Annotated in this window: 49 protein-coding genes and 1 tRNA gene (1 of these 50 cut by a window edge); 30 read left to right on the top strand and 20 right to left on the bottom strand. The window is 65.5% G+C overall.

Going from position 1 to position 57,298, the window contains the following annotated elements; all coding sequences use genetic code 11:
• Window positions 1–729, top strand: the 3' portion of a protein-coding gene (locus U5A58_RS36300; RefSeq protein WP_321964977.1) for a metallophosphoesterase. The gene continues 78 nt to the left of window position 1, outside the view; 729 of the gene's 807 nt are visible here — the last part of the coding sequence; its start codon lies off the left edge, out of view; the stop codon is at window positions 727–729.
• Window positions 730–751: 22 nt separating this feature from the next.
• On the opposite strand, the gene U5A58_RS36295 is transcribed toward U5A58_RS36300, so the two are convergent.
• Entirely contained in the window at window positions 752–895 is a 144-nt protein-coding gene (locus U5A58_RS36295; RefSeq protein ID WP_199272076.1) for a hypothetical protein, read from the bottom strand.
• A gap of 162 nt (window positions 896–1,057) precedes the next feature.
• Window positions 1,058–1,996: a LysR family transcriptional regulator gene (locus tag U5A58_RS36290; protein ID WP_321909118.1), complete on the bottom strand. Its 939-nt coding sequence runs from the start codon at window positions 1,994–1,996 to the stop codon at window positions 1,058–1,060.
• A gap of 156 nt (window positions 1,997–2,152) precedes the next feature.
• Between U5A58_RS36290 and U5A58_RS36285 the strand changes: the two genes are divergently transcribed.
• The 6 genes from U5A58_RS36285 to U5A58_RS36260 all read left to right on the top strand — a co-directional run bounded on the left by U5A58_RS36285 (window position 2,153) and on the right by U5A58_RS36260 (window position 10,139).
• A complete protein-coding gene (locus U5A58_RS36285; RefSeq protein WP_321964972.1) occupies window positions 2,153–3,763 on the top strand; it encodes an efflux transporter outer membrane subunit in 1,611 nt (536 codons plus the stop codon).
• A gap of 11 nt (window positions 3,764–3,774) precedes the next feature.
• Window positions 3,775–6,033, top strand: a complete 2,259-nt coding sequence (locus tag U5A58_RS36280; RefSeq protein WP_321964971.1) for an FUSC family protein — start codon at window positions 3,775–3,777, stop codon at window positions 6,031–6,033.
• Window positions 6,020–6,223 carry a DUF1656 domain-containing protein gene (locus U5A58_RS36275; protein ID WP_199272088.1) on the top strand — a complete coding sequence of 68 codons (204 nt, stop codon included), beginning with the start codon at window positions 6,020–6,022 and terminating at the stop codon, window positions 6,221–6,223. Before U5A58_RS36280 ends, U5A58_RS36275 begins: the two co-directional genes overlap by 14 nt.
• 40 nt (window positions 6,224–6,263) lie before the next feature.
• Entirely contained in the window at window positions 6,264–7,127 is an 864-nt protein-coding gene (locus U5A58_RS36270) for an HlyD family secretion protein (RefSeq protein ID WP_028208048.1), read from the top strand.
• A 281-nt stretch (window positions 7,128–7,408) separates the two neighbouring features.
• Complete coding sequence (locus U5A58_RS36265) at window positions 7,409–8,044, top strand: hydrogenase maturation protease (protein ID WP_321964970.1); 636 nt, start codon at window positions 7,409–7,411, stop codon at window positions 8,042–8,044.
• Between the two features lie 193 nt (window positions 8,045–8,237).
• Window positions 8,238–10,139, top strand: a complete 1,902-nt coding sequence (locus U5A58_RS36260) for a propionate--CoA ligase (protein ID WP_321964969.1) — start codon at window positions 8,238–8,240, stop codon at window positions 10,137–10,139.
• A gap of 4 nt (window positions 10,140–10,143) precedes the next feature.
• On the opposite strand, the gene U5A58_RS36255 is transcribed toward U5A58_RS36260, so the two are convergent.
• Together U5A58_RS36255 and U5A58_RS36250 are read right to left on the bottom strand one after the other, a co-directional pair.
• The gene (locus U5A58_RS36255; protein WP_321964968.1) at window positions 10,144–10,962 is read right to left on the bottom strand and encodes a 5'-methylthioadenosine/adenosylhomocysteine nucleosidase; all 819 of its coding nucleotides are present in this window, start codon (window positions 10,960–10,962) and stop codon (window positions 10,144–10,146) included.
• Between the two features lie 41 nt (window positions 10,963–11,003).
• Entirely contained in the window at window positions 11,004–13,385 is a 2,382-nt protein-coding gene (locus U5A58_RS36250; protein WP_321964967.1) for a UvrD-helicase domain-containing protein, read from the bottom strand.
• Window positions 13,386–13,632: 247 nt separating this feature from the next.
• Here U5A58_RS36250 and U5A58_RS36245 point away from each other — a divergent pair, with 247 nt between their 5' ends.
• Together U5A58_RS36245 and galU are read left to right on the top strand one after the other, a co-directional pair.
• Window positions 13,633–16,500, top strand: coding sequence for a valine--tRNA ligase (locus U5A58_RS36245; protein WP_321964966.1), 2,868 nt, complete (start codon window positions 13,633–13,635; stop codon window positions 16,498–16,500).
• A gap of 79 nt (window positions 16,501–16,579) precedes the next feature.
• Entirely contained in the window at window positions 16,580–17,461 is an 882-nt protein-coding gene (galU, locus tag U5A58_RS36240; protein ID WP_028208043.1) for a UTP--glucose-1-phosphate uridylyltransferase GalU, read from the top strand.
• Window positions 17,462–17,570: 109 nt separating this feature from the next.
• Here galU and U5A58_RS36235 read toward each other — a convergent pair whose 3' ends face one another.
• The 4 genes from U5A58_RS36235 to U5A58_RS36220 form a co-directional block, all read right to left on the bottom strand.
• Window positions 17,571–17,798 (bottom strand): sulfurtransferase TusA family protein, encoded by a 228-nt coding sequence (locus U5A58_RS36235; protein WP_321934999.1) that lies wholly within the window; start codon window positions 17,796–17,798, stop codon window positions 17,571–17,573.
• Between the two features lie 117 nt (window positions 17,799–17,915).
• Window positions 17,916–18,971 (bottom strand): Gfo/Idh/MocA family oxidoreductase, encoded by a 1,056-nt coding sequence (locus tag U5A58_RS36230; protein WP_321946894.1) that lies wholly within the window; start codon window positions 18,969–18,971, stop codon window positions 17,916–17,918.
• Between the two features lie 36 nt (window positions 18,972–19,007).
• Window positions 19,008–20,030 carry an inositol 2-dehydrogenase gene (gene iolG / locus U5A58_RS36225; RefSeq protein WP_321964965.1) on the bottom strand — a complete coding sequence of 341 codons (1,023 nt, stop codon included), beginning with the start codon at window positions 20,028–20,030 and terminating at the stop codon, window positions 19,008–19,010.
• Complete coding sequence (locus U5A58_RS36220) at window positions 20,023–20,913, bottom strand: MurR/RpiR family transcriptional regulator (protein WP_158757465.1); 891 nt, start codon at window positions 20,911–20,913, stop codon at window positions 20,023–20,025. Before U5A58_RS36220 ends, iolG begins: the two co-directional genes overlap by 8 nt.
• Before the next feature lie 284 nt (window positions 20,914–21,197).
• On the opposite strand from U5A58_RS36220, the gene U5A58_RS36215 reads away from it, so the two are divergent.
• From U5A58_RS36215 to iolB, 7 genes are all read left to right on the top strand, one after another.
• Window positions 21,198–22,259 (top strand): sugar ABC transporter substrate-binding protein, encoded by a 1,062-nt coding sequence (locus U5A58_RS36215; RefSeq protein WP_321909138.1) that lies wholly within the window; start codon window positions 21,198–21,200, stop codon window positions 22,257–22,259.
• A 237-nt stretch (window positions 22,260–22,496) separates the two neighbouring features.
• Window positions 22,497–23,660 carry an ABC transporter permease gene (locus U5A58_RS36210; protein WP_321964964.1) on the top strand — a complete coding sequence of 388 codons (1,164 nt, stop codon included), beginning with the start codon at window positions 22,497–22,499 and terminating at the stop codon, window positions 23,658–23,660.
• A gap of 13 nt (window positions 23,661–23,673) precedes the next feature.
• Entirely contained in the window at window positions 23,674–24,483 is an 810-nt protein-coding gene (locus U5A58_RS36205; RefSeq protein WP_321964963.1) for an ATP-binding cassette domain-containing protein, read from the top strand.
• 37 nt (window positions 24,484–24,520) lie between these two features.
• Complete coding sequence (locus tag U5A58_RS36200) at window positions 24,521–26,518, top strand: bifunctional 5-dehydro-2-deoxygluconokinase/5-dehydro-2-deoxyphosphogluconate aldolase (protein WP_321964962.1); 1,998 nt, start codon at window positions 24,521–24,523, stop codon at window positions 26,516–26,518.
• On the top strand, window positions 26,515–28,515 hold the full coding sequence (iolD, locus tag U5A58_RS36195) for a 3D-(3,5/4)-trihydroxycyclohexane-1,2-dione acylhydrolase (decyclizing) (RefSeq protein ID WP_321964961.1): 2,001 nt from the start codon (window positions 26,515–26,517) through the stop codon (window positions 28,513–28,515). Before U5A58_RS36200 ends, iolD begins: the two co-directional genes overlap by 4 nt.
• Before the next feature lie 33 nt (window positions 28,516–28,548).
• The gene (iolE, locus tag U5A58_RS36190) at window positions 28,549–29,463 is read left to right on the top strand and encodes a myo-inosose-2 dehydratase (protein WP_321964960.1); all 915 of its coding nucleotides are present in this window, start codon (window positions 28,549–28,551) and stop codon (window positions 29,461–29,463) included.
• A complete protein-coding gene (gene iolB / locus U5A58_RS36185; protein WP_321909147.1) occupies window positions 29,460–30,263 on the top strand; it encodes a 5-deoxy-glucuronate isomerase in 804 nt (267 codons plus the stop codon). Before iolE ends, iolB begins: the two co-directional genes overlap by 4 nt.
• Window positions 30,264–30,336: 73 nt before the next feature.
• Here the strand turns inward: iolB and U5A58_RS36180 are convergent, their stop codons facing one another.
• Entirely contained in the window at window positions 30,337–32,019 is a 1,683-nt protein-coding gene (locus tag U5A58_RS36180; protein WP_321909149.1) for a methyl-accepting chemotaxis protein, read from the bottom strand.
• Between the two features lie 429 nt (window positions 32,020–32,448).
• Between U5A58_RS36180 and U5A58_RS36175 the strand changes: the two genes are divergently transcribed.
• The 3 genes from U5A58_RS36175 to U5A58_RS36165 all read left to right on the top strand — a co-directional run bounded on the left by U5A58_RS36175 (window position 32,449) and on the right by U5A58_RS36165 (window position 35,326).
• Window positions 32,449–33,705: an MFS transporter gene (locus U5A58_RS36175; protein WP_321964959.1), complete on the top strand. Its 1,257-nt coding sequence runs from the start codon at window positions 32,449–32,451 to the stop codon at window positions 33,703–33,705.
• 215 nt (window positions 33,706–33,920) lie between these two features.
• Window positions 33,921–34,406, top strand: coding sequence for an adenosine-specific kinase (locus tag U5A58_RS36170; protein ID WP_321909151.1), 486 nt, complete (start codon window positions 33,921–33,923; stop codon window positions 34,404–34,406).
• A gap of 8 nt (window positions 34,407–34,414) precedes the next feature.
• Window positions 34,415–35,326 (top strand): ATP adenylyltransferase family protein, encoded by a 912-nt coding sequence (locus U5A58_RS36165; RefSeq protein ID WP_321964958.1) that lies wholly within the window; start codon window positions 34,415–34,417, stop codon window positions 35,324–35,326.
• Between the two features lie 27 nt (window positions 35,327–35,353).
• Here the strand turns inward: U5A58_RS36165 and U5A58_RS36160 are convergent, their stop codons facing one another.
• The 3 genes from U5A58_RS36160 to U5A58_RS36150 form a co-directional block, all read right to left on the bottom strand.
• Complete coding sequence (locus U5A58_RS36160) at window positions 35,354–35,797, bottom strand: thioesterase family protein (protein WP_321964957.1); 444 nt, start codon at window positions 35,795–35,797, stop codon at window positions 35,354–35,356.
• A 52-nt stretch (window positions 35,798–35,849) separates the two neighbouring features.
• A complete protein-coding gene (locus U5A58_RS36155; RefSeq protein ID WP_321964956.1) occupies window positions 35,850–36,380 on the bottom strand; it encodes an NUDIX domain-containing protein in 531 nt (176 codons plus the stop codon).
• Between the two features lie 181 nt (window positions 36,381–36,561).
• A complete protein-coding gene (locus tag U5A58_RS36150) occupies window positions 36,562–37,782 on the bottom strand; it encodes a YbfB/YjiJ family MFS transporter (protein WP_415774344.1) in 1,221 nt (406 codons plus the stop codon).
• Between the two features lie 97 nt (window positions 37,783–37,879).
• On the opposite strand from U5A58_RS36150, the gene U5A58_RS36145 reads away from it, so the two are divergent.
• Window positions 37,880–38,821, top strand: coding sequence for a LysR substrate-binding domain-containing protein (locus U5A58_RS36145; protein WP_321964954.1), 942 nt, complete (start codon window positions 37,880–37,882; stop codon window positions 38,819–38,821).
• Window positions 38,822–38,904: 83 nt separating this feature from the next.
• Here the strand turns inward: U5A58_RS36145 and alaS are convergent, their stop codons facing one another.
• Window positions 38,905–41,532 (bottom strand): alanine--tRNA ligase, encoded by a 2,628-nt coding sequence (alaS, locus tag U5A58_RS36140; protein WP_321964953.1) that lies wholly within the window; start codon window positions 41,530–41,532, stop codon window positions 38,905–38,907.
• Window positions 41,533–41,851: 319 nt separating this feature from the next.
• Here alaS and U5A58_RS36135 point away from each other — a divergent pair, with 319 nt between their 5' ends.
• Window positions 41,852–43,072 carry a CaiB/BaiF CoA-transferase family protein gene (locus U5A58_RS36135; protein WP_321964952.1) on the top strand — a complete coding sequence of 407 codons (1,221 nt, stop codon included), beginning with the start codon at window positions 41,852–41,854 and terminating at the stop codon, window positions 43,070–43,072.
• An 18-nt stretch (window positions 43,073–43,090) separates the two neighbouring features.
• Here U5A58_RS36135 and U5A58_RS36130 read toward each other — a convergent pair whose 3' ends face one another.
• A complete protein-coding gene (locus tag U5A58_RS36130) occupies window positions 43,091–43,651 on the bottom strand; it encodes an RBBP9/YdeN family alpha/beta hydrolase (protein WP_321964951.1) in 561 nt (186 codons plus the stop codon).
• A gap of 150 nt (window positions 43,652–43,801) precedes the next feature.
• Here U5A58_RS36130 and U5A58_RS36125 point away from each other — a divergent pair, with 150 nt between their 5' ends.
• Window positions 43,802–45,520, top strand: coding sequence for a glutamine--tRNA ligase/YqeY domain fusion protein (locus tag U5A58_RS36125; RefSeq protein WP_321964950.1), 1,719 nt, complete (start codon window positions 43,802–43,804; stop codon window positions 45,518–45,520).
• Between the two features lie 82 nt (window positions 45,521–45,602).
• Here the strand turns inward: U5A58_RS36125 and U5A58_RS36120 are convergent, their stop codons facing one another.
• Together U5A58_RS36120 and U5A58_RS36115 are read right to left on the bottom strand one after the other, a co-directional pair.
• A complete protein-coding gene (locus U5A58_RS36120) occupies window positions 45,603–46,052 on the bottom strand; it encodes an NUDIX hydrolase (RefSeq protein ID WP_321964949.1) in 450 nt (149 codons plus the stop codon).
• A gap of 7 nt (window positions 46,053–46,059) precedes the next feature.
• A complete protein-coding gene (locus tag U5A58_RS36115) occupies window positions 46,060–46,458 on the bottom strand; it encodes an RT0821/Lpp0805 family surface protein (RefSeq protein ID WP_321909169.1) in 399 nt (132 codons plus the stop codon).
• 184 nt (window positions 46,459–46,642) lie between these two features.
• Here U5A58_RS36115 and U5A58_RS36110 point away from each other — a divergent pair, with 184 nt between their 5' ends.
• A complete protein-coding gene (locus U5A58_RS36110; RefSeq protein ID WP_321964948.1) occupies window positions 46,643–46,894 on the top strand; it encodes a hypothetical protein in 252 nt (83 codons plus the stop codon).
• A 21-nt stretch (window positions 46,895–46,915) separates the two neighbouring features.
• Here U5A58_RS36110 and U5A58_RS36105 read toward each other — a convergent pair whose 3' ends face one another.
• On the bottom strand, window positions 46,916–48,334 hold the full coding sequence (locus U5A58_RS36105; RefSeq protein WP_321964947.1) for a cytochrome-c peroxidase: 1,419 nt from the start codon (window positions 48,332–48,334) through the stop codon (window positions 46,916–46,918).
• Between the two features lie 286 nt (window positions 48,335–48,620).
• Here U5A58_RS36105 and U5A58_RS36100 point away from each other — a divergent pair, with 286 nt between their 5' ends.
• Both U5A58_RS36100 and U5A58_RS36095 read left to right on the top strand, forming a co-directional pair.
• Window positions 48,621–50,204 (top strand): acid phosphatase, encoded by a 1,584-nt coding sequence (locus U5A58_RS36100; RefSeq protein WP_321964946.1) that lies wholly within the window; start codon window positions 48,621–48,623, stop codon window positions 50,202–50,204.
• Window positions 50,205–50,316: 112 nt separating this feature from the next.
• Complete coding sequence (locus U5A58_RS36095) at window positions 50,317–50,877, top strand: PH domain-containing protein (RefSeq protein WP_321964945.1); 561 nt, start codon at window positions 50,317–50,319, stop codon at window positions 50,875–50,877.
• Window positions 50,878–50,960: 83 nt separating this feature from the next.
• Here the strand turns inward: U5A58_RS36095 and U5A58_RS36090 are convergent.
• Together U5A58_RS36090 and U5A58_RS36085 are read right to left on the bottom strand one after the other, a co-directional pair.
• Window positions 50,961–51,037, bottom strand: a tRNA-Arg gene (locus tag U5A58_RS36090).
• 116 nt (window positions 51,038–51,153) lie between these two features.
• Window positions 51,154–51,984: an undecaprenyl-diphosphate phosphatase gene (locus U5A58_RS36085; RefSeq protein ID WP_321909176.1), complete on the bottom strand. Its 831-nt coding sequence runs from the start codon at window positions 51,982–51,984 to the stop codon at window positions 51,154–51,156.
• 495 nt (window positions 51,985–52,479) lie between these two features.
• Here U5A58_RS36085 and U5A58_RS36080 point away from each other — a divergent pair, with 495 nt between their 5' ends.
• The 4 genes from U5A58_RS36080 (at window position 52,480) to U5A58_RS36065 (ending at window position 56,607) form a co-directional block, all read left to right on the top strand.
• Window positions 52,480–53,394, top strand: coding sequence for an aldose epimerase (locus U5A58_RS36080; RefSeq protein ID WP_321964944.1), 915 nt, complete (start codon window positions 52,480–52,482; stop codon window positions 53,392–53,394).
• A 165-nt stretch (window positions 53,395–53,559) separates the two neighbouring features.
• Window positions 53,560–54,291, top strand: coding sequence for a peptidoglycan DD-metalloendopeptidase family protein (locus U5A58_RS36075; RefSeq protein ID WP_321964943.1), 732 nt, complete (start codon window positions 53,560–53,562; stop codon window positions 54,289–54,291).
• A gap of 658 nt (window positions 54,292–54,949) precedes the next feature.
• Window positions 54,950–55,258 carry a DUF2288 domain-containing protein gene (locus U5A58_RS36070; RefSeq protein ID WP_321909182.1) on the top strand — a complete coding sequence of 103 codons (309 nt, stop codon included), beginning with the start codon at window positions 54,950–54,952 and terminating at the stop codon, window positions 55,256–55,258.
• The gene (locus U5A58_RS36065; RefSeq protein ID WP_321964942.1) at window positions 55,255–56,607 is read left to right on the top strand and encodes an MATE family efflux transporter; all 1,353 of its coding nucleotides are present in this window, start codon (window positions 55,255–55,257) and stop codon (window positions 56,605–56,607) included. Before U5A58_RS36070 ends, U5A58_RS36065 begins: the two co-directional genes overlap by 4 nt.
• Window positions 56,608–56,632: 25 nt before the next feature.
• Here the strand turns inward: U5A58_RS36065 and U5A58_RS36060 are convergent, their stop codons facing one another.
• Entirely contained in the window at window positions 56,633–56,803 is a 171-nt protein-coding gene (locus tag U5A58_RS36060; protein WP_321964941.1) for a hypothetical protein, read from the bottom strand.
• A gap of 132 nt (window positions 56,804–56,935) precedes the next feature.
• On the opposite strand from U5A58_RS36060, the gene U5A58_RS36055 reads away from it, so the two are divergent.
• Window positions 56,936–57,109, top strand: a complete 174-nt coding sequence (locus U5A58_RS36055; protein ID WP_321909188.1) for a hypothetical protein — start codon at window positions 56,936–56,938, stop codon at window positions 57,107–57,109.
• Window positions 57,110–57,298 lie beyond the last annotated feature (189 nt).

Here is a 57,298-nt window from a genome sequence, read left to right as displayed (position 1 = left end):
GTCGTGCTTGCGGGCGACATCCACAATCACGGACTCGGTTTGCGTTGGGCGGCGGAGACGTTCGATCCGCAGGTGCCGGTGGTGTACGTGCCCGGCAATCACGAGTACTACGACGGCGATCTCGGCGCGCTGGAAACGGCGATGCGCGACGCCGCCGCCACGCTCGACAACGTGCATTTCCTCAACGACGGCGTGTATGTCGATCCGGCGGGCCGCTTCCGCGTGCTCGGCACGACGCTGTGGGCGGACTTCGCGCTCTTTGGCGCCGACGACGCCGCGCGCGAAGCCGCCATTGCGGCCGCGATGCGCGTGATGCTCGACTTTCGCGGCTTGATCCAGGTGTCCTGGCCCGATAGCCCGCAAGCGCTGGCGCGCGACTTCACGCCAGCCGACTCGCTTGCGCTCCATGCGCGTTCGCGCGCGTGGCTCGAAGCGGAACTCGCGAAGCCCTTCGCGGGCGAGACGATCGTGGTGACGCACCACGCGCCGCACAGGCAAAGCCTTGCGCCGCGCTATGCGGAAGATCGGGTGTCGGCGGGATTCGTGAGCGATCTCGACGCGCTCGTGCGCGCGCCTGTCGCGCTATGGATACATGGCCATACGCATACGTGCTTCGACTACACGGTCAACGGCACGCGCGTGGTGTGCAATCCGCGCGGCTATCGCGACCGCCGCACGGGGCAGCCGGAGAATCCGGCCTTTGCATGGGACAAGGTGGTGGACATCTAGCGAGGCGAATGCGCCTGCGGGTTTAGTGCATGCGCGCGTCGTCGCGGCGCACGCGCAGCGTCACGGGCTGCAGCTGCGCGCGGCGCATGCGCAGCAGATCGCGCGATGCCGCGATGCCGATCAGGCCCATCATCACGGCGATGCCGATCATCAGATGCGTATCCATGTCAATTCCCGGTGTTGGCAGAAAGAAGGTTGCGTGAAACAGTCCCGCTACCTTACCAAGCCGCCGCGCCGCCGGGCGTAAGCAAGTGTTGCCATCTGCGCAAGCTGTAACAGGCTGTCACAGCCCGCGCGCGCCTCTTGATCAAGCGCAGGCGCAGCCGCCTCAGGTGCGTGCGAACTGGCGCAATTCGTTCTGATCGCGTGCGAGCGTCGACGGCATGCTCTCGCGCAGCAGTTCGACCCATGTGCGGATCTTCGCGTCGAGATACTGGCGCGACGGGTACACCGCAAAGACGTTCATCTCCTGCGACTTGTACTCCGGCAGGATCCACTGCAGCTCGCCGCTGCGCAGACCGCTGATCGCCGAATAGATCGGCAGCAGGCCCACGCCCATGCCCTCGCGCACGGCCACCGCCATCGCCTCCGCCACGTTCACCTGGAAAGTCGCCGCGCCGAGATCGACCGTGGCCTCGCCTTCGGGGCCCGTGAAATGCCACTGGGCGGTCGGGAACACGGGCGTCACCATCTGCAGGCAGGTGTGCTGCGCGAGATCGGCGGGCTTTTGCGGCACGCCGCGCTTCTCCAGATACGCAGGTGAAGCCACCGCGATGCTGAACGCGCTCGCGAGCCGCTGCGACACGAAACCCGAATCCGGCAGATCGGTTGCGACCACGAGGGCCACGTCATACCCCTCGTCGAGCAGATCCGGCATGCGCTGCGCGAGCGTCAGTTCCACGTGCACGTCAGGATAGCGCTGCTGATACTGCCCCACCGCCGGCACCACATAGTGCTGGCCGAAGCTCGTCATGGCATGGACCTTGAGCTTGCCCGAGGGGCGCGCATGCGCGTCGCCGGCTTCCGCTTCCGCCTGATCGACGTAGGCGAGGATCTGCTCGCAGCGCTGCAGGTAGCGCTCGCCCGCCTCGGTGAGCGCGATGCGGCGCGTCGTGCGGTTCAAGAGGCGCGTGCGCAGATGCGCCTCCAGATCGGACACCGCGCGCGAGGCGTAAGCCGTGGTCGTGTTCAGGTATTGCGCCGCGCCCGTGAAGCTGCCCGCCTCCACCACCCGGACGAATACACGCATGTTTTGAAGCGTATCCATACCAATCCTCTATCTGACTCACGAATTGTTTCATATTTCGTAAGATCGATTGTCTCATGTTTCGTAAAAATGCCTTGCATCCTTACCGGTTATTCACCAATCGCGCAAAAAATATAATGACGCACAGTGATTCATAGTCAAGATAAGGAGTAAATCGTGCAGTCTCCGGTACCGAAAGGACTAGCCGCACTCACGGTTCTTACGTTCTCGTTGATAATCGCGGGCTGCGCCAGTACCGGGGGCATCGCACCGCAAGCGAAGCAGGCCGAAGCCGCGCAACTCGACGCCGGATCGGCGATCCGCGCGGCCAACACCGAAGCGAGCTGGCCCGCCAGCGACTGGTGGCGCGGCTACAACGACCCTCAACTGAACGCCTGGATCGAGGCCTCCGTGGCCGGCAACCCCTCGCTTGCCGCCGCCCAGGCGCGCGTGCGCGAAGCCCGCTCGATGGTGGGCGTGGCCCAGGCCGGGCTCCTGCCGCAAATCAACGGCAGCATGTCCATCCAGCGCCAGCAATGGTCCGACAACATCTACTACGGACCGGGGTCGCTCGCGGGCTCGAACACGTGGAACAACACGGCCACGCTCGGCCTCTCGTATCACCTCGACCTCTGGGGCCAGGACAAGAACAACGCCGAGCGCGCGCTCGACGTGGCGCACGCCACGGCTGCGGACGCGCGCGCGGCGCAGCTCGAACTCGAAGTCAATGTCACGCGCACCTACATCGAGATGTCGATGAACTACGCGCTGCTCGACATTGCGAAGCAAACGCTCGGCCAGCAGCAGCGTATTCTCGCGCTCGCGCAAAAGCGTCTCGCGGGCGGCATCGGCACCCAGCTCGAAGTGAGCCAGGCGCAAACGCCGCTGCCCGAGTACGAGCGCCAGATCGACGCGCTCGAAGAATCCATCGCGCTCGGCAAGAACCAGCTCGCGGCGCTCGCGGGCAAGGGCCCGGGCGCCGGCGAATTGATTGAGCGTCCCGCGCTCTCGCTCGCCGCACCCGCGGGCCTGCCTTCGGCGCTGCCCGCGCAGTTGATCGGCTATCGCCCCGACGTGGTCGCGGCGCGCTGGCTCGTCGCCGCGCAAGCGCGCGGCATCGACGTCGCGAAGGCCGACTTCTATCCGAACGTGAACCTGCTCGTTTCGATGGGCGGCTACGCGGCGGCCGGCCCGCTGTTCCAGTTCCTCAAGTCGATGAGCGGCAGTTACGCGGCCGGCCCCGCGTTCTCGCTGCCGATCTTCGACGGCGGACGCCTGCGCGCGCAGCTCGGCGCGCAGTCCGCCGCGTACGACATCGCCGTCGATCAGTACAACCAGACGATCGTCACCGCGCTCAAGGAAATCGCCGATCAGGTCGTGCGCATGCGCTCGCTCGCGACCCAGGAAGACGATGCGCACCGCTCGGTCTCAGCCGCGCAGCGCAACTACGATCTCGCGCAGGAAGGCTTCCGCCGTGGCCTGACCGACTATGTGAACGTGCTGATTGCGCAAACCCAGCTGCTGCGCGCGCAGGAAGGCGTGGCGCACATCCAGGCCGAGCGCCTCGCCGCACACGCCACGCTCGTCGCGGCGCTGGGCGGCGGCATGATCGACGCCTCGAGCGATGCCGCAGCGAAAGGCCCGACCGACGCCGAGCAACTGCCCGCGCATGGCAAGAAGACACGCGACGTGCCGCTGATGCCCGCGGCGCTGCTCGCGCCGCACGGCTCGCATGCCTCGTCCGGTCCCGACGCCGCCGATGCCAGCGCATCGGGCGCGCCGCACTAAGGCAGCCGAAGATGCAGGCGTCCACCTCCTCACCTTCGCAGCCGGGCGGCCAAAGCCTCTACGCCGCGCTCGCCGACTGGGCGCGCACCGACGGCCTCGTCTGGATCTATCTCTTCAAGGCGATCGCCGCCGCCCTGCTCGCGCTCGGCATCGCCATGAAGCTCGACCTGCCGCAGCCGCGCACGGCCATGACGACCGTGTTCATCGTGATGCAGCCGCAAAGCGGCCCGGTGTTCGCAAAGAGCTTCTACCGGCTGTGCGGCACGCTCGTGGGCCTCGTCGTGATGCTCGCGCTGATCGGCCTCTTCGCGCAACAGCCGGAACTCTTCATCGTCTCGACGGCGCTGTGGGTCGGGCTGTGCACCGCGGGCGCGGCGCGCAACCGCAACTTCCGCTCGTACGGCTTCGTGCTCGCGGGCTATACGGCGGCGCTCATCGGCATTCCGGCCTCGCAGCATCCCGACGGCGCGTTCATGTCGGCCATGACGCGCGTGGGCGAGATCTCGATCGGCATTCTCTGTTCGGGCTTCGTCAGCGCCGTGGTGTTTCCGCAGTTTACGGGCGAGCTGCTGCGCTCGAACGTGCGGCGCCGTTTCTCGTCGTTCGTCGATTACGTGTCCGCAGCGCTCGCCGGTCGTATCGATCGTTCGCACATCGAAGCGAGCAATGCGCGCTTCGTCGCCGACGTCGTGGGCCTCGAAGCGAACCGCAGCATGGCCGTGTTCGAGTCGCCCGACGCGCGCATGCGCTCGGGGCGCCTCGCGCGTCTGAACACCGAGTTCATGACGGCCTCCACGCGCTTTCACGCGCTGCATCAGTTGATGAACCGTCTGCGCGCGGACGGCTCCGTGGTCACCGTCGATGCGCTCGAACCGTACTTCCGCGAGATCGCGCCGCTGTTCGCGAAAGCGGGCGAGCCGGTGCTCACAGCCGCGGATGCAACGCACGTCTCGAAGCAACTCGAAGACTACCGCTCGGCGCTGCCGAAGCGCGTGCGCGCGACGCGCGCCGAACTCGAAGCGCAAGGCAATGCTCGCCTGCTCGACTTCGACACCGCGACGGAGCTGTTCTACCGCTTCGTGCACGAAATGACCGAGTACACGGCCACCTACGCCTCGCTTGCCGTCGACACGCACTCGCGCGAAAAATGGATTGCGCGCTACGTGCCGAAGACGAACCTGATCGCAGCAGGCGTGTCGGGCGTGCGCGCCGCGATCGTGATGACGCTGCTCGGCGCGTTCTGGATCGCCACCGCATGGCCGAGCGGCTCGACCCTCGTGCTCAATGCCGCCGCGACCTGCGCGCTTGCCTCGGCGGCACCGCAGCCCTCGCGCATGGCGACGCAGATGGCGCTCGGCACCGTGCTCGCGTCGCTCGTCGGCATGGTTCTCACGTTCGGCGTGTTTCCGCATATCGACGGCTTCGCCATGCTGTGCGTCGCGCTCACGCCCGCGCTCGCGCTCGGCGTGTTCCTCACGACGCGCCCGAAGTACGCGGGCTACGGCGTGGGCTACTGCATCTTCCTGTGCTTTCTCGCGGGCCCGGACAACGTCGTGCAGTACAACCCGAGCAGCTATATGAACGATGCGCTCGCGCTGATCGCGTCGATGGCGGTCTCGGCGCTCGCGTTCGCCGTGCTGCTGCCGCCTTCCACGCCGTGGCTGCGTCGGCGACTGCTCGCCGACCTGCGCGGCGGCGCCGTGCAGGCCTGTCGCGCGCGCCTGAAGGGACTGCGCAACCGCTTCGAGAGCGGCGCGCGCGACCTGATGTTCCAGCTCTCGGCGATTGCCGGCAACGACGACGCTCAACGCCGCGACACGCTGCGCTGGCTCTTCTCGACGCTCGAAGTGGGCAACGCCGCGCTCGATCTGCGCAACGAACTGGCCACGCTGCCCGCGCATCCGCAGTACGCACGGGGAACGGCATGGCGCGTGGCGATCGACGCGACGCTCAAGGCCGTGGGCGCGCTCTTCGAGCGCCCAAGCGAGGCACGTTACCGCGCCGCGCTCGCGGCAACCGTCCACGCCATCGACGCAAGTCAGAGCGTGCTGCAAGGCATGTGGAAGCCCAACGCAGCGAGCGCGCCCGAGCGTGGCGACACGCCGCCTCGCGAAGAGCGCCACCAGCTGCAGCGCATCCAGAGCCATCTGCATTTCATCCGCACCGCGCTCATCGACCCGCAATCGCCGCTCGCGGCCTATGCGGGCAGCGAGGGCGCGAGTGCCCGTCAACCTCATGAAGACAATCGGGGAGCCAATCATGCCTCGTGACGTCGCGTTTCTCGACGCCTATATCCCGGCGATCGTGCTGCTCTTCATTCTGGGCGCGGCGATCACCTGGGTGCTCGATTCCGTGCTGGCCAGAACCGGCCTGTATCGGGTCGTGTGGCACCCGTCCCTCTTTCGCGTGAGCCTGCTCGTGGTCGTGTGCTGCGTGCTCGGCCTCGCGGTTTATCACTAAATGCGCCGCTCAACGCATCGCTGAACGAATCAACCGAATCATGACAATCCGCAACCTCATTGGCTTTATCGCGACGGCCATCATCTTCGTCGTCGCCATTCTGGTCGGGCGCGTCCTGTGGGTTCACTACATGGACGAGCCGTGGACCCGCGACGGCCGCGTGCGCGCCGAAGTGGTGAACATCGCCCCCGACGTCTCGGGCGCCGTGGTCGAGCTGCCCGTGAAGGACAACCAGTTCGTGCACAAGGGCGACCTGCTCATGCAGATCGACCCGTCGCACTATCAGATCGCCGTCGAGCAGGCCGAAGCCGCCGTGGCCGCGCGCAAGGCCGAGCTGACCATGCGCCAGGACGACGCGCGCCGCCGCGCCGATATGGACAGCGAAGTGGTCTCGGCGGAGAACCGCGAGAACGCTTCGCACACGGCAAACTCGGCACAGGCGCAATATCAGCAGGCCATCGCCGCGCTCGACGCCGCCAAGCTGAACCTCGAACGCACGCGTGTGGTCTCGCCGGTGGACGGCTACATCACGAACCTGCAGGTATTCCAGGGCGACTACGCGATCTCGGGCCAGGCCAAGCTCGCCGTGGTGGACAGCCATTCGTTCTGGGTCTACGGCTACTTCGAAGAAACCAAGCTGCCGCACGTGAAGGTCGGCAACAAGGCCGATATCAAGCTGATGAGCGGCGGCACGCTCGAAGGTCACGTGGAAAGCATCTCGCGCGGCATCTACGACCGCGACAATCCGCAAAGCCGCGAACTGCTCGCCGACGTAAACCCCACGTTCAACTGGGTGAGGCTCGCGCAGCGCGTGCCGGTACGCATTCATATCGACAAGGTGCCGGACGACATGGTGCTCGCGGCCGGCACGACCTGCACGGTGGTGGTGAAGCCGGGGACGTGATCGCACGGTAACGGAGACCGCTGGCCGCGCACGCGCCGCCAGCCGGACGACGCAAAAGCGCACGCAAAAGGGGAACGCCAGTTTGGCGTTCCCCTTTTTTGTTGCTGCGCGCAGACGGAGTGTTAGCGGCTGCCGCACGTTGTTCTGACGGCCAATCGATGAGTATTGCAAAACATTGTCCTTATCACGATAAAACCTATCTCGATTGATACGCATCAACAGAGATTTCCCGAATTACTCGGATTATTCCTATTCGCAAACGCTCCTTACCCGCCCTCAACGTGATCCCTCGCCTACATCGCCCCCCCGAAATCGGCAACATCCCGCAGGCAACGCGCGAGCCCGGCGCCGTGCGCGCCTTCGCGCACCGTGCGCTGGCCGGGCTCGCGAACCGCCGGGCCCTCGCGCCGCAGCGCGTGGTCGTGCTCGGCCTCGGCAACGTTCAATGGGGCGATGCTGGCGTGGGCGTTCTGGCGCTAGAGCGGTTGAAGACGCATTGGCAATGCCCCGCCCAGGTCGAACTCGTGGAAGGCGGCACGCGCGGCCGTGCGCTCTTGCCTGTCGTCGAATCCACCCAGCGCTTGATCGTGCTCACGGCAATCGATTTCGGGCTCGCGCCGGGCGCGCTTCGCGTGCTCACCGGCGACGCGGCGGCTGAACGTCTCTACATGTGCCGTCCGAGCCGCCCAGGCATGGGTTTCGCCGATGCGCTCGCCTGCGCGCAGTTGAGCGGCCGCTCGCCGCGCGAGTTCGTGCTGATCGGCGTGCAGCCGCAGGCCAGCGACTGTTACGGCGCGAGCTTGTCGAGCCTGGTGCGCGCGCAACTCGATGCCACGGTCGAAGCCGCGCGCGGCTGGCTGCACCGCTGGCGCGCCGCCCCACTGCCGCGTCTCGCGCATCCTGACCTGCGCGGCTGAAAGCCGCGTACAGCCGTCATTGAAAATCTGCGGCAGAACACGCGGGAGAACCCGCGTTGCCCGCACGCATTGCACTGCACTATCCTGAAAAACTGCGCCAGATCCGGACCACTGCGCCGGACCACTGCGCCGGACCACTGGGCCGGGTCCCCGCACCGGTCGCCTGCACCATCAGCACGGGAGGAAGGCAGTCATGCGTTACCGCGATTTTCACCGCGAGTCGATCGCGAACCCCGACGACTTCTGGCGCCGCGAAGCCGCGCGTATCCATTGGGAGACGCCCTTCGACCAGGTGCTCGACCGCTCGAACCCGCCGTTCGCGCGCTGGTTCTGCGGCGGCCGCACGAACCTGTGCTTCAACGCCGTGGACCGCCATCTCTCGTCGCGCGCGCAGCAGAACGCGCTCGTCTACGTCTCGACGGAAACCGGCATCGAGCGCCGCTACACCTATGCCGACCTGCACGCCGAAGTGAACCGCATGGCCGCTGTGATGCGCTCGCTCGGCGTGGCGCGCGGCGAGCGCGTGCTGATCTATCTGCCGATGATTCCCGAGGCCGTGTTCGCCGTGCTCGCCTGCGCGCGCCTCGGCGCGATCCACTCGGTGGTGTTCGGCGGGTTCGCCGCGCCGAGCCTTGCTGCGCGCATCGACGATGCGAAGCCTGTGCTGCTCGTCGCCGCCGACGCCGGCGCGCGCGGCGGCAAGGTGATCGACTACACGCCGCTAGTGGACGAAGCGATGGCGCGCGCCGAATTCGCGCCGCCCAAGGTGCTGCTGATCGATCGCCAGCTCGCGCCCGAGCGGCTGAACGCGCCGTATCTCGTCGATTACGAGCCGCTGCGCGAACAGCACTACGACGTGCAGATTCCGTGCGAATGGCTCGAATCGAACGAGCCTTCTTATATCCTCTACACCTCGGGCACGACGGGCAAACCCAAGGGCGTGCAGCGCGACGTGGGCGGCTACGCCGTGGCGCTCGCCGCTTCGATGGAATACATCTTCGAGGGGCGCGCGGGCGACACGATGTTCACGGCGTCGGATATCGGCTGGGTGGTGGGTCATAGCTACATCATCTATGCGCCGCTGCTCGCGGGCATGACCACGGTGATGTACGAAGGCACGCCGATCCGCCCCGACGGCGGCATCTGGTGGCGGCTCGTCGAGCAGCACCGCATCAACCTGATGTTCACCGCCCCCACGGCCATTCGCGTACTCAAGAAGCAGGACCCGGCGCTCCTGCACTGCGCCGATCTTTCGAGCCTGCGCACGCTCTTTCTCGCGGGCGAACCGCTCGACGAGCCTACGGCGCAATGGATCTCGGACGCGCTTGGCAAGCCCGTCGTCGACAACTACTGGCAAACGGAAACCGGCTGGCCGATGCTCGCGATCCAGCGCGGCGTCGACCCCATGCCGCAAAAGCTCGGCTCGCCGGGCGTGCCCTGCTACGGCTACGACCTCGTGCTGCGCAACGAGCACACGGGCGAGCCCTGCGCGCAAGGCGAGAAAGGCGTGATCACGCTCGGCTACCCGCTGCCGCCCGGCTGCATGCAAACCGTGTGGGGCGGCGACGCGCGCTTCGTGAAGACGTACTGGGAAAGCGTGCCCGGCCAGCAGGTGTATTCGACCTTCGACTGGGGTGTGCAGGATAGCGACGGCTACGTGACGATCCTCGGCCGCACCGACGACGTGATCAACGTGGCGGGCCATCGTCTCGGCACGCGCGAGATCGAAGAGGCGATCTCGTCGCACGCGGCGGTCGCGGAAGTGGCCGTGGTGGGTGTGAACGATGCGGTAAAGGGTCAGGCCGCGCTGGCGTTCGTCGTGCTGCGCGACGCGAACGCGGCCGCCCATCCCGCCGATGCGCAAAAGCTCGCGCACGCGCTAGCCGTGACGGTGGACCGCCAGCTCGGCGCGATCGGCCGCCCCGCACGCGTGCACTTCGTGCCGATGCTGCCGAAAACCCGCTCCGGCAAGCTGCTGCGCCGCGCGATTGCGGCCCTCGCCGAAGGCCGCGATCCGGGCGAGCTGCCGACCATCGAGGACGCCTCCGCGCTGCAGTCGATTCGCGAGGCGGTCGGCGCGGGCAACAACGGTTGATCGCTTAACGCGCGCGCGGGCGGTACCCGGCGAGAAAGCGCTTGAGGATGCCGGTCGAATACGTGCCCGCGATATCGGTGAGGAAGCTCGAGAACGAGGTGCTCGCATGTTCGTCGGCGGTATCGGAGATCGTGCGCACGACCGCGCAGGGCACGTCGTACTCGTGACAGACCTGAGCGATCGCCGCGCCTTCCATCTCGACGGCGAGCGCATCGGGCAACTGCGCGCGCAGCGCGCCCACGGCGGCCGCGCTCGCCACGAACTGATCGCCGCTGATCACGAGCCCGCGGTGCACCTGCGGCGCCACGCTCGCAAGACGCGGCAACGCTGCGCCGAAATGCGCGGCGAGCGACGCGCCTTCCTCCGCGATGAAGCGCTCGCAGGCAGCGGCAAGCGCGTCGGCGAGCGCGCGGTCGGCGTCGAAGCGCGAACGCGCGAGCAGCGGAATCTCGTGGCGCGGAAAGAGCGGCTCGGCGTTCATGTCATGCTGGAGCAGCGTGTCGCCCACGACCACGTCGCCGACATGCACGCTCTCGCCCACGCCGCCCGCCACGCCCGTAAAAACGATCGCTTCCACATCGAATGCATGGATCAACGCGCTCGCCGTGGCCGCCGCCGCAACCTTGCCGACACGCGCGAGCGTCACCACGCAAGGCGCGCCATGCACCGTGCCGAGGTGATAGTCACGCCGGCCAAACGTGCGCGTGACGACCCCCGATTCAGCCTGCATCGCCGCGATCAGATCGCCGAGTTCCTGGGGCAGCGCGGCGAGCACGCCGAGCGGACGGGCGGCCGTGCCGCGCGCCTGGGTCGAAGAGTTCATTGTTGAATGGTGTCCGTCTGGTTCGTCAAAGGCTCGCGCGCTCACTCCACCGGCTGCAGCTTGGCCACCGCCAGCGCGAGCCACTTCTCGCCGTGGCGCTTGAAGCGCACCTGAGCCTTGGCGTCGGTGCCGCTGCCTTCGAGCGCCGTAATCGTGCCTTCGCCGAACTTCGTGTGGAACACACCCTGCCCCACACGGAAGCCCGTTTCGGCTGCGCGCTGCTCGTTGGCGAACGCGGGCGCCGGGCTCTTGTCCGCGATATAGGCGTCGCGCTCGCGACGGCCACCGCCGCTCTCACCATTGCCACCACCGCCCGGCTTCGAGAACCAGTCGCGGCCCCAGCCTGCGTTGTCGGAGCGTCCGCCCCAGCGCGCGCCCGCTTCGACCTTGGGCGTGAGCCACTTCAGCGACTCCTGCGGCAGCTCGTCGAAAAAGCGCGAGCGCACGTTGTAGCGCGTCTGGCCGTGCAGCAAGCGGCTCTGCGCGAACGAGATATAGAGCCGCTCCTTCGCGCGCGTGATCGCCACGTACATCAGGCGGCGCTCTTCTTCGAGGCCGTCGGCTTCCATCGCGCTGTTTTCGTGCGGGAACAGGCCCTCTTCGAGACCGGTGATGAAGACCGCCGTGAATTCGAGGCCCTTCGCGGCGTGCACCGTCATCAGCTGCACGGCGTCCTGGCCCGCCTGCGCCTGGTTGTCGCCGGCTTCGAGCGAGGCGTGCGAGAGAAAGCCCGCGAGCGGCGTCATGACGTCGGGGTTCTGCGCGGGGTCGGTGATCGTGGGCGCGTCGAGCACTTCGATTTCGCCGTCCTGCGAGACGAGCTCGGGCACCGCGCTCGCACCCGGACGCAGCGGAATCGAGCGCGCGGGCGTGTCGAGGCCATAGCCCGCTTCGCTCACGAACGCCGTGGCCGCGGTCACGAGTTCCTGCAAGTTCTCGAGCCGATCCTGCCCTTCGCGCTCGGTCTGGTAGAACTCGGCGAGGCCGCTCATGCGCACCGTGTATTCGACGGTTTCCGGCAGGCTCATCTGCGCCGTCTCGGCGCGCATCTTCGCGACCAGATTGGCGAACGAACTGAGGCTCGTGCCCGCCTTGCCCGTGACGTAGGGAATCGCCGCGGCCATCGAGCAGTTGTAGAGGCGCGCGGCATCCGCCAATTGCTCGATCGAGCGCGCGCCAATGCCGCGCGTGGGGAAGTTCACGACACGCGCGAACGCCGTGTCGTCGTTCGGATTGTCGATCAGGCGCAGATACGCGAGCGCATGCTTGACTTCCTGACGCTCGAAGAAGCGCAGCCCGCCGTACACCTTGTACGGCACGCCCGCGTTCACGAGCGTGTGCTCAATCGTGCGCGACTGCGCGTTGCTGCGGTAAAGAATGGCGATCTCGTGGCGCGCGAGCCCCTGGTTGATGAGCGCGCGAATCTCCTCGACGATCCAGCCCGCTTCCTGCGAGTCGGTCGCCGCCTCGTACACGCGCACCGGCTCGCCGTGGCCCGCATCGGTGCGCAGGTTCTTGCCCAGACGCCGCGAGTTATGCGCGATCAGGTAGTTGGCCGCATCGAGAATATGGCCGTGCGAACGGTAGTTCTGCTCCAGCTTGATCATGTGCTTCACGCGGAACTCGTTCTCGAAGTCGCGCATGTTGCCGACGTTCGCGCCACGGAACGCGTAGATCGACTGGTCGTCGTCGCCCACCGCGAAGATCGCGTTGCCCGGCCCCGCGAGCAGCTTGAGCCACGCGTACTGGAGCTTGTTGGTGTCCTGGAACTCGTCCACCAGAATGTCGCGAAAACGCCCCTGATAGTGCGCACGCAGCGGCGGGTTGTACGCGAGCAGCTCGTAGCAGCGCAACAGCAGCTCGGCGAAGTCGACCACGCCTTCGCGCTGGCATTGCTGGTCGTAGGCTTCGTAGAGTTCGACGAACTTGCGGTTGAAGTCGTCGCTCACGTCCACGTCCTTCGGACGCAGGCCCTGCTCCTTCGCGTTGTTGATGAAGTACTGCAGGTTCTTGGGCGGGTACTTCTCGTCGTCGACGTTCAGGCCCTTCATCAAACGCTTAATGGCCGAGAGCTGGTCGGCGGTGTCGAGAATCTGGAAGGTCTGCGGCAGGCCGGCGTCGCGGAAATGCGCGCGCAGCATGCGGTTGCACAGGCCGTGGAACGTGCCGATCCACATGCCGCGCGTGTCGATGGGCATCATCGCCTGAAGGCGGCTCATCATTTCGCGCGCGGCCTTGTTCGTGAAGGTCACGGCCAGAATGGTGGACGGCGAAGCCATGCCCTGCTGGATCAGCCACGCAATGCGCGTGATCAGCACGCGCGTCTTGCCGCTGCCGGCCCCGGCCAGAATGAGCGCCGGTTCGTTGGGCAACGTGACGGCGGCGAGTTGTTCGGGGTTCAGGTTCGCGAGCAGTTCGGGCATGGGCTGAAAAGGAGCGTGCCCCTGGGGACATCACCGCAGGGACGTGGCGCGCGGCAAAGGCGCGCCGTTGAATGGCAGACCGCCATTATAAGTGCGCGCGCACGCGGCGGCTTGGGTGGCCCGGGCGTCGCGCGTCGGCCCACGCTCGGCCCGCGCTTGGCCCGGCCTCGGCTGGCACGTCGGCTCCGACAGGACTTCCCCTTATAATCGAACGTTTCCGCATCCCTTTTTTCGGCAGATTCCACCCATGAGCGACAGCACGCTAGCGAAAAGCTTCGAGCCCCAGACCATCGAGGCCCTTTGGGGCCCCGAATGGGAGCGTCGAGGCTACGCCGCCGCGACCTTCGAGCCCGGCCACAAGAACTTCTCGATCCAGTTGCCGCCGCCCAACGTCACCGGCACGCTGCACATGGGGCACGCGTTCAACCAGACGATCATGGACGGCCTCGCGCGCTACCACCGCATGCTCGGCGAGAACACCCTGTGGGTGCCGGGCACGGACCACGCGGGCATCGCCACGCAAATCGTGGTCGAGCGCCAGCTCGACGCGCAGAAGATCTCGCGCCACGATCTCGGCCGCGAAAAGTTCGTCGAGCGCGTATGGGAATGGAAGCAGCAGTCGGGCTCGACCATCACGGGCCAGGTACGGCGTCTGGGCGCCTCGATCGACTGGTCGCGCGAGTACTTCACGATGGACGACAAAATGTCGGCCGCCGTGCGCGACGTGTTCGTGCGCCTTTATGAACAGGGCCTGATCTACCGCGGCAAGCGCCTCGTGAACTGGGACCCGGTGCTGCTCACCGCCGTCTCGGACCTCGAAGTGGCGAGCGAAGAGGAAAACGGCAATCTGTGGCACCTGCGCTACCCGCTCGCGGACGGCTCGGCCACGCTGACCGTCGCTACGACGCGCCCCGAAACCATGCTCGGCGACACGGCCGTGATGGTGCACCCGGAAGACGAGCGCTATGCGCACCTGATCGGCAAGATGGTCAAGCTGCCGCTCACCGACCGCGAAATCCCGGTGATCGCCGACGAATACGTGGACCGCGAGTTCGGCACGGGCGTCGTGAAGGTCACGCCCGCGCACGACTTCAACGACTACCAGGTGGGCCTGCGCCACGGCCTGCCGATGATCGAGATCCTCACGCTCGACGCGAAGATCAACGACAACGCCCCTGAAAAATACCGCGGCCTCGACCGCTTCGAGGCGCGCAAGCAGGTGGTGGCCGACTTCGAGGCGCTGGGCCTGCTCGACTCGGTCCAGCCGCACAAGCTCATGGTGCCGCGCGGCGACCGCACGGGCGTGGTGATCGAGCCGATGCTCACGGACCAGTGGTTCGTGGCGATGACGAAGCCGGCGCCCGAAGGCACCTTCAACCCCGGCAAGTCGATCACCGAAACCTCGCTCGACGTGGTGCGCAGCGGCCAGATCAAGTTCGTGCCGGAAAACTGGACGACGACCTATTACCAGTGGCTCGAGAACATCCAGGACTGGTGCATCTCGCGCCAGCTCTGGTGGGGCCACCAGATCCCGGCATGGTACGGCGAGAACGGCGAGATCTTCGTTGCGAAGAACGAGGAAGAAGCGCGCGCGCAGGCCGACGCCAAGGGCTACAAGGGCGCACTGAAGCGCGACGAAGACGTGCTCGACACGTGGTTCTCGTCGGCGCTCGTGCCGTTCTCGTCGCTCGGCTGGCCTGCAGATACGCCGGAACTGAAGGCTTTCCTGCCCTCTTCCGTGCTCGTCACGGGCTTCGACATCATCTTCTTCTGGGTGGCGCGCATGGTCATGATGACCACGCACTTCACCGGCAAGGTGCCGTTCGACACGGTGTACGTGCACGGCCTCGTGCGCGACGCCGAAGGCCAGAAGATGTCGAAGAGCAAGGGCAACACGCTCGACCCGATCGATATCGTCGATGGCATCGACCTCGAAGCGCTGGTGGCCAAGCGCACGACCGGCCTCATGAATCCCAAGCAGGCCGCGACCATCGAGAAGAAGACGCGCAAGGAGTTCCCGGACGGCATTCCCGCGTTCGGCACCGACGCGCTGCGCTTCACGATGGCTTCGATGGCCACGCTCGGCCGCAACGTGAACTTCGACCTCGCGCGCTGCGAGGGCTATCGCAACTTCTGCAACAAGCTCTGGAACGCCACGCGCTTCGTGCTGATGAACTGCGAAGGCCACGACTGCGGTTTCAGCAAGCCGGGCGATTGCCAGCCCGGCGATTGCGGCCCGGGCGGCTACACGGACTTCTCGCAGGCCGACCGCTGGATCGTGTCGCTCCTGCAGCGCGTGGAAGCCGAAGTCGCGAAGGGCTTCGCGGACTATCGCTTCGACAACGTGGCCAACGCCATATACAAGTTCGTCTGGGACGAATACTGTGACTGGTATCTGGAACTGGCGAAGGTGCAGATCCAGACGGGTACGCCCGAGCAGCAGCGCGCCACGCGCCGCACGCTGCTGCGCGTGCTGGAAACGGTGCTGCGCCTCGCGCATCCGGTGATTCCGTTCATCACCGAAGCGTTGTGGCAGAAGGTGGCGCCGCTCACCGACGCGTACCCGCAAGGCGCGGCCGAAGGCGAGGCATCGATCATGATGCAGCGTTACCCGGTGGCCGAAGCGAAGAAGATCGACGAAGCCGCTGAGCAGTGGGCCGCCGACCTGAAGGCCGTGATCGACGCATGCCGCAACCTGCGTGGCGAAATGGGCCTCTCGCCCGCCACCAAGGTGCCGCTGCTCGCCACGGGCAACGCCGAGCGCCTCGCGACGTTCGCGCCTTATGCGCAGGCGCTGGCAAAGCTTTCGGAGGTCCAGATCATCGCCGACGAAGCCGCGCTCGACGCCGCCTCGGCAGGCGCGCCAGTTGCTATCGTAGGAACGGACAAGCTCGTGCTGAAGGTGGAGATCGATGTCGCCGCCGAACGCGAACGCCTGTCGAAGGAAATTACCCGCCTCGGCAATGAGGTGACGAAGTGCAAGGCCAAGCTAGGAAATGACAGTTTTGTAGCAAAAGCACCGCCCGCAGTCGTTGAGCAGGAGCAGAAAAGACTGGCAGAATACCAGGCAACGCTGGACAAGCTGACCGCGCAACTCACGCGGTTGCCGGCCTGAGCGCCATACCGGCCAAAGGCTGTACCGTGTGACGTCGCACCCGCGGCGTCACACGAGCACCAGGACAGGGACTAAAGACATGCTGAAAGTGACAAAAGCGGTATTCCCGGTAGCGGGCCTAGGCACGCGCTTCCTTCCGGCCACGAAAGCCAGCCCGAAGGAAATGCTGCCCGTGGTCGACAAGCCGCTCATTCAGTACGCGGTCGAAGAAGCCGTGGCAGCGGGCATCACCGAAATGATCTTCGTGACCGGGCGCAGCAAGCGCGCGATCGAGGACCATTTCGACAAGTCGTATGAAATCGAGGCCGAACTCGAAGCGCGCGGCAAGGCCAAGCTGCTCGAACTGGTGCGCAACATCAAGCCGAACAACGTCGACTGCTTCTACGTGCGTCAGCCGGAGGCGCTTGGCTTGGGCCACGCCGTGCTGTGCGCGGAAAAGCTCGTGGGCGACAACCCGTTCGCCGTGATTCTCGCCGACGACTTGCTCTACGGCACGCCGCCCGTCATGCAGCAGATGGTCGAGGTGTTCGACCACTACCATAGCTCGGTGCTCGGCGTGGAAGAGATCCCGCCCTCGGAAACGCGCTCGTACGGCATTGTCGACGGCAAGGAGTGGGAAGACTCGATCGTCAAGCTCTCGGGCATCGTCGAAAAGCCGGCGCCCGAAGTCGCGCCGTCGAACCTCGGCGTGGTGGGCCGCTACGTGCTCAAGCCGCGCATTTTCGAGCATCTGAAGTCGATCAAGCCTGGCGCGGGCGGCGAACTGCAGCTCACCGACGCGATCCAGTCGTTGCTCGCCGACGAACAAGTGCTCGCGTACAAGTACCACGGCACGCGCTTCGATTGCGGCAGCAAGCTCGGCTATCTGAAGGCGACGGTGGAGTTCGCGCTGCGCCACCCGGAAGTCGGCGCCGATTTCGACGAGTATCTGCGTACGCGCAAGCCGGTGCTGGAAGGCTAGGCGCCCCCGGACAGACGCCCCCGGCTAGGCGCCCGTCCCGTCCGGCGCGAAGAAAAATGGCCCGCATTCTCATGCGGGCCATTTTTTTATCTGCTTCGGCGTTCGGTGTTTAGCGCCGGCGCATCAGAAACACGAAGGTGTCTTCCTGCTTCGAGCTTTCCACGATCTCGTTGCCGGTTTGCTTCGCGAACGCGGCGAAATCGCGCTGCGAGCCGGGGTCGGTCGCGAGGACCTTGAGGATCTGGCCGCTTTCCATGTCGGCGAGCGCCTTCTTGGCGCGCAGGATCGGCAGCGGGCAGTTCAGCCCGCGTGCATCCACTTCCTTGTGAACCTGAATCTGCATCGGGGTTGGATCCTTCGGTGGCGCACCGTCGCGGCGTGAGACGGTGCTGGCAATAGCGTCGATTTTACCGCAGCCACGCCAGCCGCCGCTTGCCCCCGATCGCGGCACGGCTTACAGCGTGACCGCCGCCCCCGTATGCAGCGATTCGCGCAACGCCTGGCCGATGCGCGTGGCCTCCAGCGCGTCTTCGAGCGTCGCGCCAAGGCTTCCGTTCTCCGCTGCCCCCGCCTTGCGCGCCGCGACTTCCGCGACGAACGCCTGCGCTTCGATCAGGAACGCCTCTTCGAAACGGTCGAAGAACGTGGGCGTACAAACGCTGCGCACGCCGGTCGCGTCGTAGACATCCACGCGATTCGCGCGCGGGATGCGCCCGATCGTAAGCGCCCCCGCCGTGCCGATCACCTCGCTCGACGTGTCGTTGCCGTGCGCCATCGTGCGCGAGGCATAGAACATTGCGAGACGCCCGTCCTCGAACTCGCAGATCGCCACGCCGTTGTCGACGTCGCCCGCTTCGCGCAGGCCCTCGTGCAGCGCGATCGCACCGGCGGCATAGACACGCGTGGCGCGCGGCTTGCCGAGCAGCCAGCGCGCGACGTCGATATCGTGCACGGTGCAATCGAGGAAAATACCGCCGGAGGTCGGCGCGAAGCGTACGAAGAAGCCTTCGGGATCGTTGAGATCGCAGGTCTGCGAGCGTACGAGAAACGGCCTGCCGATCGCACCCGCCTGCACTTTTGCGTAGGCATCCTGATAACTCGGATCGAAACGGCGCATGAAGCCGATCGTCACCTGCCGGTCGGCATGACGACGCGACACGTTCACCACCCGCTCGCATTCAGCCACATCGAGCGAAAGCGGCTTCTCGCAAAACACATGCTTGCCCGCTTCGAGCGCCTGCACGATTTGCTCCGCGTGCAAAGCGGAAGGCGTGACGAGCCACACCGCATCGACCGATTGATCCGCCAGCAGGTCTGCATATTCGCCATACAGCCGCGCGGCGGGCAGCGCCTCGCGCGCCCATGCGAGATCCGCTTCGAGCGGACTGCACGCGGCCGCGAGCGTCGCGCCCGGCACGCGATACGCCAGGTTCTGCGCATGCCGCCGCCCCAACCTCCCCAGTCCCGCCACACCCACGCGCAACGGCTGGGCACGATCGATTGCCTGCATTCCTCGTCTCCTCGCTTGATCCACGTTAGATCGGTTTCAGTCGCCCAGCGTCACCACACGGCCCTCGCGCCACGACAGCGAGGCGGCTTCGGCCAGCTCCAGCGCCTTCAGGCCGTCGGCTACCGAGGTGCGCACCGGCGTGCCCAGCGTCACCGCTTCGTGAAAGTGCGCCATTTCGCGCGCGTAGGCCGCGCGATAGCGTTCGAGGAAGAAGGCTTCGGGCACGTCCTGCGCCACGGCGGTCTTCGACCACGCCACCACTTCGGTCGGCTTCATGTTGCCGGCCTGCAGCATGCCCTCGCTGCCGAGCACCTCGAAGCGCTGGTCGTAGCCGTAAGCCGCGCGCCGCGCCGTGTTGATCTGGCAAAGGCGCCCGCGCTTCGTGCGAATGGTCACCGCCGTCGAGTCGATGTCGCCCGCATCGGCAATCGCCGGATCGGACAGGCAACTGCCCGTGGCGTGCACGCTCAGCGCTTCGTCGTCGAGAATCCAGCGGAAGATATCGAAGTCGTGGATCAGCATGTCCTTGAAGATGCCGCCCGAATGCTTGATGTATTCCACGGGCGGCGCGCCCGGATCACGGCTCGTGACGATCAGCATTTCCGGCGTGCCGATCTCGCCTGCGTCGAGGCGCGCCTTGAGCGCGGCGAACGTGGGATCGTAGCGACGCTGGAAGCCGATCATGGCCACGACGCCCGCACGCTGAACCGCTTCTGCGCAAGCGCGTGCGCGCTCGATGGTCAAATCGACGGGTTTTTCGCAGAAGATATGCTTACCGGCCGCCGCCGACTTCAGGATCAGTTCGGAGTGCGTATCGGTGCTCGAGCAGATTACCGTGGCGCCGATCGAGGCGTCGCCGAATGCGGCGTCCACGTCGACCACCTGTGCGCCGTGCTGCGCGGCGAGCGCGGCGGCGGCTTCGCGATTCACGTCGATCACGTACTTCAGACGCACGCCCGGCTGGCGCGCGAGATTGCCCGCATGAATGCGGCCAATGCGCCCCGCGCCGAATACCGCCACATCCAGCGTTTTCGCGGCTCCGCTTGCTGCACTAGTCATCGTATCCTCCGGTGTCGGTTGATTCTTCCACGTTGAGTTCGAGCCGGTACGCAAGCGCAATGAAGAGCGCCTGGCACAGGCAGAAAGTGCTGGTGAGCGAGCGGAACGCGAACGCGCTCCCCTCCTTCACATAGAGTTGCGCGTTCGCGTGGCGCGCGAGCGGCGAAAGCTGGCTGTCGGTGATGACGAGCGTTTTGGCGTGATGCTGCTGCGCCACGCGCAGGCAGTACTGTGTCTCTTTGCCATAAGGCGCGAAGCTGATGGCGATCACCACGTCGCCTTTCTTCACGCTGCGGATCTGCTCGTGATACATGCCGCCGAGCCCCGAGACCAGGTGCACGCGCTTGCGCGTGTGCTGCAAGGCATAAACGATGTAGCTCGCCACCGGAAACGAGCGGCGCACGCCGATCACGTAGATGTTGTCGGCCTGCTCGAGCATCTTCACGGCTTCGTCGAACTGCGCGCCGTCGAGGCCCGCTTCGAGTTCGTCAAGCCCGCTGCGGCATGCACCGATGAATTCGCGCGCCACGGCGCCGCCCATGTCCGGGCTCGTCTCGCCCTCCTTGGCGTCGATCAGCTGGCGAATGCGCTGCTGATAGCTCGTGGCCGAGGCGCCCTGCCCCGCATACGCCTGCCGGAACACCGCCTGCAGATCGGAGAAGCCCGAGAAACCGAAGCGCTGCGCAAAGCGCACCACCGCCGAGGGATGCACGCCGCAGCTCGCCGCAATGTCACTCGTGCGGTCCATCATCACGCTCGCGCGGTGCTGTTCGATGTAGGTCGCGATGCTTTTCAGCTGACGCGGCAGCGCCTCGTAATCCTGCGCGATGCGCTGCATCAATTCGTCTACGCCCGCTACGGCGTCGGTTGTGTCATCCGCCATGATCGTTTTCCTTCGCTGATTGCCGCATTGCCGCAAAGCCTTATCCGGCTTGCATTTCACGGCATGCCGACGGAGCCGATTATAGGCAGCGTGTCACACGAATGGAACAGATTTTCCATTTTTATTTGCAATGAAATTTTCGTTGCAAGTCGCGAGGCGATGTCCTAATCTTGTCGATGAGCGCGGCAGTTGGTCCATTCGGTCCATGTAGCAAGCGGCAGGTAAAAAGCGCGGCTGCGACGCTCACCCCAAGAACGAACGACAGACCGAGAAAGGTGGAGACAATGACTCAACGCAAGGGCAAGACCATGCTCCGAAAGTTGGCCGCAGTGCTCGCGCTGGCAGCGGGACTGACCGGTGCCAGCGTGCTCAGCGCGCAAACCGCACAAGCCGCCGACGCGCATTTCGTGCTGATCAGCCACGCGCCCGATTCCGACTCGTGGTGGAACACGATCAAGAACGCCATCAAGCAGGCCGATGACGACTGGAACGTCGAAACCGACTACCGCAATCCGCCCAACGGCGATATCGCCGACATGTCGCGGCTGATCGAACAGGCCGCCGCGCGCAACTATGACGGCGTGATCGTCACCATTGCCGACTACGACGTGCTCAAGAGTGCCATCGGCAAGGTCACGCAAAAGAAGATCCCGCTCGTGACGATCAACTCGGGCACTGAGGAACAGAGCGAGAAACTCGGCGCAATCATGCACGTGGGCCAGCCTGAATATGTGGCGGGGAAAGCCGCCGGCGAAAAAGCCAAGGCCGCGGGCGTGAAGTCGTTCCTGTGCGTGAACCACTTCGCCACCAACGCCGTGTCGTTCGAACGCTGCCGCGGTTTTGCCGATGCGCTCGGCGTGGACTACAAGACCTCGACGATCGACTCCGGCCAGGACCCGACCGAAATCCAGTCGAAGGTGAGCGCGTATCTGCGCAACCATCCGAACACGGGCGCGATCCTCACGCTCGGCCCGGTGCCGGCCGCCGCCACGCTCAAGGCCGTCGACCAGATGGGCCTCGCGGGCAAGATCTACTTCTGCACGTTCGACTTCTCGGATGACATTGCCAAGGCGATCCGCGCGGGCACCATCCAGTTCGCGATCGACCAGCAGCCGTACCTGCAGGGCTATATCCCTGTGGCCGTGCTCGCGATCGTGAAGAAGGAACACACCACCGACCCGCAGAAGATCCGCCAGATTCTCGAAGCGAATCCGAAGTTCAAGCAGCGCCTTGAAACCTACGGCCTGCAGCCCTCGTACGGGCCGAAGAATATCCGCTCCGGTCCGGGTTTCATCACCAAGGAGAATGTCGACAAGGTTGTGAAGTACGCAGGTCAGTACCGCTAAGCTTTTTTCGTCAGCCACGCGCGGCGGCGGCTAGCATCTTCCGATGCCCATCGCCTCTCGCCAGCCTCGCCGCGCGCCATTCACCGTGTTGCTTCTACTGCAAGGCTGTTGCTTGCGGGGAATGCGCTCGGGCATTTGAGCCAACGCAGGTGCGAATGCGCCTCACACGGCCGAAAGCCGTGCATAGGACCGGAGTCACGCGCTAAAGCGCCCACTCGGGTCGATACAGGAGACATCATGGGTGTAGCCGGCAAACACTTCCCCTCGCACGCTCAGGAGAGCGGCGCGCAAGACGCGCCCACGCCGCAGCCGGGCGCCGGCGACGAACGCGTGCGCCGCGAATCGTGGTTCGGCCATCTGCTCGGCCGCCCCGAATTCGCCGCGATTTCCGGCACCGTGCTGGTCTTCGCCGTCTTTGCGATCGGCGCGGGCGGCTCGGGCATGTTCGATCTCGACGGCGTGATGAACTGGTCCCAGGTCGCGGCTTACCTCGGTATCCTGAGCGTCGGCGCGTGCCTGCTCATGATCGCCGGCGAGTTCGACCTCTCGATCGGCTCGATGATCGGCTTCGCCGGCATGATGGTGGCGATCCCCACGATGTATTTCCACTGGCCCATCGCGCTTTCCATTCTGTTCGCGTTCGTGGGCTGCACCGCGCTCGGCGCGCTGAACGGCTACCTCGTGATGCGCACGCGGCTGCCCTCGTTCATCGTCACGCTCGCGTTCCTGTTCATCCTGCGCGGCCTGACGCTCGCGCTCTCGATCATGTTCGCTGACCGCACGATCGTCTCCGGCGTGGGCGACGTGGCCAAAGCCGACTTCATCACCAACCTGCTCTTTCACGGCACGGCGTTCAAGGGCCTGTTCGTGGGGCTCGCGCATATCGGCATCGGCAAGATGCTCGACAACGGACAGCCGCTCGTGCCAGGCGTACCGAAGGTGATTCTCTGGTGGTTCGCGCTCGTGGCCATCGGCGCATTCGTGCTCGCCAAGACGCGCTACGGCAACTGGATTCTCGCCGTGGGCGGCGACTCCAACGCCGCCAAGAACGTGGGCGTGCCCGTGAAGCGTGTGAAGATCTCCCTCTTCATGCTCACCGCGTTCTGCTCGTGCCTTTTCGCCGTGCTGCAAGTGTGCGACATCGGTTCGGCCGCCGCCGACCGCGGTCTTCAGAAGGAGTTCGAAGCGATCATTGCCGCGGTGATCGGCGGCACGCTGCTCACGGGCGGCTACGGCTCGGTGATCGGTGCGGCGTTCGGCGCGCTCATCTTCGGCGTTGTGCAGATCGGCATCACCTACACGAACATCGATTCGGACTGGTTCCGCGTGTTCCTCGGCGTGATGCTGCTCATTGCCGTGCTCTTCAATCACTATGTGCGCCGCCGCGTCGCGCAATCGTAAGCCGGAGGCTCAAATGTCCGATACCACCCATACCGCGAACGACGACACGATTCTCGCGCTCGAGAACGTCAGCAAGTACTTCGGCAAGGTCATTGCGCTCAACGGCGTCACGCTGCGCCTGAAGCGCGGCGAGGTGCACTGCCTGCTCGGCGACAACGGCGCGGGCAAGTCCACGCTCATCAAGACGCTCGCGGGCGTGCACCAGCCCACTTCCGGCCAGTACTTCGTGGACGGCAAGCCCGTGGCGTTCGATTCGCCCAAAGACGCGCTCGACCTCGGCATCGCCACCGTCTATCAGGATCTCGCGCTCGTGCCGCTGCTCTCGGTCGCGCGCAACTTCTTCATGGGCCGCGAGCCGCAGAAGAAGCTGTTCGGCTTCATCAACGTGATGGATCTCGATGCGAGCGCAACGATTGCGAAGGACCGACTCGCCGGCATGGGCATCAATGTGCGCGACCCGCATCAGGCCATCGGCACGATGTCGGGCGGCGAGAAACAGTGTCTGGCCATCGCGCGCGCCATTCACTTCGGTGCGCGCGTGCTGATTCTCGACGAGCCGACTGCCGCGCTCGGCGTGAAGCAGAGCTTCAATGTGCTCAAGCTCATTCATGCGGCGCGCGCGAAGGGCATTTCGGTGATCTTCATCACCCACAACGTGCACCACGCCTACCCGATCGGCGACTCGTTCACGCTGCTCAATCGCGGCCGCTCGCTCGGCACCTACACGAAGGACACGATCAGCAAGAACGAAGTGCTCGACATGATGGCGGGCGGCGCGGAGATGCAGAAGATGATCGCCGAACTCGACGGCGCGACCATCTGATCACGCGCGCACGGCACAGCACTCAACAGGAATACTCATGGCCCTGACTCAATCCACCCCGCCCCGTTCCGCCCCAAGCCGCTTCGACATCGTCTGCCTTGGCCGCCTGGGTGTCGATCTCTACGCGCAGCAAGTGGGCGCGCGGCTCGAAGACGTTTCCACGTTCGCGAAGTATCTGGGCGGCTCCTCCGCGAACATCGCCTTCGGCTGCGCGCGTCTTGGCCTGAAGTCGGCCATGCTCACACGCGTGGGCGACGACCACATGGGGCGCTTTCTCGTCGAAACGCTCACGAAGGAAGGTTGCGATACGAGCCATGTGCGCGTGGACCACGAACGCCTCACGGCGCTCGTGCTGCTCGGCCTGAAAGACCGCGACACGTTCCCGCTCATTTTCTATCGCGAGAACTGCGCCGACATGGCCGTCGATTCGAGCGACTTCGACGAAGCGTTCATTGCTTCGTCGAAAGCGCTGCTGATCACCGGCACGCACTTCTCGACCGAGCAGGTGAACCGCACGAGCCTCACCGCGCTCGACTACGCGCGCCGCAACAACGTGCGCACCGTGCTCGACATCGACTACCGGCCCGTGCTGTGGGGCCTCACGGGCAAGGCCGACGGCGAGACGCGCTTTGTCGCGAGCGAAGGCGTGAGCGCGCATTTGCAGCGCATCCTGCCGCATTTCGATCTCGTGATCGGCACCGAAGAAGAGTTCCGCATTGCAGGCGGCAAGGACACGCTCGTCGATGCGCTCAAGCGCGTGCGCGAAGTGACGGGAGCAACACTGCTCGTCAAGCGCGGGCCGCTTGGCTGCCAGATCGTGGAAGGCGCCGTGCCCGCCTCGATGGACGATTTGCCGATGCAGCGCGGCGTGGAAGTCGAAGTGCTCAACGTGCTCGGCGCGGGCGACGCGTTCGCCTCCGGCTTCCTCTCGGGCTGGTTGCGCGACGCCTCGCTCGAAGACTGCGCGCGCGCGGCCAATGCAAGCGGCGCGCTCGTCGTCTCGCGACACGGTTGCGCGCCCGCCATGCCGACGCCGGTGGAACTCGATTACTTCCTGCGCGAAGCCGCCGCCGACCCCGTGCGCATGCGCCGCCCCGATCGCGACGCGACGCTCGCGCGCCTGCATCGCGTGACCCCCGCGCGCAAGCGGCACGACGAAGTGCTCGGCTTCGCGTTCGATCATCGCAACCAGTTCTTCGATCTGGCGCAGCAAACCGGCGTGAGCGAAGCGCGCATTGCGTATCTGAAGAATCTCTTCGTCGAGGCGGTGGCGCAGACCGAACGCACGCTCGGCCTGCAGGGACGCATCGGCGTCCTGATCGACGACCGCTACGGCCAGGACGCGCTCAACGCCGCGACCGGCCGCGGCTGGTGGATCGGCCGCCCGGTCGAGCTGCCTGGGTCGGTGCCGCTCGTGTTCGACCACGGCCGCTCGATCGGCACGACACTCGCCTCGTGGCCTATCGACCACACGGTGAAGTGCCTTGTGCAGTTCCATCCTGACGAGCCGATCGAACAGCGTCTGGAACAGGAAGCGCAGTTGCGCGCGCTTTATGACGCAACGCAGGCAAGCGGCCACGAGCTGCTGCTCGAAGTCATTCCGCCGAAGCTCGGTGGCAAACCGAATGCGCCCGATACGGTCTATCGCGCGCTCAAGCGGCTCTACAACATCGGCCTCTATCCGGAGTGGTGGAAGCTCGAGCCGACGAGCGCGGCGCAATGGCGCGACATCGACGCGCTGATCGCCGAGCGCGACCCGTATTGCCGCGGCGTCGTGCTGCTCGGGCTCTCCGCGCCAATCGACCAGCTCGTGGAAGGCTTCCGCGCGGCGGCCGCCTCGAACACCTGCCGAGGCTTTACGGTAGGCCGCTCGATCTTCTACGAGCCGAGCCTCGCCTGGCTCGCCGGCGAGATTAGCGACGACGAAGTGATTGCCCGCGCACGCCGCGCCTTCGAAACGCTGATCGGTGCATGGCGCGCCGCGCGCGCCGAAGCAGACGGCACGCACGCCAACCATGAGGAGAAGGCGGCATGAACCAACGCATCGCTCCTGGCGACTACGCCTCGCAGGACAGCGCGCCGCACGCATCGCCCGGCGCGCACGCAGGCACCGTGCGGCTCACGGCGGCACAGGCGCTCGTGCGCTATCTCGCCGCCCAGCGTGTGGCGAGCGAGGACGGCTCGGGCCGCACCGAGCCGCTGTTCGGCGGCGTGTTCGCGATCTTCGGTCACGGCAATGTGGCAGGCATCGGCGAGGCGCTGTATCAGCATCGGCACGAGTTGCCCACGCTGCGCGCGCACAACGAACAGGCCATGGCGCATAGCGCGATCGCTTATGCCAAAGCGCATTTCCGGCGCCGCATGATGGCGGTCACGACCTCGATCGGCCCGGGCGCGACGAATCTCGTCACCGCCGCAGCGCTCGCGCACGTGAATCGCCTGCCCGTGCTGCTGCTGCCCGGCGACATCTTCGTGTCGCGCGAACCCGATCCGGTGCTGCAGCAAATCGAGGACCTGCACGACGGCGGCCTTTCCGCCAACGACGCGCTCAAGCCCGTATCGCGCTACTTCGACCGTATCGTGCATCCCGCGCAATTGCTTACGGCGCTGCCGCGCGCGCTGCGCGTGCTCACCGACGCCGCGCTCTGTGGCCCGGTCACGCTAGCGTTGCCGCAGGACGTGCAGGCCATGGCGTGGGACTATCCGGTGAGCTTCTTCACGCCGCGTCTTGTCACGTTCCACGCGCCCGCCCCCATTCAGACCGAGATCGATGCGGCGCTCACGCAACTGCATCGCGCGAAACGCCCGCTGATCGTGGCGGGCGGCGGCGTGCTCTATTCGCGCGCCTCGCAGGCCTTGCAGACGCTCGCCGCCTCGCGCGGCATTCCCGTGGCGGAGACCCAGGCGGGCAAAGGCTCGCTCGCGTGGGACGATCCGCTCAACGTCGGCGCGCTTGGCGTGACGGGCTCGCCCGCCGCCAACGAACTGGCGCGCGACGCCGACTGCGTGCTCGCCGTGGGCACGCGTTTGCAGGATTTCACGACCGGCTCGAACTCGCTTTTCGCCAATGCGCATGTGGTCAGCGTGAACGCCAATGCCTTCGACGCGCTCAAGCACGACGGCCTCGCCGTGCAGGCGGACGCACGCCAGGCGCTCGGCGCGCTCAACGACGAGCTGATCAACTGGCGCGCCGACGCGAACTGGACCGCCCATGCACAGCGCCTGGCCAACGAGTGGCGTGCAACCGTCGAGCGCCTGACGCATGCGCCACAGGAACGCAACTGCCTGCCCTACGATGCCGATGTGATCGGCGCGGTGCAGCGCTCGTCGAGCCGTTCGTACACCGAAGATATCGTCGTCTGCGCGGCCGGCACGCTGCCCGCCGAATTGCACAAATTGTGGCGCGCGGGCCAGCCCGGTGCATATCACGTGGAGTACGGCTATTCGTGCATGGGCTACGAGATCGCGGGCGGCCTCGGCGCGAAGCTCGCGCGGCCCGATCGCGAAGTCATCGTCATGGTGGGCGACGGCAGCTATTTGATGATGAACAGCGAGATCGCCACCTCGGTCATGCTGGGCGCGAAGCTCATCATCGTCGTGCTCGACAACCGCGGCTATGGCTGTATCAACCGGTTGCAGCAGGCTTGCGGCGGCGCGCCGTTCAACAACCTGTTCGACGACTGCGCGCAAGGGCCGCTCGGCGCGCCACGCATCGACTTTGCCTCGCACGCGCGCTCGCTCGGCGCGCAGGCCGAACATGTGGCGAACGTCGCGGAACTCGAAGCGGCGCTGCAACGCGCGCGTGCTTCGACGCGCACCTACGTGGTCTGCATCGACACTGACCCCGCGCGCACAACCGAGGAAGGCGGCTGGTGGTGGGAGGTCGCGGTGCCCGAGGTATCCGCGCGCGCGGCCGTGCGCGAGGCGCGCGAGCGCTATGAAGAACATGTCGCCGAGCGCGGCGGCCGCGCGCAAGCGGCCGAATCCAACGAAAACGCGCCCGCCGGCGACGACGAACCCGGCCACGCATAACGCGTCTGACGACACAGACATCGAGGAGCGCACATGAGCGCATTTGAAGTACGCATCGGCATCAACCCGCTGTCGTGGATGAACGACGACCTGCCCTCGCTCGGGGGCGAGACGCCGCTCTCCCAGGCGCTGACCGAGGGCCGCGAGATCGGCTATGAGGGCTTCGAGTTAGGCAACAAGTTTCCGCGCGAGCCGCAGGCGCTCAAGGCGCTCCTCGCGCAATACGCTCTTTCGCTCGTGTCCGGATGGTATTCGGGCATGCTCGCGCGGCGCAGCGTCGAGGAAGAGATTGCCGCTGTCGACAAGCATCTGGACCTGCTCGCGCAGAACGGCGCAACGGTGATGGTGTACGGCGAGGTCGCCGATTCGATCCAGGGCGCGCCGCGCCCGCTCTATCAACGGCCGCGCTTTTTCAGCGACAAGCAGTGGGACGAATACGCCGCGCGCGTGGATGCATTCGCGCGCCACACGCTCTCGCGCGGCGTGCGGCTCGCGTACCATCATCACATGGGCGCCTACGTCGAAACGCCCGCCGACGTGGACAAACTCATGGCGCGCACGAGCGACGCCGTGGGCCTGCTGTTCGACGCCGGCCACATGACGTTTGCGGGCGGCGACCCGGTTGCCGAACTCGACAAGCACATTGCGCGCGTGTGCCATGTGCACTGCAAGGACGTGCGCCCCGCCGTCATGAAGCTGGCGCGCAACCGCAACTGGAGTTTTCTCGACGCCGTGCTGGCTGGCGCGTTCACCGTGCCGGGCGACGGCGCCGTCGATTTCCCCGCGATCATCGCGCGCCTGAAACGCCACGGCTATCGCGGCTGGCTCGTCGTCGAAGCCGAGCAGGACCCCGTGATCGCACCATCGTACGAATATGCGCAAAAGGGTTACCGTACGCTGCGCACGCTCGTCGATGCTACGGACACCCAATCGAAGGAGGCAGCATGACACTGCTGGTCAAGGCCGCGCGCGAGGGCCAGACGATCGCGCGCGTCACGCCCGATACCGCGGGCTGGCGCTATGTCGGCTTCGCCGCCTATCGGCTCGAGGCGGATGAAGTGGTCTACGTATCCGAACCCGATCGCGAAAGCTGCATCGTCGTGCTTTCAGGTGCGGTCGATATCGAAGCCGGAGGCGAGCGCTGGTCGAGCCTCGGCTCGCGCGACAGCGTGTTCGAAGACGCCGCGCCTTATGCGCTCTACGTGCCGCCCGGCGTCAAAGCGACCGTGCGCGCGAAACGCAATGCCGAAGTGGGCGTTGCGAGCGCGCCCGCGAAGGGCACGCTGCCCGTTCGCCTCATCGAGCCCGCCCAGATGAAGCGCTCCACGCGCGGCAAGGGCGCGAATACGCGCTACGTGTGCGATATCCTGCCGCAAGACGCGCCTGCGGAATCGCTGCTCGTGGTCGAGGTGCGCACGCCTTCGGGCCACTCGTCGAGCTACCCGCCGCACAAGCACGACGCCGACCGCTTGCCGCAGGAAAGCGCGCTCGAGGAAACCTACTATCACCGGCTCAATCCGCCGCAGGGATTTGCGTTCCAGCGCGTGTACACCGACGCGCGCGATCTGGACGAAACGATGGCCGTGGAAAACCACGATGTCGTGATGGTGCCGCGCGGCTATCACCCGGTCGTCGTCCCATATGGCTACGACTCGTACTACCTGAACGTGATGGCGGGTCCAACGCGCGAATGGCACTTCCACAACGACCCGGCGCACGAGTGGATCATCGAGCGCGACGCGAAGTAATGCGTCCATAAAAAAACGCCGCGTGGTGCACCACGCGGCGTTTTTTGTTGCGCACGCAACCAGGCTGCGAGCGTTAAGCCAGCCGGAATTTCCCCACGAGGCGCTTGAGCACCTTCGCCTGATCGTCAAGCGATTGCGCCGCGGCGGTCGCCTCTTCCACGAGCGCCGCATTCTGCTGCGTGCCGGCGTCCATCTGCGTGACCGCGCGGCTGATTTCCTCGATGCCCGAGCGCTGCTCGCGCGAAGCCGCCGAAATTTCGCCGATGATGTCGTTCACGCGCCGCACGGCCTTCACGACTTCGTCCATCGTCGAGCCCGCGTCCTGCGCCAGCGTCGAGCCATTGGACACGCGCTCGACCGATGCGCCGATCAGCGCCTTGATCTCCTTGGCCGCCGCCGCGCTGCGTTGCGCAAGGCTGCGCACCTCGCCCGCCACCACGGCGAAGCCGCGCCCGTCCTCGCCCGCGCGCGCCGCTTCCACGGCCGCGTTGAGCGCGAGAATGTTGGTCTGGAACGCAATGCCTTCGATCACGCCGATGATGTCGGCGATGCTCTTCGCGCTGTCGTTGATCTCCTGCATGGTTGCGACCACGCGGCCCACCACCGAGCCGCCCTTCTCCGCGATTGCCGATGCGTTGCCCGCGAGCGTGCTGGCCTGCTCCGCGTTCTCGGCGTTCAGCCGCACCGTGGACGTGAGCTGCTCCATGCTGCTCGCCGTGCGTTCGAGCGCCATGGCCTGCTCTTCGGTGCGGCGCGACAGATCGAGGTTGCCGGTCGAGATTTCGCCCGAGGCGGAGGCGATCGCCTCGGCGCTCGCGGCGATCTCGGCCACCGTGGTCGAGAGGCCCTTTTGCATGTCGCGCAGCGCGCCGAGCATGCTTGCCGCGTCGCGCGCATGAACCGAGACGGGCTGCGCGAGATCGCCAGCCGCGATACGGGCCGCAATGGCCTTGGCGTGCGCCGGTTCGCCGCCCAGTTGCCGCGCGATGCGGCGCACGACCCATTCGCTCACGAAGAACGCGAGCACGAACATGGCCACGGTCGCCACGGCCATCATCACGAACGACGACTTGAAGATGAACTCCGCCTTCTCGATCGTGGCTTTCGCGGCTGTGCCGCGCTGCGCAACGAGGTCGTTCACGAGCGTTTCGAGCTTGCCGGTCTCCACGAGCAGCGACACGTCCTGCGTGCCCACCTGCCAGCTCATCTGCGAGAGATCGAGCGGCTGCTGCTTCACGAGCGTCACGAAGTCGCGCAGATGGCCGCTCCACGTCGTGGTCGCGTCCGCGAGCTTCTTTTGCAGTGCGAGCGCGTCGCCGCCCTGCTCCTGCGCGTACTGCTGCAGTTGGCTCACGCCGCGCTCGAGCGCGCCGAGATCCTTGTCGATGTCCTGACCCAGTTCTTCGCGCTCGCGCGCCGTGGTCGCCGTGAGCAGCATCTTCTGGGCGCGGCTCGCGCGCAGCACGTGACCGCGCGCTTCCTCGGCGGCGCGGCTCGCGACGTAGCCCTGTTCGTAGATCGATTGCGTCGAGCCGTTGAGACGGCTGATTTGCGCGAGTGAAACAGCGCCGATCGCAAGCGTGCCGATCAGCACCAGCGCGAAGGCGAGGCGCAGTGTGGCCTTCACGGAAAGCCGGGAACTGCGCGTTGCAGCGCCGGTGCGTCCACCCTTGTGCAATTGCGCGTTCGCCGCGCTGCCTGCCGGATCCAGCGGCACGAAGCCCGCGTGCCTGCCGCCTTGCGGTACTGCTTTCATTTTGGTCTCCAGCATTGTTGTTCGGCCTAGCGCCACCGTTCTTGATGTGCGTTACGCCTCAACTCCGGTCTACGGCACGCCGTCGCGCAATCTTTAACCCCGCCTTTTACCCCTGCGGCGCGCGGCGCGGCTCGTATTCCGGCCCCGTATTGCGCACCTCGTGGGCGCGCACATCGCCGGTTTATACATGGCCAAAATGAAACGCCAAAAATCCCGGATCAATTTCGAGTATTGGCTCCAGCCCATTGCGGCGTTGGGCCGCAGGGCAACCGTGCGCCGCTCGTGTCCGATTCTCGACAAATCTTGTCCGTACGGTTCGAGCAAGACACATTACACTGCGCTCATAACTCTTATACATGTCCTTTCATGCCGTCGCCGCTGCCCGCCTGGGGTGGTGCCCGCTGAAAACTCTCTGCTGCTACCGAAAACATGGAAACCAGTCTCGACAAGCGCGCTCTGCCGGGCGCCGCCGCGGGTTCGTCCGCGGCCGCTTCCGCCCCCGCCGCGGTGCAACGCACCGTCTATTCGGTGCTCGGTGCGATCAGCTTCTCGCACCTGCTCAACGACATGATCCAGTCGCTGATCCTCGCCATCTACCCGATGCTCAAGGACAACTTCTCGCTGTCGTTCACGCAGATCGGGCTCATCACGCTCACCTACCAGATCACGGCATCGATGCTGCAGCCGCTGGTGGGCGTCTATACCGACAAGCGGCCGCTGCCGTATTCACTGCCCGTCGGCATGGGCTTCACGCTGTGCGGCCTCCTGCTGATGTCGGTCGCGCCAAGTTTTGGCGTGCTGCTCGTGGCAGCGGCGCTGGTGGGCTGCGGCTCGTCCGTGTTCCATCCGGAATCGTCGCGCGTCGCCCGCATGGCCTCGGGCGGCCAGCATGGTCTGGCGCAGTCGCTCTTCCAGGTGGGCGGCAACGCGGGCTCGTCGCTCGGGCCGCTGCTCGCCGCCGCGATCGTCATTCCGCACGGCCAGCGCAGCATCGCGTGGTTCTCGGCAGCCGCGCTCGTCGGCATGGTCGTGCTCACGCAGATCGGCCGCTGGTACAAGGCGCATCCCGCGCTGAAGAAAAAGCGCGCCGAGGTGCCGCACGTGGCGCTCTCGCGCACACGCGTGGCGGGCGCCATCGGTGTTCTCGTGCTGCTCGTGTTCTCGAAGTACTTCTACCTCGCGAGCATCAACAGCTACTTCACGTTCTATCTGATCGACCGTTTCCACCTTTCCGTGCAGGCCGCGCAGATCCATCTGTTCGTGTTCCTCGCCGCCGTTGCCGCAGGCACGATCATCGGCGGTCCGGTGGGTGACCGCATCGGCCGCAAGTACGTGATCTGGGTCTCGATTCTCGGCGTGGCGCCCTTCACGCTGCTCCTGCCCTACGCCAACCTGTTCTGGACCGGCGTGCTCACGGTCATCATCGGCGTGGTGCTGGCCTCGGCGTTCTCGGCCATCCTCGTGTATGCCCAGGAACTGATTCCGGGCAAGGTGGGCATGGTCGCGGGTCTGTTCTTCGGCTTCGCGTTCGGCCTTGGCGGCATCGGCGCAGCGGTGCTCGGCCAACTGGCCGATGCCACCAGCATCGCCTTCGTCTACAAGGTCTGCTCGTTCCTGCCGCTCATCGGCATCCTCACCGTGCTGCTGCCCAACGTGGAAGGCAAGCGCGCGAAGAAGGCCGCATAAGCGCTGCAGCACGCCTCATTGCCCAGCACAACGGCCGGACGCCCCTCGGGGCTCCGGCCGTTGTGCTTTGTGCGCCTGCACACGCTTTGCCTCGCCGCGACTTCGTACTAGGCTTGTTGTTGGCCGCCGACGCTCGCCCGCCAGCCATCCCGGCCATGGCCGGCCAGACGAGGCGAGATGCGGCGCTTCCGAGACGCCCGCCCACGAGGTCCGTCATGCAACTGTCCACGGTAGAGATCGAAAAGCCCGAAGCCACCAACTTCATCCTTGGCCAGACCCACTTCATCAAATCCGTCGAGGACCTGCACGAGGCGCTCTACGGCACGGTGCCGGGCATCCAGTTCGGCCTCGCGTTCTGCGAGGCGTCGGGCAAGCGGCTCGTGCGGCGCTCGGGCACGCAGGACGCGCTCATCGAGATGGCGACGCAAAACGCGCTGCGCATCGGCGCGGGTCACTGCTTCATCGTCTTTCTCGGCGACGGCTTTTTCCCCATCAACGTGCTCAACACGATCAAGGCCGTGCCCGAGGTCTGCCGCATCTTCTGCGCCACCGCGAATCCAACGCAGGTGCTGATTGCGGAAACCGATCAAGGGCGCGGCATCGTCGGCGTGGTGGACGGCATGCCGCCACTCGGCGTCGAGGCCGAGGACGACGTCCGCTGGCGCAAGGACCTGCTGCGCGCGATCGGCTACAAGGCCTGAGCGCGCCCATGGCAGCACTGCGCGAGGCCATCGAGCGGCAGACGGCGCACGCGCTCGCGTGCGGCGCGCTCCACTCCATCGAGACCGCGCATACCTTCATCGACGATGGCGGCGTGCGCTTTTACGTGCGCGTGGCGGGGAATCTTGCGCGCAAGGAGACGGCACGGCTCGCGTCGCAGACTTCGGTTGCGTCCGGCTCGCAGCCGCCGCGCGATCCGTTCCTGCCTTACGAACCCGATCTGTTTGTCTGCGACCTGTCGCCCACGCACGTCGCGCTGCTCAACAAGTTCAATGTGATCGACCAGCACCTGCTGATCGTGACGCGCCGCTACGAGCCGCAGGAAGCGCTGCTCGACGCGGCTGACTTCACCGCGCTGATCGCGGCGCTGCGCGAGATCGACGGTCTCGGGTTCTACAACGGCGGCGCGACGGCAGGCGCGAGCCAGCCGCACAAGCATCTGCAGATGGTGCCGCTGCCGCTCGCAGGCGACGGGCCTCGCGTGACGCCCCTCGAAGCCCTGCTCGGCAGCGCGCAGGCGGTTCACGGCGCGCGTCCCATCGCGATCGTGCCAGGGCTCGCGTTTCGCCACGCCTTCGCGCGCCTCGACCTCGGCCCCGCCAAGGCCACGCCGGACGCCGCCGCGCAGGTCGCACTCGACTGCTATCGCGCGCTGCTAGACGCGGCGAGCGTGCGCGCTATCGACGTGGGCGGCGTCGCGCATCAGGGTGCGCCGTACAACCTGCTCGTCACGCGCAAGTGGATGCTGGTCGTGCCGCGCACGGCGGAATGCGTCGAGGGAATCTCGGTGAACTCGCTCGGCTTTGCCGGTTCGTTCTTCGTGCGCAACGCAGCGCAGTTGCAGACGCTCACGCAACTCGGCCCGATGACGGCGCTAGAACGCGTGAGTGTGGCGCGCTGAGGTGCGCGGACGTGCGCTGAAGTGCGTTCAGCGCTCGACCACGAGCGGCTCGAGCGCCGCGCGAAGCGCATCGGGCAACGCGCTCACGGGCCGGCGCGTCGCACGATCGACGTAGACGTGCACGAAATGCCCCTGCGCCGCGGGGGGGTCCTCGCCTTCGCGAAAGAGGCCTACCTCATAGCGCACGCTCGACGAACCGAGCCGCGCCACACGCAGCCCCGCCTCCACGCGCTCGGGAAACACGAGCGGCGCGAAGTAGTTGCACTGCGTTTCGACCACGAGCCCGATCGTCGTACCGTGTTCGATGTCGAGCGCGCCCGCGCGTATCAGATACTCGTTCACCACGGTGTCGAAGTAGCTGTAGTAGACGACGTTGTTCACGTGGCCGTAGACGTCGTTGTCCATCCAGCGCGTGCCGATCGGCAGGAAATGGCGATACCCGGAGCGGGCGACGGTGACAGGTCGGTTCATCAGCGTAATCCAGGGAGGGCGTAGCGGGAAAGTGTCGAGCGTCTTGCGGCCATCACTGGCCCGGACGCTCGACGAACTCGAACGGCAGGCCGCGCCGGCGCATCCATTCGCCGAGCGCCTGACCCGTGCCGGCGCGCCACGGCCGCAGCTTCGCGGGCTCGACGAGGCGGTATTCGAGCAGTTCCGGCGAGAGCGCAATCGTGCCCGACGCCTTCACGTGATACGCGATGATGAGTTCGTTCTTGCGGATGAATTCATACACGCCAACCAGTTCGACGCTCTCGGCGCGCAGCGCGGTCTCTTCACACACCTCGCGCGCGATGCCCTCTTCGGGCGTCTCGCCGTTTTCGAGAAAGCCGGTGATGAGCGCGAACATGCCTTCGGGCCACGCGGCGTTGCGGGCGAGCAGAATGCGGCCCTCGTACTCGACGATCGCCGCCACGACGGGCAGCGGGTTGTTCCAGTGGACGTAGCCGCAGGCGTGGTCCGGGCAGGCGAGACGCACGCGGCCGCCTTCGTGGTCGGGATCGGCGCGCTCGGTCAGGCGCGTGGCGCAGCGCGGGCAAAACTGGTAGTCGCTCATGGGGGAAAAGGCACGGGTCGATGGCGCTGCGAACCCGCTGCGCGGCCCGGCGGGCACGCTCGCGGCTCGCGCGAAAGCGTCCATTCTAGTGTGCTATCGGCACGCGCGTGCGACCGTGCAAAACCGGTGCGATGCCGAGTGCCCGCCGTTTTCACGACCCTGTACGACCTGACGGCTCACACTAGCGCGCCGCCTCGCGCGTGAGCCACACCCGCCACAGCAGCCCGAGCGCCCCGGCCACTAGCGCGCCCGCCGCGAGCCACAGCGACGGCGAGAACGAGCCCGTCGACGCCGCGAGCGGCGCGGCCACGAGCGGGCCCGCAATCTGCCCGACACCATAGGCGGCCGTCGCATAGCCCATCTGCGCGGCCGCATGCTCGCCGCGCAGAAGGCGCGCCTCGCGCATCGCGAAGAGCGTGATCGCCGTGAACGGCAATCCGATCAAGACGCTGCCGAACGAAAATCCCGCGGCGTTGGGCCAGACGATACCGAGCGCGATACCCACGGCCTGCAGCACGTACGCGCCCGCCAGCATCACGCGGTTGTCCCAATGCAGCGGGAAGCGCGCCGCCAGCAGCGCGCCGGCGATCAGCGCCGCGCCGAACATCGGCCAGAACAGGTCGGGCCACGCCGAGCCGGGCAGCGCGTGGCGCGCGATCACGGGCAGGAACGTCGCCGTGATGATGTAGCCGAAGCCGGGCACGCCATACAGCAGCACGAGCCAGAATGCGTCCGCGCGGCGGTCTTTGCCCGTGTCGTGCGCGGTGCCGGCCGCCGTGCTCGCGGCGACGCGAGGCGCCAGCGCGCGCATGTCCTCGCCAAAGGCGGGCCAAACGAGCGCGGCGAGCAGCGCGCTGATCAGCCCGAAGCCAATCCACCCCGTGTGCGCGCCGAGACCGCCTGCCGCGCTCACGAACAGCCCGGTCGCGATAATGCCGACGCCCGGACCGGTGTAGATCACGCCGCCCCACTCGTTCGCGCCCAGTTGCGCAAGCCGCCTCAGGCCCCATTGCGACGCGAATACGAACGTCCATGCGCTCACCGCGCCCGCCACGAAGCGCACCGCCGCCCAGATCCAGAACTGCTCGGTGAGGCCCATCGCGAGCGTGAGGAGCACCGTGGCCACGAGGCCCGCGCGTACGATCTTTGCGGGCGCCATGCGTAGCGCGACGCAACTGAGCGCGCCGACGAAGTAGCCCGCGTAGTTCAGCGATGCGAGCCAGCCACCGTGGCGCAGGTCGAGCGCGCCGCCGTGCAGCATCAGCGGCAAGAGCGGCGTGAACGCGAAGCGCCCGACACCCAGGGCGACGGCGAGGGTCACCATGCAAGCCAACGCCGCGCGGCGCCCGGCATGCGGGCGTGGCCCGGAAACGCAGGCGGCGCGGGGGACGTAATCGTTCATGAGTTCAGTGGGTTAAGCGATCGCCTACCATCGTAGGCAATTCTATCGTTCACGAAAAATGAATTATCATGAATCAATGCATCCCGAGGAGAGAACCATGGACCTCGCCGAACTGGCGATTTTCCGGGCGGTCGTCCGGGAAAACGGCGTAACGCGGGCCGCCGCCAAACTCAACCGTGTGCAGTCGAACGTGACCACGCGCATCAAGCAACTCGAAGATCAGCTCGGCACGCCGCTCTTCACGCGCGAGGGCCGGCGTCTCATTCTCACGCCCGCTGGCGAAACCCTGCTGCCCTACGCCGAGCGTCTGCTCGCGCTTGCCGACGAAGCGCGCCATGCGCTGAAGGCCGGACGCCCGGCGGGACGCCTGAGGCTCGGCACCATGGAAAGCGCTGCGGCAAGCCGTCTGCCCGGCCTGCTTGCGCACTATCACCAGACGTGGCCCGAGGTCACGCTCGAACTGGAAACGGGCACGACGGGCACGCTGATCGAACGTCTGCGCGAATACGAAATCGATGCGGCGCTGATCGCCACGCCGCTCGACGGCCTGCCGGACCCCGAGGTGTTCGACGTCGTGCCGGTCTATCGCGAGGAACTCGTGATGCTCACCCCGCGCGGGCACCGGGCAATCCGTCAGCCTGGCGATATCGCGCTCTCCACGCTCGTCGCGTTCGAGCGCGGCTGCGCGTATCGCGCCTACGTCGAGCGCTGGTATCTGGAGCACGGCATCCGGCCGTCACGCGTGCTGGAACTGGGCTCGTATCACGCGATCGTTGCGTGCGTGGCGGCGGGCGCGGGTGTGGCCGTCGCGCCGCGCTCGGTGCTCGAACTGCAACGCAGCGCCGACGAGGTCACGGTGCATTCCCTTGGCAAGCTCGGCCAGATCGACACGCTGCTCGCCTGGCGGCGCGGTCACTTTTCGCCCGCGCTCGGCGCGTTGAAGGACGCGCTGATGGAGCACGCGCAACGCACAGGCTGCGCGGCGCTGCCGTTAGCAGGTGAAGCTGCGGCGACGGCGGCAGGCCTTCACGCCATTTAAGCCGCGCGGAAAACAAAAAGGGCTGCCCTCACGGACAGCCCTTTTTTCATCGCAAAGCGGCAATCACGCCGCCGCGCCCCGTATTACAGCTTCGCTTCGACCCAGCCCTTCACGCCGGCAAGCGCGGCAGGCAGGTTGGCAGGCTCCGTGCCGCCCGCCTGCGCCATGTCGGGACGGCCGCCGCCCTTGCCGCCCACCTGCTGGGCGACGAAATTCACGAGTTCGCCGGCCTTGACCTTCTTGCTCGCCTCGGCGGTCACGCCGGCGATCAGGCTGACCTTGCCGCCTTCCACCGCCGCCAGCACGATGGCCGCGCTCTTGAGCTTGTCCTTGAGCTTGTCCACGGTCTCGCGCAGCGTCTTCGAATCGGCGCCGTCGAGCGTCGCGGCGAGCACGTGCACGCCGTTCACTTCGATCGCCTGGCCGACGAGCTCGTCACCCTGACTCGAAGCGAGCTTCGACTTGAGCGCGCCCAGTTCCTTTTCCAGCGACTTGACCTGGTCCTGCACCTGCGCGATGCGCTGCGTGAGCTCCGAAGGCTGCGCCTTCAGTGCCGCCGCTGCCGCGTTGATGCGGGCGTCGAGCTCCTGCACGAAGCGTACGGCGTTGTCGCCCGTGATCGCTTCCACGCGGCGGATGCCCGCGGCCACGCCGCCTTCCATCACGATCTTGAAGAGGCCGATGTCGCCGCTGCGATGCACGTGCGTGCCGCCGCACAGCTCGCGCGAGAAGCCGAGGTCGAGCACGCGTACTTCGTCGCCGTACTTCTCGCCGAACAGCGCCATCGCGCCGCCCTTCACGGCATCGTCGTACGACATCACGCGCACAATGCCGGGCGCGTTCGCGATCACTTCCGCGTTGACGATCTGCTCGACACGGCGGATTTCGTCATCCGTCATCGGCGCGTTGTGCGCGAAGTCGAAACGGGTTTTATCGGCGTCGACGAGCGAGCCCTTTTGCTGCACGTGCGCACCGAGCACTTCGCGCAGCGCCTTGTGCATCAAGTGCGTGGCCGAGTGGTTGCGCGCGGTGCGGGCGCGGCGGATGGCGTCGATTTCCGCCTTCACGACGTCGCCAACCTTGAGCGTGCCTTGCTCGAGCGTGCCGTGGTGGCCGGAAACGTCTGCCTGAACCTTGAGCGTGTCGGCAACGGCGAAGCGGATGCTCGCGTTCGAGATCACGCCCTGGTCGCCCACCTGGCCGCCCGATTCTGCGTAGAACGGCGTGTGGTCGAGCACGACCACGGCGTCCTGGCCCGTTTTCACTTCGTTGACCGAGGAGCCGTCAACGTAGAGCGCGACGACCTTCGCGTCGTCGAACACGATTTCTTCGTAGCCGTGGAACGTCGTCTTCGCGCCCGAGTATTCGAGGCCCTGCGTCAGCATCTTGAACTTGCCTGCCGCGCGCGCCTGCTCGCGCTGACGCGCCATCGCTTCGTCGAACGCCGGCTCGTCGACCGTCATGTTGCGCTCACGGCACACGTCGGCCGTGAGGTCGAGCGGGAAACCGTACGTGTCGTGCAGCTTGAACGCGAGTTCGCCGTCGAGCGTCTTGCGGCCCTTGGCCTCGAGGTCTGCGAGTTCGGCTTCGAGGATCGACATGCCGTTCTCGATGGTCTCGAAGAAGCGCTCTTCTTCCTGGCGCAGAACGTCCGTCACGCGTTGCTGCGCTTCGGCGAGTTCCGGGTAAGCCGCGCCCATTTCGGCGACGAGATCCCCCACCAGCTTGTGGAAGAACGCGCCCTTCTTGCCGAGCTTGTAGCCGTGGCGGATCGCGCGGCGCACGATACGGCGCAGCACGTAGCCGCGGCCTTCGTTACCCGGAATCACGCCGTCGACGATCAGGAACGAGCACGCGCGGATGTGGTCGGCGATGACCTTCAGCGAGTTGTTCGTGAGATCGGGCGTGTTCGTTTCGCGCGAAGCCGCCTTGATGAGGTTCTGGAACAGGTCGATCTCATAGTTGCTGTGCACGTGCTGGAGCACGGCGGCAAGGCGCTCGAGACCCATGCCCGTGTCGACGCACTGCTTGGGCAGCGGCGTCATGTTGCCCTGGGCGTCGCGGTTGAACTGCATGAACACGAGGTTCCAGATCTCGATGAAGCGGTCGCCGTCTTCCTCAGGAGACCCCGGGGGGCCGCCCCAGATTTCCGGGCCGTGGTCGTAGAACACTTCCGAGCACGGACCGCACGGGCCGGTATCGGCCATCTGCCAGAAGTTGTCGGAAGCGTAGCGCGCGCCCTTGTTGTCGCCAATGCGGATGATGCGCTCGACCGGCACGCCGATTTCCTTCGCCCAGATGTCGAAGGCTTCGTCGTCTTCCTGGTAGACGGTCACCGTGAGCTTCTCTGCCGGCAGCGCGTAGACCTTGGTCAGCAATTCCCAGCAGTAGTGGATCGCGTCGCGCTTGAAGTAGTCGCCGAACGAGAAGTTGCCGAGCATCTCGAAGAACGTGTGGTGGCGCGCCGTGTAGCCGACGTTCTCGAGGTCGTTGTGCTTGCCGCCGGCGCGCACGCTGCGCTGCGCGGTCGTGGCGCGCGAGTACGGGCGCTTGTCGGTGCCGAGGAACACGTCCTTGAACTGCACCATGCCCGAGTTGGTGAAGAGCAGTGTCGGGTCGTTGCCCGGCACGAGGCTCGACGAGCGCACGATCGTGTGGCCCTTCGATTCGAAGAACTTGAGGAATTTCTCGCGGATGTCGGCGGCTTTCATGGCGTGCGTTGGGTCCTTCCTGGGGCGTCCGGTGCTTCAATCTTGGTCGTGGTCGGGGCCCCGGCCGGTGGCGAAAACCCCGATGCTGAATCGAACGATTATACGGGATCGCCGCGCGCTCGCGGCGGCGCGCCCCGCGTGGTTTGCATGGGCGCGACACGGCGTGCGGCGGCGACGGGTCGCTCGATTTTGTTCCGCAGTGCGGAACTTTGTACCGAATATTGACGCGGTCCCCGCCTTTTCGCTTACTATGGGCGGCATCGGCCAGCGCGCCATGTGTGCTCGCGGCCTGCCTTAGAACGACATTGGAAGACACAGCATGGGCGCTCTTAGCCATATCCGCGTACTCGATCTCACCCGCGTCCTCGCCGGACCGTGGTGCGCGCAGACCCTCGCCGATTTCGGCGCCGACGTGATCAAGGTCGAGCGCCCCGGCGCCGGCGACGACACGCGCCACTGGGGCCCTCCGTACCTGAAAACGCCCGACGGCGCGGACACCGCGGAAGCGGCCTATTACCTCGCCGCGAACCGCAACAAGCGCTCGGTGACGGTGGACATCGCCACGCCCGAGGGGCAGCGCATCGTGCGCGAGCTGGCCGCGCAAAGCGATGTCGTGCTGGAAAACTACAAGGCAGGCCAGTTGAAGAAATACGGGCTCGACTACGAGTCGCTGCGCGAAGTGAAGCCCGACCTCATCTACTGCTCGGTCACCGGCTTCGGCCAGACGGGGCCCTACGCCTCGCGCGCAGGCTACGACTTCATCGTGCAGGGCATGGGCGGCTTCATGAGCATTACCGGCGAGCGCGATGCGCTGCCGGGCGGCGGCCCGCAAAAGGCGGGCGTCGCGATCGCCGATCTCATGACCGGCATGTATTCGACCATTGCCGTGCTCACGGCGCTCGCCCACCGCGACCGCACGGGCGTGGGCCAGTACATCGACATGGCGCTGCTCGACGTGCAGGTCGCCATGCTCGCGAACATGAACTCGAACTACCTGGCAAGCGGCAATCCGCCTGCGCGCTGGGGCAACGCGCATCCGAACATCGTGCCCTATCAGGCATTCCAGACGAGCGACAGCTGGATCATTCTCGCGGTGGGCAACGACGGACAGTTCCGCAAGTTCGTCGAGGTGGCGGCCCAACCCGAGCTTGCCGACGACGAGCGCTTCGCAACCAATCCCGCGCGCGTGCGCCATCGCGACACGCTCGTGCCGATCGTCGCCGAGCTGATCCGCGCGCGCACGAAAGCCGACTGGATCGGCGCGCTCGAAGCCGCTGGCGTGCCGTGCGGGCCGATCAACAACCTCGCGGAAGTGTTCGATAACGAGCAGGTGATCGCGCGCGGGCTGCAGGTCGATGTGCCGCATCCTTCGGGCGGCACGGCGCGGCTCGTGGGCAACCCCATCCGCATGAGCGAGACCCCGCCGCGCGTGACGAGCCATCCGCCCACGCTCGGCGAGCATACCGATACGGTACTGCGCGAGGTGCTCGGCTACGGCGACGAGCAGGTAGCGGCGTTGCGCGGCAAGGGCGTGGTGTAACCACGACGCCCAGGGCGGCTAGCCGCGGTTCCCCGCCGACATCAGCCACGCGAGCCCCTGCGGCCAGTCGTCGAGCCCGCTTTCCGCGTTGATATGGCCGCGCGCGCCGATCTCGAACCAGAGGCTGCCCCACGCCTGCGCGCAGCGTTCGGAGAACGCCACGCCGCCATACGGATCGTCGCTGCTGGCGACCACGACGCTCGCAAACGGCAGCGCCGCCAGCGGCACCGGATCGAAGCCCCGTGCGTCGCGCGGAAATTCGGGACCGTGTGGATCGGGTAGCGCCACCAGCAGCGTGCCAGCCACCTTCGCGCGGGTCGCGGCGCTCGCGTGATGCGCGGCCCAGTGCGCCACGGTCAGGCAGCCCAGGCTGTGGGCGGCGAGGCGCACGCCAGCAGGCGCGCGTTGCACGGCGGCTTCGAGCGTCGTGCACCACGCCTCGCAGTCCGGGTGCATCCAGTCGGGCATCTGCACCCGTGTAAAGCCCGTGTGCGCGGCTTCCCAGCGCGTCTGCCAGTGCCCCGGCCCCGAATCCATATAGCCCGGCAGCACCAGCACAGACGTTTCACTCGTCGTCACGTTTTTTCCTCGCTTGTTGTGGTCCGCGCGACGATCCGGCACCGGGACTGGCACGGCGGGTCGCGTCAGGTAGAATGGAAGACACCATCGGGTGCCCGGTTACGCGCTTTTATCCTTTTGACGGGTGCCCTCGAACGACTCCCTTTTCGCATGAATACCGAACGTAAAGACGCCGACCGCACGGACGCGCCTGCGGCATCCAATTTCATCCGCAACATCATCGACGACGACAACCAGTCGGGCAAGTGGGCACAGCGCGTCGAAACGCGCTTCCCGCCGGAGCCGAACGGCTATCTGCACATCGGCCACGCGAAGAGCATCTGCCTGAACTTCGGCGTTGCGAAAAGCTACGGCGGCGTGTGCCACCTGCGCTTCGACGACACGAACCCGGAGAAGGAAGACGTCGAGTACGTCAACTCCATCATCGACGCTGTGGAGTGGCTTGGCTTCGAGTGGAAGAAGGACGACCAGGAATACCTCTTCTACGCGAGCGACTACTACGACAAGCTCTACGAGTTCGCCGAACTGCTGATCCAGCGCGGCAAGGCGTATGTGGACAGCCAGTCGCCGGAAGAGATGCGCGCGAACCGCGGCTCGGCCACCGAGGCCGGCAAGAACTCGCCGTTCCGCGAGCGCTCGGTCGAGGAAAACCTCGACCTGTTCCGCCGCATGAAGGCCGGTGAATTCGCCGAAGGCGCGCACGTGCTGCGCGCGAAGATCGACATGGCGTCGCCGAACTTCAACATGCGCGACCCGGTCATCTACCGCATCCGCTTCGCGCATCACTACCGCACCGGCGACAAGTGGTGCGTGTATCCGATGTACGACTACACGCACTGCATCTCGGACGCGCTGGAAAACATCACGCATTCGCTGTGCACGCTCGAGTTCGAAGATCATCGTCCGCTGTACGACTGGGTGCTCAGTGAACTGGCCGACGCTGGCGTGTTCACGCGCCCGCTGCCGCAGCAAATCGAGTTTTCGCGTCTGAACCTCACGTACGCGATCACGAGCAAGCGCAAGCTGCTGCAACTCGTGACCGAAAACCACGTGGACGGCTGGGACGACCCGCGCATGCCGACCATCGTCGGCGTGCGCCGCCGCGGCTTCACGCCTGAAGCCATCCAGCTCTTCTGCGAACGCATCGGCGTGACGAAGGTCGATTCGTGGATCGACATGAGCGTGTTCGAAGGCGCGCTGCGCGACGACCTCGACGACAAGGCGCCGCGTGCGACCGCCGTGCTCGATCCGCTCAAGCTCGTGATCGACAACTACCCCGAAGGCCAGTCCGAGGCATGTAGCGCGCCAGTGCATCCGCATCATCCGGAGCGCGGCAATCGCGCGTTCACGTTTTCGCGCGAACTGTGGATCGAGCGCGAGGACTTCCAGGAAACGCCGCCGAAGGGCTATTTCCGCCTGTTCCCGGGTAACAAGGTGCGGCTGAAGTACGGCTTCGTCGTTGAATGCACGGGCGCGGAGAAGGACGCCGACGGCAACATCATTGCCGTGCATTGCAACTACTTCCCCGACAGCAAATCGGGCACCGAAGGCGCGAGCAACTACAAGGTCAAGGGCACGATCCACTGGATCAGCGCCGACAACGCCGTGCCTGCCGAGGTGCGCCTCTATGACCGCCTGTTCCGCGAAGAGCAGCCCGATGCAGGCGGCCGCGACTTCCTCGAGGCGCTGAATCCGGACTCGAAACGCGTCGTTCAGGCTTTTGTCGAACCGGGCGCACGCGACGCCGCGCCCGAAGACCGATATCAGTTCGAACGCCATGGCTACTTCGTCGCCGACCGCTACGATTCGAAGCCGGGTGCGCCGGTGTTCAACCGCATCGTCGGTTTGCGCGACAGCTGGGGCAAGTAAGGCGCGCGCCCGCCAGCAAGCAAAAAGCCCGCACAGATTTGTGCGGGCTTTTTTCTTTTCGACAGCGGCTAGCGAGAACGCCCTAAAGTTTGCGGTGCAATTCCGCAAGCGAAAGCGTCGTGCTGAAAAGGCGCGCGAGACTGCGGCTCGCGTAGCGATCGACTTCGCCTGGCGGGGTCCAGCGCCAGGCGTCCATTTCCGGGATCATCACGCCGTCCTCCCTGCGCGGAAAGAGCGACACGCAAACGCAACGCGAAAGGTCGAGTTCTTCGGCGCTCGCGCGCGCAGCAAACAGATGCAGATCCTTGTCGCGCCGGTACAGATAGCGTCCAAGATCGACGAGCCGCGACGCCGCGACTTCGATGCCGGTCTCCTCGACCATCTCGCGGCGCGCGCTTTGCGATTCGGTCTCGCCGGGCTCGCCCTGCCCCTTCGGAATGTCCCAGTGATTCGTGCCGGTTGCGTGCGCGAGCAGCACACGGCCTTCAGGATCGAGCAGCACGATGCCGCACGAAACGATCTTGCCGTTCACCGCGCGCTCAGTGCTGCTTCTGGAAAACCCACGCGCCCTGGCCCGTGCGGCAGAAGTGCGGACGCAGCGTCATCGACTGGCCCTTCGCGTTGATGACGACCTCGGTGTCGCGGCAGGTCTTGTCACCTTCCTTTTGCGTATTCGACGGCGTGATGGTCGAGGTGATGCGCGTGCCATTACGCGAGCCTTCGTTCGACCACGCCGTGGCCTCGCCATCGGCCTTGTGCTCGACGGCATCGCGCACGGCGTTCTGCAGCGAGCTGTAGTCCGCCTGGTTCATGAACGACATGGGCGTGTTGTTCAGAAAACCCAGGTTGGCGGCATGTGCGTTGCCCATGCCGACCGTGACAAAGAGCGCCGCGCCCAAGGCGCTCAGCGTATGCAGGGTTCGGGGCATTCTCGACATTTTGTGTTCTCCTCGACTGACTGAGCGATTCGGCGAAAAGCATAACACGCGCCCTTTTTTCGGCTCACCCAGCGAGGCCGCGCTCGCGCCCGGTTTCTTTTCAGATTGATCTGATGGTGAGGGCTAGCACCGATCACTACGATGGGTCCGTCGCCCACTTACACCTCCATCAGGAATATCTGACATGACCTACGCCATCGCCCTAAGGGTCTTTGCGGTCCTGCTGGCCCTCATCTGCGTCGGCCTGATGTCGTTCGTCGCGCACTACACGCACGCGCCACAAACGCAATCACCTGGCCCGAACCTCGCAATACACCCTGAGCGCCCCGAGCACGCGCCGCGCTGGCCGGACGCCACGGTGCGCATCGGTACGCTCGCGTTGCTGGTCTCCTTCGTCGTGCTCACCGGCGCCTGTCTGCTGATCGCGGGCGTCTGACGCCGCGCGCTCAGTCCACGCTCAATGCGCCCCCGGCTGCCAGCCGTCGGTGAGCGTGTCGAGAAACGCGATCACGTCCTTGATTTCGGCGTTGCTGAATACTGGCGCGTCGCCCGGCTTGCGATCGAACGGCGGGTCCGTGTTGAGATTCACCCAGTAGCGGCGCGGTAAATCGTCGAACTTCTGCACGCGGCCCTTCACCACCGGATAGAACTCCTCCGGATTCGTATCGCGCCGCGCGTAGAAACGCAGCACGTCTTCCAGCGAGTGATAAATGCCGTTGTGGAAGAACGACTTCTTGAGCGCGACGTTGCGCAGCGTCGGCGTGCGAAAGAGCCCGCAAAATTCCGCACGATGATCGAGGTCCGTGCGTTCCGGGCCGCATGCACCCAGATCAAAAAACTTGCGGTCGTGATTCACGGCAAGCGCGCGGTTGCGCGGCACACCCACAGCGATCAGACCGAAGTCGCTGAATTGCGGAGGCGAGCCGTCCTTTGCCCGCTGGCTGAGATGGCAGCTCGCACAATTGCCCTTCTTCTCGTCGTTGAAGAGTTGCAGCCCGCGCAGCTCGGCGGCGCTGAGCGTGGCCTTGCCCGCGAGGTACGCGTCGTACTTGCTCGTGTACGGATAGAACACCTCGGGCGATTGCTCGAACGTCTCCAGTGACTTCAGCACGGCCTTGAAGGTTGCGTCGTCGTCAGCGAGGACGCGCGCGCCGAATGCCTCGCGAAACGCCTCAGCGTAAGGTGCCGCCCGCACGGCCTCGGCCACCTTCTTCGGCGAGCTCGCCATCTCGAACGTCGAGAGCAACGGAATGCGCGCCTGGTCCGAACCGCGATCGACGCGGCCGTCCCACGTGAGCCCGCCGGTCGGACCCGCATCGACGCTTTCATCGCCTTCGTCGTCGGAGTCGTGATAGTGCTCGGCGAACGCCGGCACCGCCTGCAGATACTTGAGCGTCGGCACGGCGCGCATGCCCTGGCGTCGCATGTCCGTGCCGCCGATCTGCACGTCGAGCGCGTTGCCCGGCGTGAACGCATGGTCCGGGCTGTGACACGACGCGCACGCCATCTTGCCCGAGCCCGAGAGCGACGGGTCGAAGAACATCTGTTTGCCGAGCACGGTCATGCGGCGCACTTGCGCGTAGACCTCGGCACGCGTCTGTCCACCTTGCGCGGGCGCGGCGATTTTCATCAGCTTCACGCCCTGTGCGGCGCGCGCGTTCGCATTGGCGTCTTGCGCACGCGAGGCGCTGCCAGATGCGCCTGTCGTTGCATCGGCGTTCGCGGAACCGGGCGTGTTGCCGTCGCACGCCATCAGCAGCGACGACAGCGCCGCCGCCATCACGAAGCGCCCCGCCTGGCGGCGCGCGCCGCCGCGCGATCGAGCGTGCGTCTCACTGTGTGTTCGCGCCGTACGACGCGCCAATCTACGCAACATGCCTGGTCCCCGAAGCTTGAGCGCGGCGCGCGTTTGCCGCCGCGCCGCTGCAGTGCGAATGCCGATGCGCTCACCCGCACATCGAAGTCGCGAAAGCGTATGTCAGGGATGTGACGCTCAAATGACATCCAGTAAGACAGATGTCATGTAATCAAAGGGCGCAAAAAAGCTAAATGTAATTTTTTACATATCGCTGTCAAAAACGATTGCGACACTGCGCCTCGCCCGAAGGCCGGTGTCATTCGCGCCGGCCTCCATGCGGGCCCCCAACGCGAGAGAGAAAAAAATGATCAACAGAGTGTGGTTCTATGCCACGCCGATCGCGGTAGCGGCGGCGACCCTGGCCGTCGCCGCTTGCGGCGGCAATGACAACAGCAAGCCCGGCCTTTCGTCGGTGAAGAACATCGTCGTGATCTACGCGGAAAACCGCAGCTTCGACAACCTGTATGGCAGCTTCCCGGGCGCCAATGGCCTGCAGAACCTGAGCGCGCAAAGCACGCAGCAGCTCGATCGCGACGGCTCCGTGCTCGCCACGCTGCCAACCGTCTGGAACGGTCTCACGCAAACGGGCGTCACGCCCGTGGTGACCGCGGCAATGACCGAGAACATGCCGAATGCGCCGTTCGCCATCGACGACGCGAAAGGCTACAACGTGCCGCTCTCGGTCACGACGCGCGACCTGTATCACCGCTTCTACGAGAACCAGATGCAGATCCACGGCGGCAAGAACGACATGTTCGCGGCGTACGCCGACTCCGGCGGTCTCGTGATGGGGCACTACACGACGAGCGCAGAAAAGCTGCCGCTCTGGAAGATCGCCCAGCAATACACGCTCGCCGACAACTTCTTCATGGGCGCGTTCGGCGGCTCGTTCCTGAATCACCAGTGGCTGATCTGCGCGTGCACGCCGTTCTACGCGAACGCGGACACGAACCCGGCCAAGCCGACAATCTCGGCCGTGGACGCCGACGGCGTTTCGCTCACGCTCGCGTCGAACTCGCCGAAGTCGGCGCTCGACGGCATTCCGAAGTTCGTGAAATCGGGCAATCTGACGCCGGACTTCTACGCGGTGAACACGATGCAGCCGCCGTATCAGCCGAGCGGCAACGCACCGGCTTCGGGCGGCGACACGAACCTGGCCGACCCGTCGAACGCCTCCACGATGCCTGCGCAAACGACGCAGAACATCGGCGACCTGCTTTCGAACGCGGGCGTGACGTGGGCGTGGTACGGCGGCGCGTGGGGCGCGGCCGTGAGCGCGGCGCAGAACAGCACCTCGGGCGTGATCTACGGTGCGAACATGACGGCGCCGAACTTCCAGCCGCACCATCAGCCGTTCAACTACTTCGCGAACTACGCGCCGGGCACCGACGCGCGCGCGAAGCACCTGCTCGACGGCGGCATGGACGGCACGGAGTTCATCAAGGCGATCGACGCAGGCGCGCTGCCGGCAGTGGCGTTCTACAAGCCGCAGGGCAACCTGAACGAGCACGCGGGCTACACGGACGTGACGAGCGGCGACCAGCATATTGCCGACGTCATCGCGCATCTGCAGAAGAGCCCGCAGTGGAACAACATGGTCGTGGTCGTCACCTACGACGAAAACGGCGGCTTCTGGGATCACGCTGCGCCGCCCAAGGGCGACCGCTGGGGTCCGGGCTCGCGCATTCCGGCGCTCATCATCTCGCCGTATGCGAAGAAGGGTTACGTCGACCACACGCAGTACGACACGACCTCGATCCTGCGCCTCATCACGCGGCGCTTCTCGCTGCCGACGCTGCCGGGGCTCGCGAACCGCGACGCCGCGCTCAAGAGCAACGGCGCCCAGCCGATGGGCGATCTGACCAACGCGCTCGACGTGAAGCTCTAAGCGCGAGACACCAACCGACCATCGATGACCGGATGTTGCTCATCCGGTTTGACGGGCAGCCCTCGGGCTGCCCTTTTTTATTGCGCCGGCGCCAGGCGCTGAGCCGCGACGTTTGACCACGGACCCTTCTGCGCGAGATGCACTACCTTACAAATTAATTACTGCACAAATCTTGACGGAGGTCATTGTGAAATACGTCGAATCGACTCTCCTGCCGGGCGAGAGGATCGTCTGCGAGGGACACCCCTGCTTCTGGGCGATGGGTCCGCGTATCACATTCAGCCTTTTGCTCATGGTTTGGGGCGTGCTCATCGGCACCATGGGCACGTCGCCGTTCGCTGCGGTGGGGTTTTTCGTCGCAGGTCTGGGACTGTTCGGCGCCTCGCTGCTCGCCTGGTGGACGACGGAATTCGCCGTGACAAATAAACGCGTGGTGGCGAAGTTCGGCGCGCTGCGTCGGCACACCGTGGAGTTGACGCTTGCGAAGATCGAAAGCGTGCGGGTCGAGCAAAGCCTGATTGGCCGGATATTTGACTACGGTTCGCTCGTTATTGGTGGTGGGGGCCTCATCGCGACGCCGATTCCCGGCATTTCGAATCCGCATGAGTTTCGCCGTATGGTGTTTCTCGCGCAAGCGGCCGAGGAGCCGGTGCCGTTGCGGCTCGTGGCGTGAGGGTATTGATTCCGCGTCGATTCGCGGTGTGTGAAAAAGCAAAAAGCCCGGCGGTGAAGGCCGGGCTTTTTGTTTGTTTGATCTGGCGCGACAGGAGGGGCTCGAACCCCCGACCCTCGGCTTAGAAGGCCGATGCTCTATCCAGCTGAGCTACTGTCGCGTGAACGTGCGCAAGGCCGCAAGCGGGCCGCACGAAGACGGGGCTGGATTATACCGCGATCGTCCCATGCGGTCGCGCCCTGCCCATCACGCCTGCGAAGGGCCTTCGCGCCAGGTTCAAACCGGCTGCTGATGGAGCGCAAACCAGCCAAGGCAGATCGCACCCGCGATCAGGCAATACGCACCGAACGATGCGAGGCGCCCCCGCCCCTCGAAATAGCTCATCAGGAACTTCACGCTCAGCCAGGCCGCGATACCCGTGAGCACGCCGCCAACGACCGCAGTCATCAGCTGATCTCGCGCGTGAAAGAGCTTCGGCAGTTCGAGCACGCCAGCCGCAAAGATGATCGGCGTGCCGAGCAGGAACGAGAACTCCGCAGCCTTTTCTGCCGTGAGGCCTGCCGCATTGCCAGCAATCATCGTGAGACCGCTGCGTGAAAAACCGGGAATGAGCGCGCCGATCTGCGCGAGGCCGACGAGAAACGCCTGGCGGAACGTGAGCTTCTCGGGCGGACGATGCGCACGCGCGCGCTGGAGACGATCGCCGAACCACAGCAACACGCCATTGACCATCAACGCGGCCGCGACAATGCGCAGATCGTGAAAGATGGCTTCGATGCGCTTTTCGAGCACGAGGCCCACGATGCCCGTCGGAATCGTCCCGATGATGAGCGCCCACATCATATGGCCGTCGTCGTTCTTGCGGCCGGCCAGCGAACTGAAGAAGCCGCTGATCAGCGCGACCCAGCGTTCACGGAAATACCAGAGGAGAGCGACTGCGGTTCCCAGATGCAATGCGACGAGGAACGGCAGCAATTGCGGTGCGTGCTTGTCGATGTGCATGCCAAACAGCGCGGGCACGAGCAGCGTGTGGCCAAGACTGCTCACGGGGAACAGTTCGGTGACGCCTTGCAACACGCTCAGGAAGAATAGAAACCAGAGACTCACGCGCGGATCCTCGTAATGATGGTGTAAGGGGCCGGACCGTTGCGGAGCCGGTGCGGCAAAGCGCACCGATTATGCCTGGGCCGTATTGCAGCGCCAAGCCTGGAGAGGGATTTGTCGGAAAAGTTACTGCGTCGCAACAAAGTTGGCTGCGAAGACACGGATTCTGGCGCGAACGCGCGTGTCGCGCTTGCGAGAACCGGATGAGGGGGACGGAACGTCGCGCGATCAGCGCGCCATCTTGTAGAAGAAATACGCGCTGCTGCCGACAAAGAGGCTGAACAGCGCCATGCTCATTGCCATTGCGAGGTCCATGGGGGGGTCTCCTGCGAAAATGCTCTGTGCGCCAGCGCACGGTCATGCGGATTATGCTGACTCTCGTCCTTGAACAATACCCACGCTTTCCCGACAAGGGTTTTCACGCATGAGAAAGCAGCGCAAAATCCGCCTGCCCGGCGCATGTGCGCCGCCCTCCTTCCACCCACTCCAGGCCCGCCCATGAACGCTCATCCAGAAAAGGACATCCTCACCCTCACCCGCGGTGCCTCGACGTTGCGTTTCGCACCGTGGGCCGGCGGCCGCTTGCTCTCGTGGCAAGTCGACGGCCGCCCGGTCATCGTGTGGCCGGAGAATGCAAACTGGGCCGAACCGGCACGCGTGCGCGGCGGCAATCCGCTGCTCTTCCCGTTCCTTGGGCGCCATCGTGTGGACGGCCAGATCGGCCGCTGGCGCGACGCCCAAGGCGTGGTTCGCGATCTGCCGATGCACGGCTTTGCGCGTGACCTGCCGTTCGCAGCGCTTGTCGACGACGATGGCCACGGCATGAAGATGACGCTCGTCGACTCGGATGCAACGCGCACGGGCTACCCGTTCGCGTTTCGCTTCGAAGCAGCCTACCGGCTGGCCGACGCGCATACGCTCGAAGTCACGCTCGCCGCGACCAATACCGGCGCGCAGCCGCTTCCCTGGTACGCGGGCCATCACTTCTATTTCGCCCTGCCGCACGGCCAACGCGCTCAAACGACGCTCGACTTGCCGCCTGCGCAGCGCCGTCATCAACTCGCGGACGGCTCGATCAGCGCGCCCGAGCCCGGCAAGGCGCATTACAGACTCGACGACGCCAGCATCATCGACCGTTTCCATGTGCTCGAACCCACGCCGCCCGCCACGCCGGTGCGCCTCGTCGCACCGGGACTCGGCCGCGCGGTGACGATCGATCTGAACCGGCCCGGCTCCCTCCCCTGGTACGCCGTGACGACGTGGACGGAAGCCGCGGACTCGGACTTCTACTGCGTCGAACCCTGGCTTGGTCTGCCCGACGCGATCCACAACGGGCTCGGCCTGCGCTGGCTCGCACCGGGTCAAACAGAGACGGCGACGCTGCGCATCGGCGTTGAAACGCTCGGTGGCTGATCGCGCCAGCTGGCCTCGTAGGGGACCGGCACGGGTATGGGCGCCGCCTCTTTCGTCAGTCATTCATCAGGCAAAACCCCAGTTGCTTTGGCAAAACCGCTAAAATCGGGCGTTTTGCCAGCGCGGCGGACTTCGGTCCGTCGAGGCAAGGTCATGCGAGGTTCAATGTTGGCACCAGGAATCAGACGGATTGCGTGTGCGGCGCTCGTTGCGTTGCTCGCGGCGTGCGGATCGGCTCCAGTCGGCCCCGGCTTTTACCGCGTCGAACGCGGCGACACCGTGTACAAGATCGCGCGCAGCAATCGCCAGTCCGTACAGAACATCGTGCGCTGGAACAATCTGTCGAATCCCGACGCCATCGAAGTCGGCCAGGTTCTGCGCGTGGAGCCGCCTGCCGGTACAGCGAGCGCCCGTACCGGTGGCGCGCCACGTAGTGCAGCGGCTGCGCCGCGCGAGAGCGCCAATGCTGCCGACACGGTATCTGCGCCGCCATCCGCGGAGTCGTCCGCACCGCCGACAGCGGCCGCGCCTTCGATTTCGCTCGTCTGGCCGACTAGCGGACAGGTCATCCGCGGCTTCGATGGCCGCAATTCGAAGGGCATCGACATCGTCAATGCGGCCGGCACGCCTATCGTCGCTGCCGCGCCCGGCACCGTGGTCTATGCAGGCAATGGACTGCGTGGCTACGGTAACTTGCTAATCATCAAGCACAGCGGCGATTACCTGACAGCCTATGCGCACAATCAGGCATTGTTCGTGAAGGAAGGTCAAAGCGTCACGCAAGGGCAAAAGATCGCGGAAATGGGCAACAGCGACAACGATCGCGTGATGCTGCATTTCGAGCTGCGATACCAGGGGCGCTCGATCGATCCAACACGACAACTCCCCGCGCGCTGACACAGGCCGTTGCTGCCAGCCGATCAATGGACGAAAAAAAAGCCCGGCATGGCGCCGGGCTAACGGGGGTTTGGCGCATATCGGCAAAGGACCGGTTTACCATGCGCCGAATCGCAATCTATCAACGGGCTTCCTGCGGCGCAATCACTTAATTAGCCCGAAAATGTGCTACGCCGCACGGATTATGTGTCGCATCACTTTTCAGCAACGAATGAGGACGCGGAATCAACTGTTTGGGTGCACCGAATCGCGCGCTTCAATGACACAAGACGACAAGTCGCCGAATGGCGCAAAGGCTTGCTGGACGGGCCATTCAGGCTGACGTCGATTGCGCTTTCGAGGGCTTTTCGCAAGCCCGAATCGGCGGTTTAAAGTACGGCACTTTGCGCATTTTCGAGGCAACTGGCTTTAGTGGGCGAGCGCACGTAACAGCGCATTTATTCGGCGTGCTGTACAAATTTGAAACATCAATTCGCAGCACGCTTAGATCAGATGTTTGACTGATTTAATGTTGCTTATTGTCTGTATTTTGGCGGCGAAAGCCTGGATATCGACAATTAATGTGATTAATACCGCCGCTTTGGCGTTCGCCATCCGGCCAGCGGCCGGCAGACGGACTATCGTTTATAGTATCGGCCGCAACGAATTCCCCACTACCATGACTATCGAAGACGCCAACCCCAGTTCGACGTACACCAAGCTGCTCGGCGAAACCGCCAAGATCGACTGGCAGGATCTCGAGCGCTTCTTTGCGCAAGGCAAGCTGTTGAGCGTAGCGCGCGACCTCGACCTCGTGAGCGTGGCCGAGGCCATTGCCAGCGACAATAGTGCGGTCGTCACGCAATGGCTGTCTTCGGGCCTCGTCGAACGCATGCAGGCGGAAACCGCAGCGGATTACGCGGCTCGCAAGCCCGAGTTGTGGGCGGTTGTCGTCTCGCCGTGGGTGTGCGTGCAGGAACGCGCTTGAGCGGCGCCGAGGCCCTGCCCGACCAGCGAGGTTGGCATCGGCGCGTGCTGACGCTCGCGTTTCCCATTGTCCTCGCCAATCTCACACAGCCTATCCTCGGTGCCGTCGATACGGCTGTGGCAGGTCACCTCGGCAGTGCGGCCGACCTTGGCGGCGTCGCACTGGGCGGCCTGTTCTTCAACTTCGTGTTTTGGGGCTTCGGCTTCCTGCGCATGGGGACGACCGGACTCGTCGCACAGGCCTACGGCGCGCGCGACCTCCCCGCCCTGCGCGCGAATGTCGTACGCGCCCTGCTCCTGGCATTCGCGATCGGCGCCGCGATCTTGCTGATTCAAGCTCCCTTGATCCGGTACACGCTCGCGGCCATTGGCGGCAGCATCGAGGTGCAACGCAACGCCGGGGTCTACTGCCTTGCGCGCATCGGCTCGGCGCCGTTCGCCCTGGCTAACTACGTCGTGCTCGGCTTTCTGCTCGGCACGCAGCGCGTGCGCATTGCGCTGCTTTCGCAGATCTTTATCAATCTCACGAACGTCGTCGCGGTGCTCGCCTATGTGTACGGGTTGCGATGGGGCATCGCCGGTATCGGCGCGGCAACAGCGACAGCGGATACGCTCGGTTTTGTCTTTGGGGCCTGCGTGCTGTGGAGCCTGCGTCCTCGCGGGCTCGCACCGCTTGCGCTGCAAACCGTGCTCGCCCCCGCGGCGCTCAAGCGCCTCGTCGCGATCAATCGCGACATCTTTTTGCGCACGCTCTGTCTATTGGGCTCGTTCGGGTGGTTCGCGCATCTGGGCGCGAAGCAAGGCGACGCGATCCTTGCCGCAAACGCGCTGCTGCTCAACTTCCAGACCTTCATGGCCTACGGCCTCGACGGGTTCGCGCATGCAGCCGAGGCGCTGGTTGGCGCGGCGATCGGAGCGGGAAATCGTCATGCGTTCCGGCAAGCCGTGAAGATCAACCTGTTCTGGGCAGCACTAGGCGCCGTTGGTTTTTCGCTAGTTTATTGGGTCTGTGGCCCGTGGATCATCGCTCAGCTCACCGATCAGCCGGCGGTGCGTGCCGCCGCCGAGGCATTCCTCCCATGGGCCGCGCTTTCACCGCTCATTTCCGTGTGGGGGTTTCTGCTGGACGGCGTATTCATCGGGGCCACTCGAACACGCGAACTCATGCAAGCCATGGCCGTGTCGATGGCTGTGTTTCTTCTTACGTCCTGGGCGCTGGTCGGGCCGCTCGGCAATCATGGATTGTGGATTGCCCTGCTTGTCTTCATGGCCGCGCGCGGCATGACGCTCTCGCCCTTGCTGCCGCGCATTAGCGGCGCAATCGGCCCTATGTCTGCGCAGTTACGCTGAGCGCGCTCGCGCCCGGCATTGGCGCTTATTGAGCAGGTGGCGGGTTGTCGATCATCATCGGCGGCCGATCGTCGGTCGGCACGCCGTGGTAGTCGGGCGGGTCCTGCGGCGGGGTGCCGTGGCGGTGATTCGTTGCGTTATCAGCGCATGCCGAAAGCAAAACGGCCACTGCAAGGGCCAGATAAACACGGGGCATCGCCTCAAATCCTTTCTGAATGATGATCCAATCAGCGCTCCTGAGAGGTTGCGAAGCGGCTGAACTCGCTATTTTTTCCGTTGCCACATTGTTCTAAGATGCGGACATGGCTGCAATCGACAGGAGGCTGCCATGGATGCCGAAACTATTGCGGGTCTGATCGGTCTTGGTGTGGGTCTGATCGTTCTGCTCGGGCTATCGATTTTCGAATCGCGCGCCTACCGGAAGGAGCACGACGGCGAAGGCATGATGCATCACTGGCTAGCCGAGCATCACGTGCTTGACAGGGTTCGCCGCAGGCACTGAACCCAGCGCCGGTAGCCCACGGCGCGCACATCGCCTGAATCTCGCCGCGGCCAGTCGAGCTGGCCGTGTGTCGGCTTTCGCTACGTCGTTTCGCGAACGGCAGACTCGCGCTTTCATTTCAACGCCAGCCCAAACGCCAGAACCCCGGCTCTCTTTCGGAGACACCGGGGTTCTGGACGTTACAGCGTA

Origin of the sequence: Paraburkholderia sp. J7 (assembly GCF_905220155.1) — a bacterium.
Taxonomy (GTDB): Bacteria; Pseudomonadota; Gammaproteobacteria; order Burkholderiales; family Burkholderiaceae; genus Paraburkholderia.
Note: the sequence above shows the minus strand (reverse complement) of the source record. Positions and strands in the feature narration are given on the sequence as shown.

Bases quoted from the DNA above. Each gene is read 5' to 3' on its own strand.
- U5A58_RS36295 (WP_199272076.1), bottom strand. From the start codon at position 895: ATGGATACGCATCTGATGATCGGCATCGCCGTGATGATGGGCCTGATC.
- U5A58_RS36290 (WP_321909118.1), bottom strand. From the start codon at position 1,996: ATGGATACGCTTCAAAACATGCGTGTATTCGTCCGGGTGGTGGAGGCG.
- U5A58_RS36280 (WP_321964971.1), top strand. From the start codon at position 3,775: ATGCAGGCGTCCACCTCCTCACCTTCGCAGCCGGGCGGCCAAAGCCTC.
- U5A58_RS36270 (WP_028208048.1), top strand. From the start codon at position 6,264: ATGACAATCCGCAACCTCATTGGCTTTATCGCGACGGCCATCATCTTC.
- U5A58_RS36260 (WP_321964969.1), top strand. From the start codon at position 8,238: ATGCGTTACCGCGATTTTCACCGCGAGTCGATCGCGAACCCCGACGAC.
- U5A58_RS36255 (WP_321964968.1), bottom strand. From the start codon at position 10,962: ATGAACTCTTCGACCCAGGCGCGCGGCACGGCCGCCCGTCCGCTCGGC.
- U5A58_RS36250 (WP_321964967.1), bottom strand. From the start codon at position 13,385: ATGCCCGAACTGCTCGCGAACCTGAACCCCGAACAACTCGCCGCCGTC.
- U5A58_RS36245 (WP_321964966.1), top strand. From the start codon at position 13,633: ATGAGCGACAGCACGCTAGCGAAAAGCTTCGAGCCCCAGACCATCGAG.
- galU (WP_028208043.1), top strand. From the start codon at position 16,580: ATGCTGAAAGTGACAAAAGCGGTATTCCCGGTAGCGGGCCTAGGCACG.
- U5A58_RS36230 (WP_321946894.1), bottom strand. From the start codon at position 18,971: ATGCAGGCAATCGATCGTGCCCAGCCGTTGCGCGTGGGTGTGGCGGGA.
- iolG (WP_321964965.1), bottom strand. From the start codon at position 20,030: ATGACTAGTGCAGCAAGCGGAGCCGCGAAAACGCTGGATGTGGCGGTA.
- U5A58_RS36220 (WP_158757465.1), bottom strand. From the start codon at position 20,913: ATGGCGGATGACACAACCGACGCCGTAGCGGGCGTAGACGAATTGATG.
- U5A58_RS36215 (WP_321909138.1), top strand. From the start codon at position 21,198: ATGACTCAACGCAAGGGCAAGACCATGCTCCGAAAGTTGGCCGCAGTG.
- U5A58_RS36210 (WP_321964964.1), top strand. From the start codon at position 22,497: ATGGGTGTAGCCGGCAAACACTTCCCCTCGCACGCTCAGGAGAGCGGC.
- U5A58_RS36205 (WP_321964963.1), top strand. From the start codon at position 23,674: ATGTCCGATACCACCCATACCGCGAACGACGACACGATTCTCGCGCTC.
- U5A58_RS36200 (WP_321964962.1), top strand. From the start codon at position 24,521: ATGGCCCTGACTCAATCCACCCCGCCCCGTTCCGCCCCAAGCCGCTTC.
- iolD (WP_321964961.1), top strand. From the start codon at position 26,515: ATGAACCAACGCATCGCTCCTGGCGACTACGCCTCGCAGGACAGCGCG.
- iolE (WP_321964960.1), top strand. From the start codon at position 28,549: ATGAGCGCATTTGAAGTACGCATCGGCATCAACCCGCTGTCGTGGATG.
- iolB (WP_321909147.1), top strand. From the start codon at position 29,460: ATGACACTGCTGGTCAAGGCCGCGCGCGAGGGCCAGACGATCGCGCGC.
- U5A58_RS36180 (WP_321909149.1), bottom strand. From the start codon at position 32,019: ATGAAAGCAGTACCGCAAGGCGGCAGGCACGCGGGCTTCGTGCCGCTG.
- U5A58_RS36175 (WP_321964959.1), top strand. From the start codon at position 32,449: ATGGAAACCAGTCTCGACAAGCGCGCTCTGCCGGGCGCCGCCGCGGGT.
- U5A58_RS36170 (WP_321909151.1), top strand. From the start codon at position 33,921: ATGCAACTGTCCACGGTAGAGATCGAAAAGCCCGAAGCCACCAACTTC.
- U5A58_RS36165 (WP_321964958.1), top strand. From the start codon at position 34,415: ATGGCAGCACTGCGCGAGGCCATCGAGCGGCAGACGGCGCACGCGCTC.
- U5A58_RS36160 (WP_321964957.1), bottom strand. From the start codon at position 35,797: ATGAACCGACCTGTCACCGTCGCCCGCTCCGGGTATCGCCATTTCCTG.
- U5A58_RS36155 (WP_321964956.1), bottom strand. From the start codon at position 36,380: ATGAGCGACTACCAGTTTTGCCCGCGCTGCGCCACGCGCCTGACCGAG.
- U5A58_RS36150 (WP_415774344.1), bottom strand. From the start codon at position 37,782: ATGAACGATTACGTCCCCCGCGCCGCCTGCGTTTCCGGGCCACGCCCG.
- U5A58_RS36145 (WP_321964954.1), top strand. From the start codon at position 37,880: ATGGACCTCGCCGAACTGGCGATTTTCCGGGCGGTCGTCCGGGAAAAC.
- alaS (WP_321964953.1), bottom strand. From the start codon at position 41,532: ATGAAAGCCGCCGACATCCGCGAGAAATTCCTCAAGTTCTTCGAATCG.
- U5A58_RS36135 (WP_321964952.1), top strand. From the start codon at position 41,852: ATGGGCGCTCTTAGCCATATCCGCGTACTCGATCTCACCCGCGTCCTC.
- U5A58_RS36125 (WP_321964950.1), top strand. From the start codon at position 43,802: ATGAATACCGAACGTAAAGACGCCGACCGCACGGACGCGCCTGCGGCA.
- U5A58_RS36115 (WP_321909169.1), bottom strand. From the start codon at position 46,458: ATGTCGAGAATGCCCCGAACCCTGCATACGCTGAGCGCCTTGGGCGCG.
- U5A58_RS36110 (WP_321964948.1), top strand. From the start codon at position 46,643: ATGACCTACGCCATCGCCCTAAGGGTCTTTGCGGTCCTGCTGGCCCTC.
- U5A58_RS36105 (WP_321964947.1), bottom strand. From the start codon at position 48,334: ATGTTGCGTAGATTGGCGCGTCGTACGGCGCGAACACACAGTGAGACG.
- U5A58_RS36100 (WP_321964946.1), top strand. From the start codon at position 48,621: ATGATCAACAGAGTGTGGTTCTATGCCACGCCGATCGCGGTAGCGGCG.
- U5A58_RS36080 (WP_321964944.1), top strand. From the start codon at position 52,480: ATGAACGCTCATCCAGAAAAGGACATCCTCACCCTCACCCGCGGTGCC.
- U5A58_RS36075 (WP_321964943.1), top strand. From the start codon at position 53,560: ATGTTGGCACCAGGAATCAGACGGATTGCGTGTGCGGCGCTCGTTGCG.
- U5A58_RS36070 (WP_321909182.1), top strand. From the start codon at position 54,950: ATGACTATCGAAGACGCCAACCCCAGTTCGACGTACACCAAGCTGCTC.
- U5A58_RS36060 (WP_321964941.1), bottom strand. From the start codon at position 56,803: ATGCCCCGTGTTTATCTGGCCCTTGCAGTGGCCGTTTTGCTTTCGGCA.
- U5A58_RS36055 (WP_321909188.1), top strand. From the start codon at position 56,936: ATGGATGCCGAAACTATTGCGGGTCTGATCGGTCTTGGTGTGGGTCTG.